This is a genomic window from Bacillus sp. JJ864, from assembly GCF_036963045.1.
In the GTDB taxonomy this organism is placed as follows: domain Bacteria; phylum Bacillota; class Bacilli; order Bacillales; family Bacillaceae_G; genus Bacillus_A; species Bacillus_A pseudomycoides_C.
Genome location: NZ_JBALLY010000073.1, coordinates 1 through 40,452, shown reverse-complemented (window position 1 = coordinate 40,452; position 40,452 = coordinate 1). Strand labels below are relative to the sequence as shown.

At 35.0% G+C, this 40,452-nt stretch carries 33 protein-coding genes, 2 pseudogenes and 1 riboswitch; of the genes and pseudogenes, 14 read left to right on the top strand and 21 right to left on the bottom strand.

Annotated elements, in window-relative coordinates; translation table 11 throughout:
• Positions 1-124 precede the first annotated feature (124 nt).
• Positions 125-745: a YczE/YyaS/YitT family protein gene (locus tag V7024_RS12620; protein WP_335520363.1), complete on the top strand. Its 621-nt coding sequence runs from the start codon at positions 125-127 to the stop codon at positions 743-745.
• 3 nt (positions 746-748) lie between these two features.
• Here the strand turns inward: V7024_RS12620 and thrB are convergent, their stop codons facing one another.
• The 5 genes from thrB to V7024_RS12595 all read right to left on the bottom strand — a co-directional run bounded on the left by thrB (position 749) and on the right by V7024_RS12595 (position 6,347).
• Positions 749-1,672 carry a homoserine kinase gene (gene thrB / locus V7024_RS12615; protein WP_335520360.1) on the bottom strand — a complete coding sequence of 308 codons (924 nt, stop codon included), beginning with the start codon at positions 1,670-1,672 and terminating at the stop codon, positions 749-751.
• A complete protein-coding gene (gene thrC, locus V7024_RS12610; RefSeq protein ID WP_335520359.1) occupies positions 1,669-2,727 on the bottom strand; it encodes a threonine synthase in 1,059 nt (352 codons plus the stop codon). The genes thrB and thrC overlap by 4 nt, the downstream gene beginning before the upstream one ends.
• Entirely contained in the window at positions 2,727-4,022 is a 1,296-nt protein-coding gene (locus V7024_RS12605; RefSeq protein WP_335520357.1) for a homoserine dehydrogenase, read from the bottom strand. Before V7024_RS12605 ends, thrC begins: the two co-directional genes overlap by 1 nt.
• Before the next feature lie 143 nt (positions 4,023-4,165).
• Complete coding sequence (gene metA, locus V7024_RS12600) at positions 4,166-5,071, bottom strand: homoserine O-acetyltransferase MetA (protein ID WP_335520354.1); 906 nt, start codon at positions 5,069-5,071, stop codon at positions 4,166-4,168.
• Positions 5,052-6,347, bottom strand: a complete 1,296-nt coding sequence (locus V7024_RS12595) for a bifunctional O-acetylhomoserine aminocarboxypropyltransferase/cysteine synthase (protein WP_335520351.1) — start codon at positions 6,345-6,347, stop codon at positions 5,052-5,054. Before V7024_RS12595 ends, metA begins: the two co-directional genes overlap by 20 nt.
• Positions 6,348-6,439: 92 nt before the next feature.
• A riboswitch (SAM riboswitch) is annotated at positions 6,440-6,543 on the bottom strand.
• Positions 6,544-6,728: 185 nt separating this feature from the next.
• On the opposite strand from V7024_RS12595, the gene V7024_RS12590 reads away from it, so the two are divergent.
• The 4 genes from V7024_RS12590 to V7024_RS12575 all read left to right on the top strand — a co-directional run bounded on the left by V7024_RS12590 (position 6,729) and on the right by V7024_RS12575 (position 11,728).
• Positions 6,729-7,100, top strand: coding sequence for an enoyl-CoA hydratase (locus V7024_RS12590; protein WP_335520348.1), 372 nt, complete (start codon positions 6,729-6,731; stop codon positions 7,098-7,100).
• An 827-nt stretch (positions 7,101-7,927) separates the two neighbouring features.
• Positions 7,928-9,169 (top strand): chloride channel protein, encoded by a 1,242-nt coding sequence (locus V7024_RS12585; RefSeq protein ID WP_335520346.1) that lies wholly within the window; start codon positions 7,928-7,930, stop codon positions 9,167-9,169.
• A gap of 273 nt (positions 9,170-9,442) precedes the next feature.
• Positions 9,443-9,655, top strand: a complete 213-nt coding sequence (locus V7024_RS12580) for a hypothetical protein (RefSeq protein ID WP_335520344.1) — start codon at positions 9,443-9,445, stop codon at positions 9,653-9,655.
• A 525-nt stretch (positions 9,656-10,180) separates the two neighbouring features.
• On the top strand, positions 10,181-11,728 hold the full coding sequence (locus V7024_RS12575) for a hypothetical protein (RefSeq protein ID WP_335520341.1): 1,548 nt from the start codon (positions 10,181-10,183) through the stop codon (positions 11,726-11,728).
• On the opposite strand, the gene V7024_RS12570 is transcribed toward V7024_RS12575, so the two are convergent.
• Together V7024_RS12570 and V7024_RS24440 are read right to left on the bottom strand one after the other, a co-directional pair.
• Entirely contained in the window at positions 11,720-12,031 is a 312-nt protein-coding gene (locus V7024_RS12570; protein ID WP_335520336.1) for a hypothetical protein, read from the bottom strand. The genes V7024_RS12575 and V7024_RS12570 overlap by 9 nt on opposite strands.
• 133 nt (positions 12,032-12,164) lie before the next feature.
• Positions 12,165-12,260: pseudogene (locus V7024_RS24440) on the bottom strand (GAF domain-containing protein); the annotation flags it as partial.
• A 157-nt stretch (positions 12,261-12,417) separates the two neighbouring features.
• Here V7024_RS24440 and pdxK point away from each other — a divergent pair.
• Positions 12,418-13,242, top strand: coding sequence for a pyridoxine/pyridoxal/pyridoxamine kinase (gene pdxK, locus V7024_RS12565; RefSeq protein ID WP_335520334.1), 825 nt, complete (start codon positions 12,418-12,420; stop codon positions 13,240-13,242).
• A gap of 34 nt (positions 13,243-13,276) precedes the next feature.
• Here the strand turns inward: pdxK and V7024_RS12560 are convergent, their stop codons facing one another.
• The 8 genes from V7024_RS12560 to V7024_RS12525 all read right to left on the bottom strand — a co-directional run bounded on the left by V7024_RS12560 (position 13,277) and on the right by V7024_RS12525 (position 22,741).
• Complete coding sequence (locus V7024_RS12560) at positions 13,277-14,317, bottom strand: GGDEF domain-containing protein (protein WP_335520366.1); 1,041 nt, start codon at positions 14,315-14,317, stop codon at positions 13,277-13,279.
• A 173-nt stretch (positions 14,318-14,490) separates the two neighbouring features.
• A complete protein-coding gene (locus V7024_RS12555; protein WP_335520331.1) occupies positions 14,491-14,694 on the bottom strand; it encodes a YbdD/YjiX family protein in 204 nt (67 codons plus the stop codon).
• Positions 14,687-16,762 (bottom strand): carbon starvation CstA family protein, encoded by a 2,076-nt coding sequence (locus tag V7024_RS12550; protein WP_335520328.1) that lies wholly within the window; start codon positions 16,760-16,762, stop codon positions 14,687-14,689. The genes V7024_RS12555 and V7024_RS12550 overlap by 8 nt, the downstream gene beginning before the upstream one ends.
• Positions 16,763-16,886: 124 nt before the next feature.
• Positions 16,887-17,603, bottom strand: coding sequence for a LytR/AlgR family response regulator transcription factor (locus tag V7024_RS12545; RefSeq protein ID WP_335520326.1), 717 nt, complete (start codon positions 17,601-17,603; stop codon positions 16,887-16,889).
• A 157-nt stretch (positions 17,604-17,760) separates the two neighbouring features.
• Positions 17,761-18,960, bottom strand: coding sequence for an MFS transporter (locus V7024_RS12540; RefSeq protein ID WP_335520324.1), 1,200 nt, complete (start codon positions 18,958-18,960; stop codon positions 17,761-17,763).
• A 215-nt stretch (positions 18,961-19,175) separates the two neighbouring features.
• A complete protein-coding gene (locus V7024_RS12535) occupies positions 19,176-19,916 on the bottom strand; it encodes a WecB/TagA/CpsF family glycosyltransferase (protein ID WP_335520321.1) in 741 nt (246 codons plus the stop codon).
• A gap of 48 nt (positions 19,917-19,964) precedes the next feature.
• On the bottom strand, positions 19,965-21,095 hold the full coding sequence (locus tag V7024_RS12530) for a glycosyltransferase family 4 protein (RefSeq protein ID WP_335520318.1): 1,131 nt from the start codon (positions 21,093-21,095) through the stop codon (positions 19,965-19,967).
• Between the two features lie 269 nt (positions 21,096-21,364).
• Positions 21,365-22,741, bottom strand: a complete 1,377-nt coding sequence (locus V7024_RS12525) for an O-antigen ligase family protein (protein ID WP_335520315.1) — start codon at positions 22,739-22,741, stop codon at positions 21,365-21,367.
• Positions 22,742-23,341: 600 nt separating this feature from the next.
• On the opposite strand from V7024_RS12525, the gene V7024_RS12520 reads away from it, so the two are divergent.
• The 3 genes and pseudogenes from V7024_RS12520 to V7024_RS24430 all read left to right on the top strand — a co-directional run bounded on the left by V7024_RS12520 (position 23,342) and on the right by V7024_RS24430 (position 25,743).
• The gene (locus V7024_RS12520) at positions 23,342-23,974 is read left to right on the top strand and encodes a trimeric intracellular cation channel family protein (RefSeq protein ID WP_335520312.1); all 633 of its coding nucleotides are present in this window, start codon (positions 23,342-23,344) and stop codon (positions 23,972-23,974) included.
• 464 nt (positions 23,975-24,438) lie between these two features.
• Positions 24,439-24,987 (top strand): annotated as a pseudogene (locus V7024_RS24435) (protoglobin domain-containing protein); the annotation flags it as partial.
• A 54-nt stretch (positions 24,988-25,041) separates the two neighbouring features.
• Positions 25,042-25,743, top strand: a complete 702-nt coding sequence (locus V7024_RS24430) for a methyl-accepting chemotaxis protein (protein WP_438824463.1) — start codon at positions 25,042-25,044, stop codon at positions 25,741-25,743.
• 50 nt (positions 25,744-25,793) lie between these two features.
• On the opposite strand, the gene V7024_RS12510 is transcribed toward V7024_RS24430, so the two are convergent.
• A complete protein-coding gene (locus V7024_RS12510) occupies positions 25,794-27,062 on the bottom strand; it encodes an ArnT family glycosyltransferase (RefSeq protein ID WP_335520306.1) in 1,269 nt (422 codons plus the stop codon).
• A 344-nt stretch (positions 27,063-27,406) separates the two neighbouring features.
• On the opposite strand from V7024_RS12510, the gene V7024_RS12505 reads away from it, so the two are divergent.
• The 5 genes from V7024_RS12505 to V7024_RS12485 all read left to right on the top strand — a co-directional run bounded on the left by V7024_RS12505 (position 27,407) and on the right by V7024_RS12485 (position 34,660).
• Complete coding sequence (locus tag V7024_RS12505) at positions 27,407-27,919, top strand: acyl-CoA thioesterase (RefSeq protein WP_020059704.1); 513 nt, start codon at positions 27,407-27,409, stop codon at positions 27,917-27,919.
• A 308-nt stretch (positions 27,920-28,227) separates the two neighbouring features.
• Positions 28,228-29,682, top strand: a complete 1,455-nt coding sequence (locus V7024_RS12500) for an oligosaccharide flippase family protein (RefSeq protein WP_335520303.1) — start codon at positions 28,228-28,230, stop codon at positions 29,680-29,682.
• A 66-nt stretch (positions 29,683-29,748) separates the two neighbouring features.
• Positions 29,749-30,570 carry a glycosyltransferase family 2 protein gene (locus V7024_RS12495; protein ID WP_335520301.1) on the top strand — a complete coding sequence of 274 codons (822 nt, stop codon included), beginning with the start codon at positions 29,749-29,751 and terminating at the stop codon, positions 30,568-30,570.
• 850 nt (positions 30,571-31,420) lie between these two features.
• On the top strand, positions 31,421-32,980 hold the full coding sequence (locus V7024_RS12490; protein ID WP_335520298.1) for an ABC-F family ATP-binding cassette domain-containing protein: 1,560 nt from the start codon (positions 31,421-31,423) through the stop codon (positions 32,978-32,980).
• A 246-nt stretch (positions 32,981-33,226) separates the two neighbouring features.
• Positions 33,227-34,660 carry a glycosyltransferase family 39 protein gene (locus V7024_RS12485; RefSeq protein ID WP_335520295.1) on the top strand — a complete coding sequence of 478 codons (1,434 nt, stop codon included), beginning with the start codon at positions 33,227-33,229 and terminating at the stop codon, positions 34,658-34,660.
• A gap of 160 nt (positions 34,661-34,820) precedes the next feature.
• Here V7024_RS12485 and msrB read toward each other — a convergent pair whose 3' ends face one another.
• From msrB to V7024_RS12460, 5 genes are all read right to left on the bottom strand, one after another.
• On the bottom strand, positions 34,821-35,780 hold the full coding sequence (gene msrB / locus V7024_RS12480) for a peptide-methionine (R)-S-oxide reductase MsrB (RefSeq protein ID WP_335520290.1): 960 nt from the start codon (positions 35,778-35,780) through the stop codon (positions 34,821-34,823).
• Positions 35,781-35,862: 82 nt separating this feature from the next.
• A complete protein-coding gene (locus tag V7024_RS12475; protein ID WP_335520287.1) occupies positions 35,863-36,897 on the bottom strand; it encodes an AI-2E family transporter in 1,035 nt (344 codons plus the stop codon).
• A 323-nt stretch (positions 36,898-37,220) separates the two neighbouring features.
• Entirely contained in the window at positions 37,221-38,609 is a 1,389-nt protein-coding gene (locus V7024_RS12470; protein ID WP_335520284.1) for a hypothetical protein, read from the bottom strand.
• Between the two features lie 571 nt (positions 38,610-39,180).
• Positions 39,181-40,176, bottom strand: coding sequence for a glycosyltransferase family 2 protein (locus V7024_RS12465; RefSeq protein WP_335520281.1), 996 nt, complete (start codon positions 40,174-40,176; stop codon positions 39,181-39,183).
• 91 nt (positions 40,177-40,267) lie between these two features.
• The coding region (locus tag V7024_RS12460) for a hypothetical protein (protein ID WP_335520278.1) at positions 40,268-40,452 on the bottom strand (185 nt) is incomplete at its 5' end.

Below are 40,452 nucleotides of genomic sequence, written 5' to 3'. Positions count from 1 at the left end.
GTAAAAGCCCGATTGGTTCAACTAATAATCAGTGGGGATAAAGAAAACCTCCCACTGATTAAAGTTTCACTTTATGTCGTTTTTTAACTTGTAGATATAAATATGAAAGGATTGATATTTTATTATGACCTTAAAATTAGAGCATATCTTTTTCATAGGTGGATTACTTTTACTTTCTCTCGGAATCAATATGATGACGACCATTACTTCATTTGGCCTTAGCCCATATGATTCCCTTTTCATTGCTTTATATCAAAACTTTGGTTTAAGCATCGGCTCTTGGATGTTTATTGTTAATTTGATTTTTACTCTTATCGTACTGTTTATGAATCGAAAGCGCATTACAATTGGTACAATTGTAACGATGGTGCTAATCTCTGTTTTTGTTGATCTGATTGGCTCAGTTACAATTATAATGGATGGCATTCGAGCTCTTCCAAATTATATAACACTCATATTCGGAAATGTATCTGTCGGCGCAGGTATTGGTATCTATGTTTCATCACAGCTTGGGACTGCGCCGCAAGAAGCATTTGTGTTAACAATCTCGGAAAAAACAAAGTGGTCCTTTCAAAGAACAGAAATTTCTCTAGCTTGTTTATTTCTAACTGCTAGTTTCATACTAGATGGTCCTATTTATTTCGGCACCATTATTCTCTCTTTTACAACAGGCTGGCTCATTCAAGCATTTATTCAAGTTGGCACAAAAGTATTACAAAGTTGTCGTACGCAAGAAGCCCATTGAAAGTTATATACTTTCAATGGGCTTTTGTTGTTCAGATATAATATGAACCCCTTCGTTTACAACTTGAAGCGTTTCTACCACGCAATGGCCGAAAAGCGATTGCAGCCATATCTTTACTTCTTCAGCACTTCCTTTTTTCACATAACAAAGCACTGTTGGGCCAGCACCGCTTAAAGAAACACCATATAAATGTTCATGGTCTAATTCTTGAAGCTTTTGTAATTCCGGTACGAGCTCTTTCCGGTACGGTTCATGAAACACATCCTGTTTCATCATTTCTCCAGCAAGCACCCAGTCCTCTTTACATAAAGCTGCGACAAGTACATTGGCAACACCGCTGCCGCGAATACCATCCATATACGGTAACGTACTCGGAAGCACATCTCTCGAATGAACTGTTTTTAGTTCATAGGAAGGAATAACCGCTACAAGTTCTATATCATACATAGGCTGTGACAAAAATGAAATATCTTTTCCATCATATGTTCCTATCATAAGTCCGCCATATAAGGCTGCTCCAACATTATCAATATGTCCTTCCATTTCCGTTGCGATCAACAGCTTCTCTCTTCTAGATAGATGTAATTCGCAAAGCTGATTAGCAAGTTCAATTCCCGCAATAATTGCCGAAGCACTGCTTCCAAGTCCGCGCGCTAATGGAATATCACTGTCTAGATGAAGATGACAATAGGGAAGCTCCTTATTATAACGGGCAGCTACCCTACGCGCCGTCTGAATGAGTAAATTATTCTCACCTTTTGGAATCCCTTGAAGAATTGTTGTTTTCGCTGTGCACTCCCAGCTAGAATGTGAAAATACATCTACCGTTAAATATTTGCTTACTGCAAGACCAATTGAATCAAAACCTGGCCCAAGATTTGCTGTACTAGCCGGCACACGAATTGTAAACATAGGAGCCGCCTTCATCGAAGGACAGCTCCTTGAATATGTTCAAACACAACCTTTTCATCATTTGGCAACACAAGCGGTTGAATTTTTTTCGTATCAATCGCAATATCGGGGTCCTTTAAACCGTTTCCTGTTAAAACAGCGACGATGCTGCTTCCTTTTGCTATTTCTCCTGTTTGTACTTGCTTGTAAATCCCGGCAAGCGATGCACAAGAAGCAGGCTCCGCAAAAATCCCTTCATACTTAGCAAGCCATTCATATGCCTGAAGAAGTTCTGCATCTGTTACCTCATCGATTTTTCCATTTGAATCATGAGCAGCAGCGACGGCTTTATCCCAGCTTGCGGGGTTCCCGATACGTATTGCAGTCGCAACTGTTTCCGGTTCCTCAATTTTATATCCGCGCACAATCGCCGCCGATCCTTCTGCTTCAAAGCCGCGCATCTCTGGTAAACCTGTGCCGCGCTTTTCGTTATACTCCTTAAAGCCTTTCCAATACGCTGTAATATTCCCCGCATTTCCAACCGGAATGGCTAAAATATCAGGCGCTTTTCCAAGTGCATCACAAACTTCAAATGCGGCCGTTTTTTGGCCTTCAATGCGATATGGATTCACTGAATTTACAAGCGTAATCGGTGATGAATCGCTAAGCTTTCGTACCATTTGCAGGGCATGGTCAAAGTTTCCATCAATACTAATAATTTCAGCTCCGTACATGACTGCCTGCGCTAACTTGCCATAGGCGATTTTTCTATTTGGAATCATAACAATACAAGATAAACCTGCGCGCGCTGCATAAGCAGCTGCCGACGCAGATGTATTTCCTGTTGAAGCGCAAATAACCGTTTTGCTGCCAGCTTCCTTTGCCTTTGCTACAGCCATAACCATCCCGCGGTCTTTAAAAGAACCCGTCGGATTTGCACCTTCTACTTTCGCATAAACAGAAACACCCCATTTTTCAGAAAGATTTTCTAATAAAATAAGCGGTGTATTTCCTTCTGATAGTGAAAGCGATGGTGTTTGCTCAGTAATCGGTAAGTATTCTTTATAAGCAGCAAGTAATCCGTTCCACATTAGCGAGCATCTCCTTCAATACGGTAGTTTGCTTTCACACAATCTACTTCTTCATACGTCTCTAGTGTTTCGAGAATGTATGTATAATCTGCAAGAGATGCGCGGTGTGTAACAATAACGATTTCTGCTGCTCCTTTCTTTTGTAATGGCATTTGAATAATCTTTTCAAAGCTTACGCCGCGTTCAGAGAATAGCGATGTAATTTTCGCAAACACACCTACTTCATCCTTCACGTGAAGGCGTAAAAACTTCTTCACATAAATTTCTTCTTCTGCTTTTAATACTTTCTCATATTGCGGCGTTACTGCGCTATTTCCTGTTACACCAAGGCGTACATTTTTCATAACCGCCACTAAATCAGATACAACAGCTGTTGCTGTTGGCAAACTTCCCGCACCTGGTCCGTAAAACATTGTTTCTCCTACCGCTTCGCCATATACATATACTGCATTATATTCGTTTTGAACAGCTGCAAGCGGGTGTGTATTTGGTAACAATGTTGGTTCTACTGTTACCTCTAATTTTTCACCATCACGCTTCGCTACGCCAATTAACTTAATTGTATAGCCTAGACTCTTACTATACGCAATGTCCTCCTCTGTAATAGATGTAATTCCTTTTACATTCACATCATGAAGTTCTACATTTGTAGAAAATCCAAGTGTTGCTAAGATTGTCATCTTTCGTGCCGCATCTAACCCTTCAACATCTGATGTTGGGTCTGCTTCTGCAAATCCAAGCTGCTGCGCTTCATTTAACACGTCGTCATACGCTCTCCCTTCGTCAGACATTTTTGTCAAAATAAAATTCGTTGTTCCGTTCACAATACCCATCATTTTCGTAATCCGATCAGAAGAAAGACCTTCTACAATGCTTCGTAGAATCGGAATACCACCTGCTACACTCGCTTCATAAAATAAATCCGCTTGATTTTCTTTTGCTACAGTAAGAAGCTCTGCACCGTGAAGTGCCATTAAATCTTTATTCGCTGTAACTACTTGCTTACCGTTTTGAAGTGATTGTAAAATATATGCTTTTGCGTCTTCTATACCGCCCATCACTTCAATTACAACATCAACATCTGGATTATCTATAATTTCATCTGGATTTTTCGTTAATAATGCAGGGGTTACTTGGACCTCACGTTCTTTTTCTAAGTTTTGTACTAATACTTTTGCTACTTTGACAGGACAACCGATTTGGTGTGCTAAACGATCTTGATGATCTTCAATAATGCGCACCACACCGCTTCCTACAGTTCCGAGACCTAATAGGCCAACTTGAATTTCGTTCATAGTACTGTCCACCCCTCTAAAAATTGTATTTAGGTGCCATTATATAAGGTACAACTACAAAAAACAATATTTTTAGAACATTCCGAATAATAAAGGCCGTTCTTTGCAAAGAAAACGCTACCACGTGTTATACGCAACTTCCTTTACAACATATAAGGAGTTTCCTGATACACATAGTAATTCAACCAATTCGAGAATAGTAAATTTCCGTGACTACGCCACTTTACTACTGAATTTTCCAAAGGATTGTCATGTTTAAAATAGTTTTTCGGAATAGCAATATCCAATCCTCTTTGCTGATCGCGCTCATATTCTTGCTTTAACGTCTCACAGCTGTATTCACTATGACCAAGAACGAAAATATGCTTTCCATCTTTACTCATAACGAGATGAACACCGGCTTCTTCAGATGTCGCTAGCACATCGAGCTCCTGTACGCTTTGAATATCAGATCCCCGTACTTCTGTATGACGAGAATGCGGTGCAAAAAAGCTTTCATCAAAACCGCGTAATAATTTCACATGCTCCTGCTGCACTTCATGCTCAAACACACCAAACATCTTTTGCTCTAGCGGATATTTCGGAACGCCGTAATGATAATACAATCCTGCTTGCGCCCCCCAGCAAATATGAAGCGTTGATGTAACATGTGTATTCGAATACTCCATAATTCGCTTCAGTTCTTCCCAATAATCTACCTCTTCGAAAGGAAGTGTTTCAACCGGAGCACCAGTAATGATGAGCCCGTCAAATTTTTCTCCTTCAATATCACGAAATGTTTTATAAAAGCTTGTTAAATGCTCCTGCGTTACATTTTTTGCTGTATGAGATTCCATATGAAGTAAATGGACATCGAGTTGAAGCGGTGTATTTCCAATTAAACGAAGCAACTGCGTTTCTGTTTCTTGTTTTGTTGGCATTAAATTTAAAATAGCAATCTTCAAAGCACGAATATCTTGTGTTTCTGCTCGTTCTTTCGTCATCACAAAAATATTTTCATTTTGCAATACTTTACGAGCTGGTAAATCTTTAGCAACGATGATCGGCATACTGTTTTCCTCCAGAAAGTGCTGCCCCTAAATCAGCAATAATATCCGCCTCATCTTCAATACCAACCGATAACCGAATTAAATCAGGCGTTACACCTGCCAAACGCTGTTGTTCTTCTGTAAGCTGACGATGTGTTGTGCTTGCAGGATGAATGACACAAGTTCTTGCATCTGCAACATGCGTCACCAATGCGGCAAGCTTCACATTTTCAATAAACTGTTTAGCAGATTCAAGACCTCCTTTTACGCCAAATGTTAAAACACCACTCGCACCTTTCGGTAAATATTTTTGTGCCAATGCATAATTTTCATTATTTTGAAGTCCAGGATAATTGACCCACTCAACGCGTTCATGCTCGGATAACCACTGTGCAACAGCTAATGCATTTTGGCTATGACGCTCCATACGAAGATGCAGCGTTTCTAAGCCAATATTGCTTACGTACGCATTGAATGGACTCATACAGTTTCCATAGTCCCTTAATAACTGTACACGTGCTTTCACAATGTATGCCGCTTGCCCGAACTTTTCCACATAACTTACACCATGATAGCTTGGATCTGGTTCAACAAATTCAGGAAATTTACTCCAATCGAAATTCCCTCCATCAATTACAATGCCGCCTAGTGAACTTGCATGACCATCGATATATTTCGTTGTAGAATGAACAACAATGTTTGCACCATGTTCAAATGCATGACATAAATACGGCGTCGCTAATGTATTATCCACAATAAACGGTACTCCAAGCTCTTTTGCCGCATCAGAAAACTCTTTAAAATTCAGTACATTCATCGCTGGATTCCCAAGCGATTCCGCATACACAAGCTTTGTTTTCTCATTTGCGAGGGCAACAATTTCATCAGCAGATAAGTTTGGATGAAAGAACGTGACCTCAATCCCAAGCTTCTTAAGACTAACTGCAAATAAATTAAATGTACCGCCGTATACGGTTGATGAGCAGAGCAAGTGATCACCACTGCCACAAATATTTAATATCGCTAGCATAATTGCAGCTTGCCCTGATGCCGTTGCAACCGCACCAACGCCGCCTTCTAACTCTGTGAGCTTTTGCTCAAAAGCCGCCAGCGTCGGGTTTCCAATACGCGTATAAATATATCCTTCTGCCTCCAAATTAAAGAGGGCTGCTAAATCATCAGAAGTATCGTATTTATACGTCGTGCTTTGATAAAGTGGCAAAACACGCGGCTCACCATTTTTCGGCGTATAGCCACCTTGCACACAAATCGTTCCTTTCCCCCATGAATCTCCCATTTCTCAATCTCCTTTCTTTTATAAAAAATAAAAAACTGCTTCTTTCCTAAATAAGAAAGAAGCAGTTTAGACAAACGCTCGCCATGTAGCCTTTCTTATCTTTCAGGAAATACCTGCAGGATTTAGCACAATTCCGATTTACGGCTGTTGCCAAGGTTTCATAGGGCCCGTTCCCTCCACCTATTCTTGATAAGACATATGCAATTACCGATGATTCTATAGAAATTATTTCCTCATGTCAATATATTTTCTGAATGTTCTTAAAATATTTTATTATTCCCCATCATTTCCACTACCGGTCTTTACTGAATAAAGAATATTCTGTAAAATTTAAAGTGTGAATGACAACTCATTCATAAACCAATAGGAGGCGATACATACATGAAGGTCGGGGAAATGTTAACTTTTGAAAAATCATTTACAAGGGAAGATGTAGAGCTATTTAGTAAAATTTCCGGTGATGCCGGTGAACATCATGTTGTTCCAGATGAACATGGACGCGTAATGGTACAAGGATTACTCGTTGCAACATTACCTACGAAAATTGGCGGCGATTTAAATTTTATCGCAAGAGATGTAGAACTTACTTTCTTACGCCCAGTCTTTACCGGAGATACAGTTCGATGTGAAGTCACACTGATTCATCATGAAAAACAAGATGATCGAATCGTCGCTGTTTCAAAGGCAGAATGCTTTAATCAAAATGGGAAAAAAGTGTTGGAAGGATCTTTTCTAGGGATTATTCGGCAATAATAAATGAAACCTCCATCAGTGGGGGGATGCCTCATCCCTCACTGATAGAAAACCTGCTCCGCTTATCTTTTTTACTTCTCTCTAAACCGTGAAATGAGGTTTTATCACCTACCACTTTCCAGATACACAAATAGCATATACACACGAATTTATTATATGAATAGAATGAAATAAGGATTTGAATTTGAAAAAATACAGGAAATGTTCTATTTTAAAATAAAAAATACATTTAAAAAACATTACTTACTATGTAAAATGAAAGAGTTATATATAAATCCAAGTTGACTTTTTAACATCTAAGTCACTGCTATGCAGAACAAAACATGGCCGCTACTTGCTGTCTATCTTTGTTTTAAACTTTGCACGTGGCAGGAAAAGGAACTGACCGCCTCTATGCATCGCCAGTTACTCTCGTTTCCTCCCCTAAAAAATTGGTTTTTATGTCATTTTTTCAATTTGTATTTATATATTTCATTCATTATGGTAACCATGAAAATGATATTTTTCACAACGCTACTTATACAAATGTTTCCACATCACTTATTATAAAGTGATATTTTTTCTTTATGGGGATTAAAAACTTAACTTAATAGCTATATTGCTGCGCTCCTACACATTTTTTATATGAATTTCAAATAAAATTCATATAAACCATTTAATATTAAACACTATAGGTAATTCTCCATCTTTTATATAAATTACTCTTCAGTAAGTTTTTTATAAAAAATGTAAAAAAGAGCAGTCATAACATATATAAGCATAATTATTCTCGTATCAGAATCTCTAAATTTGTCATGACACCATATAACATAAAGGAGGCATAAAAAATGACGATTAGAAGAGGCATGCATTCTTTACTTATCATGTATGGTATGTTTCTAGGTGCTATAGTTGGTGCTACAGTCTGGTTATTTTTAGTTACCACAAATGCTGGAATTCAGTTTATTTGGGGATATTTACCGAAAGAATTTTCATTACCACCGTATTACACAATTTTTGTAACAACAATTGGTGGTATTCTTGTTGGACTATCGCAAAAGTACTTTGGTACATGCCCGCGTTTAATGCCAGAGGTAATGGGTGAATATAAGAAAACAGGTAGAATTGAGTATAGTTTTGTACATAAATCTACATTAACGGCTATTATTGTTTTAATATTTGGTGCAAGTTTAGGGCCGGAAGCAGCACTTGTTGGAATTATCGGTGGACTTTGCACATGGGTTGGAGATCGTTTCCATTTTGCTTTAAAAGGCATGAAGGGATTAACTGAAATTGGAATTGGTGCTACTTTAAGTGTTATTTTTAATGCACCATTATTCGGTTATTTAGCTCCAAGTGAAAATGAGAATAAACCAATTGACGAGATTTCCAGGGCAAAAAAAACCATTGTATATCTTGCTACTACTTTTGCTGGTTTTTCTGTTTATTTATTGCTTAGTAAGTTTGATAATCGAGGATCTTTTATTGTTGATTTTGGGAAAGGGTCTTTCTCACTCCATGAATGTCTTGCCTTCTTACCTCTAATTTGTATAGGAGCTGGTGTAGGCTATTTTTATTTCAAGGTAGAACATATACTGGAAAAAATCGTTCATCCTTTTCAAGAATATAAAGTAACGTTAGGAGTTATAGGCGGCATTCTTTTAGGAATTGCAGGAACTTTACTGCCCTATACAATGTTTTCAGGAGAACATCAATTAAAAGACTTAGTCCATGAGTGGACAGAATTATCATTTTGGATGCTGATTCTTTCAGGAGTTTTAAAGTTATGTGTAACGGCAGTTTGTTTAAGTACAGGTTGGCGTGGCGGACATATTTTCCCAATTGTATTTGCTGGCGCAAGTATTGGATATGCTGTGGCTACTGTCATCCCATTAGATCCAGTTGCTTGTGTAGCCATTGTCACTACAGCCATTTCAAGCTATGCGGTACGAAAACCGCTCGCAATTACATTATTATTACTTATGTTCTTCCCAATTAATTTATTGTTACCAATGATTGGGGCTGCAATGATAGGTAATCTATTTCCACTTCCTAATCATGATGAGAATAAACAAGAGGGATTAGTATAAAGATAAAGATGATAAAATCAAGAAAACCTTCCATTAGTGGGAGGTTTTCTTGTTCAGCATTAACATAAACACACTTATCACAAATACAAAAACTGGCTTTTTGCCAACGAAACCTTAAATATAACTAACTCTATTCCTTTTTATTTTCAACTTCTACACTTTTCTCTAAATCAGCAAGCCAATAAAGATCACTATAATTTTCTTTTTGACCAATATCTTGTAACTTATTATTACTATATAAAAGTGACTCGTGACCCAGCATATACTAAAACTATGTATTTTTCTCCATCACGTGTAAGCGATCGTATAAAAACAGGTAGTAAAGAAGTTAAATTTAATAGTACAGCTGTTGTTGGTAATGGTCCTATAGACTTACAAGGCAGAGATTCATCAGTTATCACTGCAGATTTAACACAAGATACTTCAATACCTAAAGGTGCCATTGTTAAGCGTATTACAACAAAAGGTAATCAATCACCAAGTTAAGGTAATGTTACTCATAAAATAATGTCTAATCAAAATCAAGTATGGCATACAGTAGTAGGTAATTTTAAAATTTTATTACAAGATAATCTAGAAGTTGCACAAGTATGGAACCTTAAATATCATGTATTGTCGCCAGTAGGATCTACAATGAAAAATGTTACAGCTAATATCGATTATGAATATGACGAAACAAAAAGCTTTAAATAATTAACAAAAAAAACCTTTACTAAAAAATAAGTAAAGGTTTTTTTTGTTTAGACATACTTTTAAGTCTGTCCTCACTTTTTATTCCACGGTTCCATTGACTACGAGCCTCTATCCCTTCAAACTCAAGGGATTTTCGCGGCATAAACTTCAGAATTCATTAAATATATCAATGCTGCACACTTATTTTCTTCTACTTATGTTATGCAATTATGCATATTTCATAATAATATTTAAAAGTATATTCACTATATCAATCTATTAACATATAATTCTTTAGTCGAATTAATATTAACCAATAATGGAGAAATAAGGTGAATTATGAAAAAAATCTTAATGACAGTATTGCTATTTTCATTAATTTTAATTGGATTTAGCATACCCAAAAATGCATCTGCTGCTACAGAAGAAAATGATGCAGGTGTAGGAAAGATAGCTGAAAAAACATCACAGGAAGCATCGGTTAAAACAGGTACGTATGTAGCGGATAATTATGACTTTAAAGTAGATAAATTAAACGCTACAGACTTTAACGTTATGATGAAGAACAAAAAAACTGGAGAAGATATTCTGCTTGAATCGTATAAAAATATGACAGGTTATTACGCTGCAACGGGGTTACAAAACATGAAGTTTTATCCCTTAGAGTGGTTAAGTAATGAAGATTATGCATATGTGTTCACTTATGCATATGCCCATTATTCTCATGCTCCAACTATATATATTGTTAACTTAAAAACAAATCAAGTTACTCCTTTTTACTTAACTGGATCAAAATGGGATGGAACTGACTTTGAAAACCCTATGAGATTAATACAGTCCAATGAGGAGCTACGGGGAGATGAATTTACCTCTAATTACCTAGAGGATTTTGTGGCAGGAAGAAATATACAAAGGTTTGATGATGAAATTCTCTTCCGAGTAAATGATAAGCTACGCTATTCAACCTCAGCAAGTTATGCAAAACTGGACTTTAAACGTTTAACAGCTACTCAATATAATAGTCATCTCGTTGATAAACATGGCTTTGTAGATCGATTGTCAAGTAATTTAAGTCATTATAAGGATGCTGATGGAAACTACATATTGGTAGAACAGAGTAAATTCGATAATAAGATGGAATTATCAGCCAAAAAGGTTCGGACAACTGGCAAATGGGTTAAACTTACAACTGCAGAAATAGAAGCAATAAAAAATACTCCAGAGTGGCAGAATTGTATAAACTCTTTCAATTCCTATGCACCACCTACAGGGGATTGGAATTTCGACCCTAGCAGCTTAGAAGAACCTAAAAAACCAGAAGAACCCAAAAAACCAGAAGAACCCAAAAAACCAGAAGAACCCAAAGAACCAGAAGAACCTAAAAAACCAGAAGAACCCAAAAAACCAGAAGAACCAGAAGAACCAAAAGAACCAAAAGAACCAAAAGAACCAAAAGAAAATGACGCACGTGTAGGAAAAGTTGAAATCACAGGTATTTTAGCGAACAACAAAGCTGAATATATTAACTATGGTGAAGGTTATAAATATCGAGTATATAGTGCTGGAAGAGTTGGCCTTACTACTTTTAAAGGAATAGCTTACGATTCGGAAGGAAACAAAGCTCCTGCTGGAACAACATTCTATATCTTTTTTGATGCAATTAAACCATTTGCAATGGAAATTAAATGTGTTGTAGGAGAAAACGGTCAATTTGAGGGAACTGCTTCCTTACCACCAGCTCCTGGTTGGAAACATGCTAAAGTTGGGAAACCATTCATCCATTCTTATGATATTGTGGAGCTCTATTATTACAACGAACCAGGAAGAAAAAATTATATTCCTGCCAATCCTCTAGTAACTGTTTATCATTTCGCATATTCACTTTAATAAAATACTGATTAGTAAAAAAGGCAAAGCATCATAAATATTCTTTGCCTTTTTTATATTACTAGCTGCAATCATATGTTTCATTTCTTGAAATTCACGCATAACAGTTATAACTACTTTATTTTGATCACTAACCTGTTGTTTTTCTAATTCTCTAGAATAAGTTACTAAATTTTGTTGAGTTTCTAATAAATTAGTTAGTTTTACTATTTGCTCACTTTGATTCTGTATTTGTTTTTGTTGTAAATCAACTGTACTTTTTAACTCTTTCAATATGGTTTCTAACTCATTAGAATCAGTCATAATTGTATACAACATAATTTAAAACATGGTTGAAGTGGCTGAAAAACTCTTAGCGTGGGGGCCAAGATACTGGCGATACCTCTAATTATGTTATTGACGCCACTCTCCACCAAATCGCTTTCCTTTTCTATCCTGCTTGCAAAACATGATAAGTATTATTAGATGTATTCAACGTTTCTGCAATTTCTTTCAATATAACTAATTCACTTGTACGATTTCCTTGAAACATAAGGTGTCCCCCACATACAATATTTTCATTTCTGATTGTACCAAATTCAGCCACTTCTAAAACATACGAGTAACTTTTTCGCTTTGTACTTCCTCATAACATTGATATAATAATTAAAAATGTATTTTTCATTCTATCACCCGAGGGGGCTTTTACAATGTCATTAAATAAAGCACTTACAATTGCTGGATCTGATACAAGCGGCGGCGCTGGTATGCAAGCAGACTTAAAAACATTCCAAGAGCTTGGTGTATACGGTATGACAGCTCTGACAACAATCGTAACGATGGACCCGCATAACGGTTGGGCACATAACGTGTTCCCAATTCCAGCGTCTACATTAAAACCACAATTAGAAACAGCCATTGAAGGCGTTGGTGTTGATGCATTAAAAACAGGTATGCTGGGCTCTGTTGAAATTATCGAGCTTGTTGCTGAAACAATTGAGAAGCATAATCTCAAAAACGTAGTAATAGACCCAGTTATGGTATGCAAAGGCGCAGATGAAGCGCTTCATCCAGAAACAAATGACTGCCTGCGTGACAAACTCGTTCCAAAAGCTCTAATTGTAACACCAAACTTATTTGAAGCGTATCAACTGAGCGGTGTTAAAATTAACTCGCTTGAAGATATGAAGCAAGCTGCTGAAAAAATCCATGCTTTAGGAGCAAAGTATGTACTGATTAAAGGCGGCAGCAAACTAGGAACTGAAAAAGCAATTGATTTATTATACGATGGGGAAACCTTTGATATTTTAGAATCTGAAAAAATTGAAACAACATATACACATGGCGCAGGTTGTACATACGCTGCTGCAATTACTGCAGAACTAGCAAAAGGAAAATCTGTAAAAGAAGCAGTTCAAGTAGCAAAAGAATTTATTACAGCTGCCATTCTTCATTCATTCAAATTAAATGAATATGTAGGACCAACACATCACGGTGCATATCGTAAATTTGGTGCTAGAAAAGAACTTGTATAAAAAATAAAGTCGTCATTAGTGACGACTTTATTTTTTATGAGACACGATTTCTACCATTTCGTTTAGAAGAATACAATGCATCATCTGCAAGTTGAATAAACTCTTGTGGTGAATCTTTATAAATGGAAGTACCTACTGAAATCGTGATATGTATACAACTATTATTTTGCAATCGAAACACATGCTTCTCTACATCTGTCCGAATTTTTTCCCCTATATCTACAGCGAACTGTAATGTTGAATTTGGTAACAATAAAGCAAATTCTTCCCCACCTTTTCGGAACACTAAATGTGGAAATGGAGAACTATTCTTCAAAATTGTTCCTACTTGCTGTAAAACTTCATCACCGGCAGGATGTCCATGCTTATCATTCACATGCTTGAAATGATCAATATCTACTAACAATAAACAGAGCGATCTGTCATCGCTTTTCTTATCTTCAATATGTCTATTCAATTCTGTATCAAACTTACGAACATTCCCGAGCCCTGTTAATGCATCTATCGTTGCTTGCTGTTTCATTACATGAAACAACTCGTTTGATTGCAAAACATAATATGCGCTTAAGAAAGTAATATATCCTATCGTGATGCCAATAAGTAAGTATAGGTTTAATACAAAAACATCTTGGAAAACAAAATAAATCGCAATCGATGAAATTGTTAAGCAATAAACATGTAACCATACCCATTTTTTCAACCTCGGAATGCGCAATGTTGAAATAAGAGCACATCCTATACCCGTTAGTACAAGAACATATACAGATGGAACCATTGAATAATCTGTAAACAACAAACGTGCAATTAAGAGAATGCTAGCGGATAGTAAACTTGCAATAGGCCCACCAATAATAGCAGCTAATATAACCGCAAGATATCGTAAATCTAACATTACATCCTCAATTTGAACACCAAACTTTATAAGCAGGGAACCTAAAGCACCCGTTGCAATACCAACAAAACATTTCACTTCAAATGATAATGGCTCTTTCAATGAAATATTTTTAAAAAGTTGACCTCCAACAAAAATAAAGGAAAGAATAATAGTTGTATTAATAAATAGATCGTCTAGCATAAACATATACCTGGCCTTTCTACAACCTAACCTTTACAAAAAAAATCGTCCCTTTCCTACTTATTATTGTATATTATATCCCTATAACTCCCAAACATTTTTTCTAGATGTTTCACGTGAAACTTTTAAACAAAAAAAGAGCGAAATCCCGCCCTTTTTTCACTATAACCTCGCTAACAACATCTCGAAACTTTACCGCCCTTTGCATTAAATCTTGCTTCTTGCGCTTCAGCAAAAAATTGCTTTCGAGATAATACTTGCTCATTTGGATGGTGTTGTTTCATATGCGCAACATACTTTTCATAACTTGGTACACCAACAAGCAAACTAATAAATTGTTTTCGATATTTCCATATGCTAATTACCGTTTTAAGCATAATGTTGTGCCTCACTTTCATCACGCGGAACATACGCTGCTTCTTTTAAAGGCGTTGCTTTATTATTCAATACTTGTATCCATATTCTAATAGACGATATCAATACCGCGATTACAACAAGCATAAAAATTCCACAAAGCGCTGCATCAATATAATCATTAAGAATAATTTGTTTCATCTGTGCTACGTTTTTCGCTGGTGCTAATAGCTTCCCTTTATCTAGTGCACTTTGGAACACTTTTGCATGAGAAAGGAATCCAATCTTCGGATTTTCATGAAATAACTTTTGATAGCCCGCTGTCATCGTAACAATCAGTAACCACGTTGTCGGAACGAGCGTCACCCAGACGTATGCCTTTTTTCCCATTTTAAACAACACAGTCGTTCCAAGTAATAATGCAATCCCAGCTAACATTTGATTTGCAATTCCAAAGAGCGGCCATAATGTATTAATACCGCCAAGCGGATCAATTACCCCTTGGTATAAGAAATATCCCCATCCTAGTACACAAAGTGTTGTTGCAATAATATTAGAAAGTATTGAATCTGTTTTTGCAAATGGTTTATAAACGTGCCCTAAAATATCTTGAATCATAAACCGACCAACACGCGTTCCTGCATCAATCGTTGTTAAGATAAAGAGAGCTTCAAATAAAATGGCGAAGTGATACCAAAATGCCATTAATGCTTTTCCGCCAATTACTTGAGAGAAAATCTGAGCCATCCCAATTGCGAACGATGGTGCCCCGCCTGTACGAGATAATATCGTTTGTTCTCCGACGTTTACAGCCAGTTCCTTCAACTCATTTGGCGTCACAGTAAAACCCCAAGAACTAATTACTTGTGCTGCCTGTGTTACATCCGTTCCAATAACTGCTGGCGGACTATTTATTGCAAAGTATGTACCTGGTGTTAGTACACAAGCTGCAATCATTGCCATTGCTGCGACGAATGATTCCATCAGCATAGCACCGTAACCAATCGGCTGTGCATGTCCTTCTCGCTCTATCATTTTTGGAGTTGTACCAGAAGAAACAAGCGCATGGAAACCAGATACAGCTCCGCAAGCAATTGTAATAAATAAAAATGGGAATAAATTCCCTGCAAATACCGGACCCGTTCCATCAATAAATTTTGAAACTGCCGGCATTTGTAAATTTGGCGCAACAATTATGATGCCGATCGCTAAACCAACAATTGTTCCAATCTTTAAAAACGTACTTAAATAATCACGCGGTGCAAGTAATAACCAAACAGGCAATGCAGAAGCGATAAATCCATAAATGACTAGCATAATAGCAATTGTTTCACCTTTAAATGTAAACAAAGTCGCAAGCACTGGATTTTCCGCTACATATTGACCTGCTACAATTGATAAAAGAAGTAAAATAATACCGATAACTGAACCTTCTCCAACATGACCTGGGCGAATGTAACGCATATATACACCCATTAAAATAGCAATTGGAATGGTTGCTGCAATTGTAAACATTCCCCATGGACTTCCTACAAGTGCTTTTACCACAACAAGAGCTAATACCGCTAATAAAATAATCATAATGCCCAAAATACCAATCATTGCAATAAAACCTGTTATAGGACCAATCTCTGCTTTAATCATTTCACCAAGTGATTTTCCGTTGCGACGCATAGATGCAAACAGAATCACGAAGTCTTGAACAGCTCCGGCTAACACAACGCCAACAATAATCCAAAGTGTTCCTGGTAAATATCCCATCTGTGCAGCTAAAATAGGACCAACTAACGGACCAGCTCCAGCAATTGCAGCAAAATGGTGTCCGAATAAAACCCATTTATTGGTCGGAACATAATCTTTTCCATCATTTAGAAGCTCTGCTGGTGTTTTTCGATTATCATCCAATTCAAACACTTTTCTAGCAATAAATTTACTATAAAACCGATACGCAACGGCATAGACAGAAACAGCAGCAACAAGTAACCAAACCGCGTTAATTGTTTCACCGCGAGATAACGCTAGCACAGCAAAACCCGCTGCTCCTAAAGCCGCAATCACACCCCAAAGTAAAATAGATTTCCATACTTTCAAACATAATCCCCTCCTAATGTTATATCTTAGAGGGAATTGTACTAAATTTTCAGAATAGCTAGAAACAACATTCCTTATGATGAGTGTTTCCTAATGTATCATGTCCAAATTCTTCCACGAACTGCTACAACTCAATTTTATTTCGGAGTCGTTTTACATAATTTCGGCTAACAGGAATTGACTGATTATCATACTTTTCTAAATATAAATTATACGTCCCATTATAATAAGGCTTTAATTCTCTCACATAAATAACATTAATAAGATAACTTTTATGCACACGCAAAAAATCATATGCCGCTAGTTTACCTTCTAATTCTTGTAATGTATATGTGGAAATATATTGATTATTATTTGTATAAATAGAAACGGTTTTATTTTCTTTATTCTTGCTTATGTATACAATATCATCTGGAAGAATATATGTAATTCCTTCATGACTCTCGATTGGAAGCTTTTGCAATCGATTCTTTATTTGTTTTATTTTTTCTTGCTCAATACTATGCAGTAAAAATTGCAAATCTTCCTGCTCAAATGGTTGCAACAAATAATAGAAAGCACTGAAACGAAATGATATAATAGCGTCTTTTATATCATTCCCTGTGAATATAAATTTTGTGCTTAATGTTAATTGGCGCAGCAATCCTGCGACTTCAAATCCTGTTCCGTCTGGTAAATATATATCTAGAAAAATAAAATCTGGCGTATGCTTTTTCGCTAGTTGCAGTGATTCCATTCCCGTTTTTGCTTCAAAGCATTCCAAATTATTTACATGTTCTGTGAAAAAATCTATTAATTGACCCCTGTTTTCTTCTCTTTCATTTACAATTAAAATTTTCATGTCTGCCCAACCACCTAATCCTTTTGTCCATACGCCTCGTTGTATACATTCGCTTTTTTAGAAATAATCCCTTTTTACAAGCCATTTTTCTATCAAATATATCATACTTTTGTCAGAAAACAATGAAAAAGGAAGCTATACACAGCTTCCTTTTTCATTATACTAATTCTCGTTGTTTTGTTTCCTGACCAAGCACAAGGACAGCAAGAACACCAATTATAATGGCCGTACAAAAGATTGTAAAAATATAAGAGAGCGAAGCATGCGTGGCTACAAGATAACCAACTAATAACGGTCCTAAAATACCCCCGATGCGTCCAAATGCTGCTGCCATCCCAGCTCCTGTACCACGAATAACGGTTGGATACTGCTCTGGTGTATACGCATATAATGCTCCCCAAGCTCCTAAATTAAAGAATGAAAGCAACATACCTGCAATCATTAGCGTGATCACTGAATCTGCCGCTCCAAAGAAATATGCACTACATGCCGTTCCAAATAAGTATGTGATTAACACAAACTTCCGGCCAAGACGTTCAATAAACCAAGCGGCTGTAAAATAACCGGGAAGCTGTGCAAATGTCATAATCAACACATATTGAAAACTTTTAATTAAACTAAATCCTTTTAGCACTAATACACTTGGAAGCCAAAGAAACATTCCATAATAGGAAAACACAACACAAAACCATAAAATCCAAAGCATAATCGTCGCTCGTCTGTACTCTCCTGACCAAACGGCCTTTATGTTTGTAAATACAGATTGCTTTTGTTCTACTTTTTGAAATTGCGGTGAATCAGGTAAACTCCATCGTAAATATAATGCATAAAAAGCTGGAATTGCACTTAAAACCATCGCTGTTTGCCAACCGTATGTTGGAATAATAAAATATGAGATGAGAGCAGCAATTAACCAACCACCAGCCCAAAAGCTTTCTAATAAAACGACGATTTTACCACGTTCATGCGCCGCAACACTTTCAGATACAAGTGTTGATGCAACAGGCAACTCTCCTCCAAGACCCATTCCAATACAAAAACGGAAGATAAGAAATACAGTTAATGTTGTTGATAAAGCACTTAACCCGCTTCCAACAGAAAATAATAATAATGTAATAATAAAAACAGATTTTCGGCCGATTTTATCTGCTAATATCCCAAATATGAGCGCTCCAACTGCCATTCCGATGGAGTTAATACTACCGATCCAGCCCATCTGTTGTGCACTAAGCTGCCATTCTTTTTGCAAAGCAGCAATAATAAATGAAAGAATCCCAACATCCATTGCATCAAATAGCCAACCAAGCCCAGCAATTCCGAGAAGCTTTCGATTTGAGATTTCTTTAATTTTTCCCACTACAGGCCCTCCTCAATACAGGTGTCTTTACATCATATTTTACATATGTATATCATATAAGTAAAACAATTTATATGTAAACATAATCATTGCTCATATGATTCTTATCATTTCCACAAAAAAACGCCTCATACATAGAATGAATAGCCGAATGCCCCTGTAAAAAGGCGCTCCTACAAATAGCTGTTTAAAAAAGAAAAAGCAGCGATATTTCGCTACTTTTTCGACCGAACAACCTCTTTTAAAAATTCAACTAATACAAGTTGACGACGCCAGCGCGTTGGATTACTGCACAAACGGTAAAACCACTCTAAATGAATAGCTTGAATCCATCTCGGAGCACGTTTTACTTCTCCAGCCCAAACATCAAAGCTACCACCAACACCAACAGCTACTTTTGTATGTAAACGATGTTTATTATTTTGAATAAAGTTTTCCTGTCTCGGAAATCCAAGTGCAACCAGTAAGATGTCCGGCTTCACTTCTTGAATACGTTTGATAATTTCTTCTTCTTTCTCTTGTTTAAAATATCCATCTTGTGTTCCAACAATAGATACAGCTGAATATCTTTCTGTTAAAGTTTGAGCAGCTCTTTCGATAACGTGCGGCTTTGCTCCAAGTAAAAAGACAGATACAGCTTTCTTTTCTTGTGATAATGTTTCAAACAAATTACACATTAAATCAAAACCTGCCACACGTTCTTTTAACGGTGTTCCTAGCATACCGCTTGCCTTTACAACACCAATCCCGTCTGGTGTAATAAGATCTACCTGAAGAAGCGTTTGATGAAACGCAGCATCCTTTTTGGCACACATCACAATTTCAGGATTGGCTGTTACAACTTGAAACGTATTCTCTTGTTTCTTTTCCAGCTGCTGCATTACATAACGAACTGTTTCTTCCATTGTCATCGTTGAGAAGGGCACGCCTAAAATATCAACTGTTTGCACTGCCATATTTACAATCCTCTCTATTTCAAATATCTTTTTCCACTACTAATTATTCTAACATCTTACTTTTACATACTCGTTACTGCCAGACAAAACCTTCTCATACGCTTCATACGTATTTTCATATAAATTCCGTAACGAAAAATGAGAAGACGCATGGGTATACAAACGCTCACCCATCTCTACTAATTCACCATTTTTCCACTTTTCATATGCCTCTTCTAACGCACGAGTAAGCGCCGTCGCATCACCAATTGGAATAATCCAGCCATATGCGCCATCAACAATAAGTTGTGACATATCACCAACATCTGTAGCAATGGAGGTTAAACGTTGATTCGCCCCTTCTAATAAAACAAGGGGGAAACTTTCACTATACGATGTTAATAAATTTATATGCGCTGCGGCATATAAATTCTTTGCATCTTCACGATGTCCTAAAAATAGAACTTTATCTTCTAATCCTTTTTGTTTCACTGTTTCTTTTAACTCATTCTCAATCGGTCCATCACCAAGTAACAGCACTTTAATTTTAGGAATTGTTGTGTTTTGCAACGCTTCAAATAATATTTCATGCCCTTTAACAGGATGTAAACGGGCTACTTGAATCGCTGTAAATACATCTTCTTGTATATCAAAATTCTCTTTTAAATTATAAGGCTTTGCTGGCGTACGATCATATTCAATTCCGTTATAAACTGTACAAATTTTCTCTTCTGGTACACCTAGTGTTACCGTATTCATCTTAAAACGTTCTGTAATAGCAAAAAATAAATCAACTTTCTGAAACGAACGTAAATTTAACTTTGTAAAAATCCAACCTTTTAAACCACGCTTCATAAAATCCAGCGTTGGATCACTGTGAACAGTTGTAACCCATTTGGCATTTATCTTTCTTCTTAATAAAGAAAGATAAAAGTTAGCTCTTGCCCCGTGTGTATGAACAATATCAAAACCTTCTTTATTAATAAAAGAACGTATTTTTGAAAGAATAGATATATCATAACGAGATGATTGTGAAAAAACGTGTACTTTTATCCCTAATGCTCTCGCCTCGCTTGCTATCGCTCCTTCTTCAAATACCGCTAATTCTACTACATCCTTTGGGAATTGCGACAAAAGTGAAATAATATGCGTTTTTCCGCCGCCTGTTTCTGCTCCAGCATTCATATGTAGCACTTTCATCTTTTTTCCTCCATTAAATATATTTTCTCATTTTTACTATATAAATCCATTTTTACTTTTTGACATATAGATTGCGGCTATGCAGACAAAAAGATTCTGCTACTGTCTTTCTCTCTTTGTTTGAACATCGCATGTGGCAGAAAAAGGCCCTGACCGCTTCTACGCATGGCCAGACGCTCTCGCCTACCTAAAAAGAAAAGGGGTTTTAAATTTGGATTTATATATGGCAAAAAATAAAAGCTAACATCATGCTAGCTTTTATTTTTCCATTATTCTATTTCTAAATCAACGATTAAATATGCTAATAATACGACAAAGTAAATACTTACTCCTGGTGCCGTTAACACATGACCTGCTGTAAAAGCAATTCCTAATGCTAACCCAAGACCAGCAGCTAACAATGCGTACTTGACCGTAAATACTTCACGGAACCTTGTTATTAACACCATTAGGATTCTCAAACCATAATACATAAACGGAATCATAAGAAAAATGAAACCGATAATTCCAAAAGTATAAAACCAATCATGGAAATCTCTCTCAATTATTTTTAGTTCTGAGGCATCTTTAAGGTTACCACCATACCCCATACCAAGTAATTTCTGAGACATAGGTGCTTGTTTATAAAAATCTTCATACGTTTGCATAAATAATTCACGGCCACTGAAAATGAGGGCTTGTGTCTCAGCCTTTTTCTCTTCTTCTTTCTCTTTTACAGTATCCTCTTGTTTAACATGATCTTGTTGGTGTTGCTTTTTTTCCTCTTGTACTTTTTCAAATACTTGATGATGAATCCCTGTATTTTTATATATTGGCGAGAACGGAAAATATCCTGCTACTCCTGCAAATATAACTGTTGCAATTAAACCATTTAACAAATATGGCTTTTTATTACGTTCTTTCCGTTGTAAAAATGCTTGTATAAAGCACATAAAAATAGCAATAGCAAATGTACAAACAATAGCTCCGGCTCCTACTTTCGTTCCAATCGCAAATAATGAAAATATGATTAAAAGAGACGGAATCCAAAAATAACTTTTTGCTAAGCTTGTTGTTTTCTCAATAGAATACAAAATAACAACTGGACATATAATCGCTAAAATGGATCCAAGTTCATTTCCTGCATAAAACCAGCCGCGAGAACCTTCTTTAAAATAGTCATAACTATTATAATCTGTTCCAGTTGCGATAGCGGCAACCATCGTTATATTTATAATTAAAGCTGCATATGCTATATAATTTCTCATCTTTGTATGCATTGTTTCTTTCATCTTTAATGACTTGAATACGAGAATATAGCAACTTATCATCACGAATGGATATAGCGCCTTTGCTATAAACTTAAGATCCTCCATTTGTAGCATCGGATGTTTAATCATTTTATTATTTAAAAATCCTAATCCAAGGACAATTCCTAATCCAAGTAAATATATAATGTATTTTCGATTTTCTTTCACACGAGCTTGCGTAAGAATATAAATGCCACCAAGAGCCATAACAAATAAACGTGTTATCACTCCAACCGTTGCATCGATTTTAAGCTCTAAAATACAAAACGATGTAAGTAAATCTATAATTGGTTGTAATATAATAAAAATCAATAGAAATTGTTCAAATTTATAACTTAAACTATTGTGATTTAACATCTTTACCCCCTATAAATATTGTTGCGTCGTTCCAAATACTTATTATAGCATAAGTTTTCAATTGACTAGATGGTATTTTAATTGAATCATAAAATCTTTTGGTACGTCATTTTCACTTTTTATTTATCTACTGTAACTACTCAGTTACTTTAGGAAAAACCGACAGAAAAGCATTTTTTTAAATGGGCGAGAGGGACTGGCGATGCATAGGAGCGATCAGGGCCTTTTCCTGCCACGTGCAAGGTTTGAAAACAAAAGTAGACAATACGTGCAGGCCCCTGTTGTGTTTGCATGACAGCATTTTATATGCCAAAAAATGAATTTATAAGTAATAGAGAGACACATCTTCACTAGAATCATACCTTTTTCTAAATTTCTAAAAGGTATAGCTGAGTAATTACTATCTACTTATAAATAAAAAAATTGCTGCTATATGAAGCAGGGTCTGTACCATCCAAAAATATTTATATAGCATTTTCAAACGCTTTCTTTCCTTATTCTTTCACTTTTTTTACATGTAGCGAAACAGTAATTGTTATTTTGATAACTTTAGTGTATATTCTTTCCTTGGAACATCTTTAGAAGGAAGGGATTGGAGCGATGTTTTTAATTGATGTATTTACGTTTCTCGGCATTATCGCAGCTGCTATTTCTGGTACATTAGTAGGTTTAAAAAAAGAACTCGATTTATTTGGTGTCCTTTGTTTGTCTGTAGCAACAGCACTTGGCGGCGGAATAATTCGGGATGTTATGATTGGAAACTTGCCTCCAGTTGCATTTGTTCAACCAATTTACTTTTTCATTAGTATTTTAGCAGCATTATTTACTTGTATGTTTTTTGAACGAATTCATAAATTACAAGTTGTTATTATGCTCTCAGACGCTGTCGGTTTAGGCGTATTTACTGCCATCGGTGCAAATGCGGCCATTACTCATCATATGGATGGTTCTTTCTTAGTTGTTTCTATGGGAGTCATTACAGGCATTGGCGGTGGAATTTTACGTGATATGTGCGCGCAAGATATCCCATATGTCTTTCGTAAAGAAATTTATGCAATTGCCTCCATCCTAGGCGCAATTAGCTTCCTTATTACTTATGAGATGGGATCACACGTATTAGCTTTCTACATTTGTTTACTCGTAACATTTGTTATACGTGTCGTAACTTTTATCTATAATGTACATTTCCCAGTCTTTTTTAAAACACATGTAAAAATGAATAAAGGTCATTGATCTATTTTATAAAAGAGAATTCGTAACTACTCAGTTACTTTAGGAAAAACCGACAGAAAAGCATTTTTTTAAATGGGCGAGAGGGACTGGCGATGCATAGGAGCGGTCAGGGCCTTTTCCTGCCACGTGAAAGGTTTGAAAACAAAAGTAGACAATACGTGCAGGCCCCTGCCCTGTTTGCATGACAGCAGTTTATATGCCAAAAAATGAATTTATAAATAATAGAGAGACACATCTTCACTAGAATCATACCCTTTTCTAAATTTCTAAAAGGTATAGCTGAGTAGTTACGAGAATTCTTCTATGAATTCTCTTTTTTTATTGTATAAATCTTCTTAATTTCATATAACAATATAGAGAAAATGTAAAAAAATAGATATAATAAACAAGGTGGCAATATTGGAAACGCTTTAACGAGGGGTTTTTTACAAGGAGAGAAAGACATATATACAGGGGGATCGATTATGCTAAGGCTTTTTAAAAGGGAAAGTAATCAAACGAAAGAAAGAAGTATAAAAGAACAAAGTAAAGATAAGACCGTAACATTTCTTGTACCTAAAGATTCCGATTTAGCCGTACAAATGAACATGTTACACGTAACAAAAGAAGATTTACAGGTTGTAAAAGTGCTACAACCTTTTATTTATGAACAATTGGATTGGATTACAAAGAAATTTTACGAAAATATTACAAAACAACCACACCTCATACATATCATTGAAAAATATAGTTCCGTTCAAAAACTACAAATAACATTAAAAAAACATATTGAACAATTATTTAGCGGTGATATTGACGAGGAATTTATTCAACGTCGCGTTCAAATTGCACGAAGACATGTAAAAATTGGTTTACATAGAAAATGGTATACATCTGCATATCAAGAATTATTCCGTTCTATCATTAAAATTTTTAAAGAGAAATTCACAAAAATTGAAGATTTTGCTTGCGCTGTACATGTACTAAACAAGCTCTTTACGCTTGAGCAGGAGCTTGTGTTAACGGCATACGAACAAGAATATGAGGCAATTCGTAAAGAACATGAACAAGAAAAAGAAATTGCCCAAATGACAATCAACCAAATTGCCCAAGAGCTTGCTGTTGTATCAGAGAAAACAAACACCTCCATTCACCAGTTAACGGAGCAATCAGAAAACATGATCGACATTGCAAAAAAAGGTACATCACTAGCCATACAATCGGAGCAAAAAGCAAATCAAGGAAAACAACAGCTTCATATTCAAAATCAGCGCATGGAAAGCATAAAGGGCAGCATGCAAACCATTATTCAAGATACACAGGAACTACTCGTCATTTCAAAAAAAATTAATGAAATTATCGATATTGTAAAATCGATTGCTGATCAAACAAACTTACTTGCCTTAAATGCAGCAATTGAATCTGCACGTGCTGGTGAATTTGGGAAAGGATTTGCAGTTGTAGCAGGGGAAATTCGCAAGTTATCAGAGCAAACAAAAGAGTCTATTTCAAACGTAACGAAGCTTGTTGAAAAAACAAATGAACAAATTACGCATGTTTCATCTTCTGTTGAACAAATTAATAATCTTGTCTCTGACGGAACAAATAGCATGAATGAAACTGATAGTTACTTTGAAGAAATTGTGAAAGATATGTCTAGTTCAAAAGAACAAACTCAAAAAATTGAAAGTGAACTTGAATTCATTACACATGTTATAAAATCAATCGAAGAGGCTTCTACAAACATGTCCCGAACAGCTGATAGTTTAATGTCAGAATTAAATCGATAAAACAAAACTCCTATGAGTGAGGAAGAAACACATCCACGCTCTTAGGAGTTTTACTTTTTAAAAAATAGTTTTTGGCAATACTGATTTATCACATATATCCCATAGCTTTGTAATATCAATAAACTTGGAACTAATACACCCTCATATACAATATGCATATTCATAAACCTTGTACATAAATAGCCCGCAATAATGAGTAGAAACAGCATATAATTTCTATTTTCCTGTTTTTGAACTAGAAGATGTAACATAGAAATTGCTGCAAATATCGTAATCATCATGTATATAAAATATCCACCTTTTATAAAGGTGTTTTTCATTTCTTGTTTCTCTAGCTTTCCTAAACTCATTTGAACAGAATAAAAACGATCCTTCTCTATTTCCTTCAACTTTTTGTTTATAAAATCCATATTATATTCTTTTTTCTCTTGTTCTGTTGTTTTTTTATTTTTTCCTACTAAGACAGATTGAATATATCGATCGTTTGTAAAGGTGTATCGCGAGTTACCTGATGTTCCCAATGCATAACTTACTGCATAATGAACACCATAAAATATAACACATACACCCACTAGTCTAATCAACATTCCTTTTCTATCTGGACTTTGTAAAACTTCTACCAATACAAGATACAGAACAAGAACGGTAATCAAAAATAAACCTAATGGGTGAATCATATTACTGAAAGCAAATAAAGCTGCGGCGATTCCCCACATATACGAATGACTTAAGCCTTTATGTATAAGTAAGTAACAGGCAAAATAAAATAAACATGTTGCCAAATGTTCATTCGTTAACGTAGAACAAAGCATGATATTAGGAATATACAAAGCGTATAATATCGCTGCAATTCGGCCACATTCTTCATGAAACAACTTTGAAGCAAGCTGATAAATAAAATAAGCGGTAGCCCCGCAATATAAAGTATTACATACCTTTAAGACAAACGTTGCATCTCCAAAAAAACGAATAAAAAAGGACTCGTACATAATAAAAGGAGATTGAACTACAGCTTCTAGACTGCTAAAAATAGTATTTCCTTGTGCAACTTGCTTAGCAGCTTCATACATCACATTCATGTCACTTTCGATTGGAACTTTTATTAACACAATGGATAGAAACCGGAGTAACACAGTACCCGAAATAAGAAAAATAATAAATTGTTTATTCGTAAATCGATATTGTAAAATAGAGGTAGTCAGCAAAAGTAAAATGATACAAACACCTAATACAATCGCTAAACTAGAAGAGTTTACGCCAAAAACAGTTTTTACCTCTCCAAAAGAATACCAAAAGGAATATGCAAAAAAGAGGAACATAAGTCCAACTACTACCTTGTTAAAAAAAGCTGAAAAACCTATCTGTACCTTGCCCATAACTTTATTCTATCGCACCTCTTTTTTCTCTTGTTAATAGGTATCTATACGCTTAACTTCATATTTGTAACAAAACGATTTTATCACGAATAAAGAGAATACCGGTACCCTATTTCTATGACAAAGTTAGTAACATCATATATTCTCCTTGCAATGTAAGCGAAATCTCTTTTACACTACAATCTATATACAGAGAAACTTTCATCCACTATTTATAATGAATGATGGACGAAATAAATTAAGTTCTGATGAATATCATTAGAACAAACAAAACAGGAGTAGATAATATGGAAAAGAAATTTATGAGAGAGTCAAGAGCGATAAAAACAACACGTGTTTTTCCCAATGACTTAAACAACCATCAAACATTATTTGGCGGAAAATTATTAGCAGAAATTGATAGCATCGCATCTATCGCTGCTGCGCGCCATAGCCGTGAGCATTGTGTAACTGCTTCTATCGATTCTGTTGATTTCTTAACACCAATTCATCAAACCGATTCTGTTTGCTATGAAGCATTCGTTTGTTATACAGGAAGATCTTCTATGGAAGTATTCGTAAAAATTGTTGCAGAGGATTTATTAGGCGGGCAACGCCGCATTGCTGCTACTTGCTTCATCACTTTCGTCGCATTAAAAGATGGAAAACCAGCCTCTGTACCAGGTGTGATCGCTGAAACAGAGGAAGAGCTCTGGTTATATAACACAGGCGGAGAACGTGCAGAAAAACGAAAAATGAACCGATTAAAAAGTAAGGAAATGGCAGAAGTACTAACTATTCAAAAACCGTGGAATGTATAATTCTACACCCTCTACTTGGCGAATGTATTCGCCAAGTTTTTTATATTTATGAAGAAATACTAAGGCTATTTTCATACATTGTATGCTACTTTGACTGCAAGTAAGAAAAGAATCTACTGTTGCTTTACAAAGTTTATCTGCGGTAAACTTATATCCGTAATTACTTATAATTAAATTACTTACAACAAAGGCAGAAAACGAGTGCAGATTATGACAGTCAAAATTTTAGGATTAAAAATGCGAATTAGACTTTCAATAAAACTCACAAAGGCATTTTATTTCAAGAACTATCAGTGAAAGGTGAAATTATGCAAAAATCAATTGTTTCAAATATTTTCTATAAATTATTGCTCAACACCTTTAATATTATCCTTCCGCTTCTCGTAGGCCCGTATGCATATCGAATGCTTGGTTCGCATTCAATGGGAACAGTTAACTTTAGCGAAACAATTTTTAATTACTTCTTTGTTTTTGCTACATTTGGTGTGTATCAATATGGCTTACGTGAAATTAGCTTAGTGAAAAACGATAAGAAAAAAACTTCACAATTGTTTACAAGTTTATACGTTATTAACTTTACAACTAGTATTCTTGCTTTAATTGCATTTTTACTTTTTAGTTACATTGGCTATGGAAATAAAGATGTGTTTCCTGTCCTCCTTATTTTTGGATTCAACTTTATTTCGAGTTTATTTTATGTAGAATGGTACAATGAAGCACATGAAAATTATGATTTCATTGCAAAAAAAACAGTTATTGTTCGTCTCATTTATGTTGTCCTTTTATTCATTTTCGTTCATGGTGCAAATGATTACAAACAATTTGCAGGTTTATTAGTTTTATCAACATTTTTAAACCATTTTATCAGTTTTATATATGTAAAACGTCAAGTTAAGTTTGATTTTTCCAACATAACCATTGTTCCACATTTAAAACCGTTAGTTTTAGTTGTTATCTTTTCAAATGCAAGTATCCTGTATACACAATTAGACCGACTATTATTAGGCGAGTATGCTGGTAAATCCGAACTTGCTTACTACGTCATGGCTTTTCAAATTATGACGATTATTAATACACTTATGTTAAGTGTAATTCAAGTTACAGTTCCACGACTCTCTTATTTATCAGGAAATGCAGACGAAAAAGAGTATGAAGCACTATTAAATAAAATCTCAAAAGTGTACTTTATTGCACTATTTCCAGCTGCTATTGGCTTAATGCTTATCGCTCATGTGGCTGTTATTATTTATGGAGGAAATGAATTTGCTAACGCTGGTGATACATTAGTTGCTTTTGCATTATACATGATTTCAATAGGGATCGAATCCATCTTATCGAATCAAATTATTTACGTAAAAAAGAAAGAAAGCATTTTGGTACGTTTTTTATTCATTGGTGGTTTTGTAAACCTTATCTTAAATATCTCTCTTATCGTTTTTCATGTATTCACACCGACAACAGCAATTTTCACAACTACTATTGCGACCTGCTTGCTAATTGTATTGGAATATATATACATAAAAAAGAAACTGAAAGTAAATTACACATTATTCGATATGTCGAAACTAAAATATCTCTTCTATTCACTTACATTTGTACCGTTATCATATCTCATCCATATAACAATATCAGGAAAAATTCTTTCTGTTTTGGTTATCATCATCACATGCGGATGTGTATATGCCTTAATTTTATTAATAACAAAAGATGAGATATTGTTTACGTTTTTAGATAAAATTAAAGGAAAACTGAAGAAAAAATGATGTAAGTAACAAAACACCATCTTGCATGTTTAAGCGAATAAAACTTCTTTAAAGGAGCTGTTCCGATTGAAATTCTCTTTAATCATGGCGACTTGCGGCAGACGTGATGATATTATAGATTTACTAAAATCGTTAGAAAAACAAACATATAAAGGCTTTGAACTCATTGTAGTCGACCAAAACGATACACCAATCGCTAATTTATTTAATGACTATAAAGAAAAATTCCCAATCAATTATATATACACACCAATCAAAGGACTCTCCCGTGCGCGAAACACAGGTTTAAAAGTAGCTGATGGTGATGTTATCGCTTTTCCAGATGACGACTGTATTTATGAAACAAATGTGTTAGAAAACATTCAAGAAACGTTTAAACAAAATAAAAATATTCATTTTATTTCTACCAATACAACAAATGTAGAAGGGACAGGCTCTTTAATACACGCTCCTAATACAGATATTATTTTAAATAATAAATATGGATTCATGGGCCCTTCCTTTGCCCTCTTCTTCACGAAACAATTTGTACAAGATGTAGGCACTTTTGATGAAGACTTAGGAGTTGGAGCGGGAACAATTTACGGAGCTGGTGAAGAAACTGACTTTGTACTTCGTGGTATGAAGAATGGATATACAGGTTTATTTAAGAAAGATCTTTTCGTATATCATCCAGTAAAAGAAGAGATTATTAATGAGCAATCATTAAAAAGAGCTATTTCCTATGCCGGCGGTTTCGGAAGAGTCATTCGCTTACATTATGGATTCCCTTACTTTTTACGTGCCATTGCCGCTGCTTTATTCCGTGCAATGCAAAACATCTCTAATGATAAACGAAAATTCCATACAAATCGCTTAAAAGGGATTGTTAGAGGATACTTTAAATAAAGTGAAACTTTAATCAGTGGGGGTTTTACGGGCAGTTTATCTCCCCCCTAACTTCTTTAGAAAAATGGAAGCGGCTCGCTCAGAATCGTAGAGCGTTGGAGCCGGACAATGCTTTCGCCGAATTTTGAGGTGGGAGTATTACTGCCCACGAATAGCGGGATAAATAAGTTCATACCAGCAGTAAGCCCCCCGTCCACAATATTGAGGTAGGGGGCTTACTGCTGGTAAATAGCACGATCAATTACAACTTTCATCAACTGATCTCGAATAAGCAGGAGAAAAAAAAGAGAAACTGTCCCAGGGGAACAGTTTCTCTTTATACAAGGGGTCTTTTCGTAAAAACAAGGGGTTTTTTATAATCTCTAAACAAGATAAGACGAATACACTAATGACTATTTATCATATTGGTATACAGCACACATTCTCGTATTTTTTATCATTATGTTTATTCATCTTTACAGTGTTTGTACCACCTTACTGACTAAATTTTATAATATATAAAAGAACTCCACTATCGATTTAGCTTACAAGAACATTACATTGTTGTAATAAAAATCACATTGTTGTAATAAAAAATCCCATAAAATTACAGTTAGTTCCCATAAGAAATACGCAATCATTCAAAGATAAAAGATAGCATTATATTTAAGAATTTAGTATCATGATTCAAGATACTATTATAAATTGAAAAACCGACCTAAAATCTCTTTCTTTTTGCAAGAGCATCTGAACATAAGGATGAAAACAAAGGGAGAAAGCGAATGAGGTCATTTTTTATGCTGCGTAGCAGCGACTTTTATATTAAAAGATTAAAATGAATTTATATATTTCAAACAGGGCGGAGGACACTATGAGCTTATTAACAGTTGAAAATCTAGGTCATACTTTTGGTGACCGTACACTATTTAAAGATGTATCAATGCGTTTATTAGCAGGAGAACATGTCGGATTAGTCGGTGCAAATGGTGTTGGTAAATCAACATTTATGAATATTATTACAGGGCAACTGATTCATGATCAAGGTCGTGTAGAATGGACACCAGGCACACACTATGGATATTTAGATCAACACACAATTTTAACACCTGGACGAACGATTCGTGATGTATTAACGGATGCGTTCTTACCTTTATTTGAAAAAGAAAAAGAGTTAAATACAATTGCTGAACACATGGCAACAGCATCGCCAGAAGAATTAGAAGAACTACTTGAAAAAATGGCAGGAGTGCAAGATGCACTTGAAGCAGGCGGCTTCTATTTATTAGATATTAAAATTGAAGAAGCGGCACGCGGCCTTGGAATTGATGCAATTGGACTAGATCGTGATGTTTCGGCGTTAAGTGGTGGACAACGTACGAAAGTATTGCTTGCGAAGCTATTACTTGAGCAGCCTGAAGTACTATTACTCGATGAGCCAACGAACTATTTAGACGTTGAACATATTCAATGGTTAACAAACTATTTAAAGGAATATCCTCATGCGTTCCTTTTAATTTCCCATGATACAGAGTTTATGAACAAATGTGTAAATGTTATTTTTCATCTTGAATTTTCAAAAATGTCACGTTATACAGCAACATATGAAAAGTTCTTAGAACTAGCAGAAATTAACAAAAATCAACATTTACAAGCATATCAAAAACAACAAGAATTCATTAAACAGCAAGAAGATTTTATTGCGCGAAATAAAGCGCGTTACTCAACAACTGGACGTGCAAAAAGCCGTCAAAAACAACTCAATCGTATGGAACGTATTGATCGTCCAGAAACTGCTATGAAACCGGAGTTTTCTTTTAAAGAATGCCGTGCAAGCAGTCGTTTTGTCTTTGAAGGAGAAGATGTAGAAATCGGCTACACACACACCCTATTACCGAAGTTAACAATGACAATTGAACGCGGTGAAAAAATTGCCATTGTTGGATGTAACGGGGTCGGAAAATCAACATTACTTAAAACGATTCTTGGAAAAATTAAACCGCTAAGCGGGAAAATTAGTCTTGGTGATTTCTTAGAGCCCGCTTATTTTGAACAAGAAGTTAAGGCTGAAAGTATTACGCCAATTGATAATGTATGGAATGCGTTCCCGCACTTAGATCAGCATCAAGTACGTGCAATGCTTGCGAAATGCGGCTTAAAAAATGAACATATTTCTCGTCCACTGAGCCAATTAAGTGGTGGTGAACAAGCAAAAGTTCGTTTATGCAAATTAATGGCAACAGAAAGTAACTGGCTATTATTTGACGAGCCAACAAACCATCTCGACGTAACAGCAAAAGAAGAATTACAGCGTGCTATGAAAGCATATAAAGGTACAATCGTTCTTGTTTGTCACGAACCAGATTTTTATGAAGGTTGGATTACAAAAGTATGGAACGTAGAAGAATGGGCAGAGAAAGCAGCTCAACAATAAAGTGAAACTTCCCTTAGCAGTGATGGTGAACCAATCAAGGTCTTACTGTTCACAAATAACGGGATAAAAATATGCCTCTTGTCTAAACAAGGGGCATATTTTATTATTTTTTCTTTCTGAAAAACATTTTACCTTGTTGAAAAAAATTGTATTCTTATAAAGTAAAACTTCCAGTTCTTAAGCGCGATAAATAGTGCGCTTTATTCCTGTATAAATCATTATATGCAACAAGGGGTGTATCCAATCATGTTAACCATACAATGGAATCGTTTCAGTTCATTGTTAGCAAAGTGCCTCACAATTTTGTGCTTACTTATCTTTGCTTTTTCTATTTGGAATTCTTATTCAACTGTTAAAGAAACTCTATTCATTCGAACACTTATTAGTGCTCCCATTATAATTATCACCATGATTTTGCTTATACTACTAACTTATCTTTGTAATACATACTTTTCAAAAACTACATTTATTATTTTATTAACACTTTGTGCGTTTGCCACTCGATTTATTTGGATTCTAAAAATCCCAACACCAGTTGAATCTGACTTTGCATTAATGTATGAGAGTGCTGTACAAGCTGCTCACGGCAACTTTAGTTTTTCGAGTTCTCCATACTACACAACATGGGTGTATCAACTAGGATTTACGATGTATCAAGCTTTCGTCATCAAATTATTTGGTAACCATATATTCATTTTAAAGTTGTTAAATGTCCTTTATTGTACAGGAACTACACTATGTGTATATGGCATTACAAGCAAAATTTTCAATGAGTGGACTGGTCGCATAGCTGGATTACTATATGCTTTTTATATTTCAAGCATTATGATGAGTTCTGTCTTAACCAATGAACACCTTGCAACATTTTTATTTTATTTAGGATTCTATTTACTAGTAACAAAAGGGATCCACAGTAAATATACTTGGATTTTTGTCGGAATTACACTAGCGCTTGGTGATATAATACGCCCTCTAGGCAGTCTCATTTTATTAGCAGTTATCATTTACCTATTCCTTCATGGATTTCTTGGAAAAGATAAACAAACAATGTTCACTACAACAAAGAAACTCATTGGTATTCTTGTTGTCTTTTACGCTGTCCATTATATTGTAAGCTCTCTGTTCATTGCTACAGGAGTTACAAAATATCCTTTATCTAATCGTGACCCTCTTTGGAAATTTGTCATAGGGCTTAACCACGAAACAGCAGGATCATATTCAGGATCAGATGCTGAACAAATCTTGGGTCTAGAAATAGGTGAAGAACGAAAAGCAGTAGAAACAAAACTCATTAAAGAACGAATTGCAGATAAAGAAAAGCTATTCACGCTCTTTGGAGATAAATTTTCCTCTATGTGGGGGGATATTGACTCCGCTGGTTACTGGAGCTTAAATCAATTAAATAAAAAAGAATTAATTGATACATCCATGAAATATGAAAAATATGTGTATATGGCAACTATGTTATTTGGTGTGATTGGATTATTATCCCTTCTTTTCACAAAACCGAAAAACCTTCAATATACATTATTTCTCTTACTTATTATCGGATATATATCTGTTCATTTTTTAATAGAGATACAGACAAGGTATCGATATTTTATCATTCCTAGCTTCTTCATTATTCAAAGCTATGGAATCTATGTAATTCATCAATATATAAGAAAAAAAACTATATGATTACCATTCCTATATAAATACAAGTTGAAAAATGACATATAAAATGTTCACATTCGAAAAGATACTGGAGATTTTCGGAGCATTGATTGTACCGGATGTGTTCCAATATAACAACAGCCTGTTCCAAAAATGAAATAAATGGAACAGGCTGTTATCCTTTTTAGCGTCTAAACAAGATGAGAAAATCCCCATATCCTTCTTTCTCTAAATCCTCTTTAGGGATAAAGCGCAATGCTGCAGAGTTAATACAATAACGCAAACCATTCGGTCCTGGTCCATCTGGAAATACGTGTCCCAAATGAGAATCTGCTTCTTTACTGCGTACTTCCGTTCTCGTCATATTATGACTAACATCCATTTTTTCTTTTATACTTGCTGATAGCATCGGTTTCGTAAAACTAGGCCACCCACAACCACTATCAAATTTATCTAACGAACTAAATAAAGGCTCTCCTGATATGATATCAACATAAATACCTTCTTCTTTATGGCCCCAATATTCATTTTGAAAAGGTGGTTCTGTTCCATTTTCTTGTGTAACATAAAATTGCATATCAGTAAGCTTTTCCTTTAAATGAGTATTATCCTTTGGCCAATATTTTTTGATAAACGCATCGCGCCCTGATCCTTGGCGATATAGCGCGTAGCGAAACGAATTTTTCTCATGATAACCTTGATGATACTCTTCCGCAGAATAAAATGTTGCAGCTGGTAAAATTTTCGTGACAATCGGCTTCGAAAAACGTCCGCTTTCTTCTAGCTCACGTTTAGATACTTCTGCGGCTTTACGCTGCTCTTCACTATGATAGAAAATGGCTGTTTCATATGATTGTCCACGATCATGAAATTGGCCTCCAGCATCAGTTGGGTCAATTTGTTGCCAATATAAGTGAAGTAATTGCTCATACGGCATACGCTCTGGATCAAAAGTAATTTGTACCGCTTCATAATGCCCAGTTGTCTCTGAACAAACTTCTTTGTATGTTGGATTTTCCTTATGTCCACCTGTATATCCAGATACAATCTTTATAACGCCATCCATTTCCTCAAATGGCGACACCATGCACCAAAAACAGCCTCCAGCAAATGTTGCAAATTCATATTTTTCGTTTACAACCACTTCTTCACCCCATTATCTTTTCTTACAGTATGGCATACGAAAATATAAGTTATAAATAAAAAAGCATCAAAATAGATGCTTTTTATTTCTTATTTACTGTTTCTTCTTTTTCGTCACTTATTACTTCTAACACATCGAGTAAAAACATAAAAATTGGAATCCCTATAATCAATCCCCATACACCTAAAAAGTGTTCAGAGAAAATTAAAATCATAAATGTATAAAATATAGGTAAATTTGTTTTTTCTGACATAAACTTTGGATTTAAGAAGTAACTTTCAATCGCATGAATGACTGCCACGATAATTAAAACGTATAAAATATACACCATACCACCGGTATTATAAGCAATTATACAAAGCGGAAACAGCGAAATAATTACACCTGCGACTGGAATAAGACCAAGCAAGAAGATCATTAAAGCTAGTCCAAGCAACTGCGGGAAACCTAAAATCCAAAGTGTAATAGTTGATAACACACAATTTACAATCGCGATAAGAAATTGCGCCTCAATCACTTTTCCGAATGAGCGAGCAAATTTTCTTCCAAAATACTCAATTTCATTATAGAAAACAGCTAGCTTACTTTCTTTGAACTTCGCTGTAAACATAACAATTCTAGACTTTTCTAGTAAGAAAAATAAGCTTAAAATAAGGGAAAGTAAAATTTGCAAACTTACTTTCCAAACATTTGCTAGCGAATTATAAATAATATCAACGCCTTGATTCACATACTTCGATAATTCCACGTGGTCAATTGCAGAAACTAGATATCTAATTACCTCATTATCAGGTGGATTTCGTACAAATACATTGAACTGATATACAAGTTGCGTAACTTGCACCAGTAAAACTGGTACATATTTGTACAATGTAATAACGATTCCACTAATCAATGCTACATATAAAAATGCAATAATGATCTTCCTATTAATCGGTAAAAAATGTTCCAACTTGCGAGAAATAAATTTTTGAAATCTATCCATTAAATACGTAAGAATAAATGTAATCAAAATTAAATTAAACATGCTTTTCATCCCATATAAGATGAGCACAAGTAATCCTAATACGACTAATCTCTGAAATCCTTTGCTTTGAAACAGGTTTTTTATTTGCATAATCGAAGCGTGATCTCTCCTGTCCATTCATTTTTATCTTAATTTCATTTTACAATATAAATGATACTTTCAGAACGTATTATTATAAACTAAATAAAAAGTTTTATTATGAGGCGTTAAAAATCGACATATAAGCAGTTTGGTACAAGGTTTAAGAAAACCAGTACATGCCGCAGTGACCTATAGAAAAAAACCTCATCCGCTTTAACTATAGATGAGGTTTTTAGTCATATACTCTATTTTCTTCTGTTTCACTTTAATTTCTTTACTAAAGAGTAGAGCAAATCTTTTTGTTGTTCAGTTGTCACAGTAAACCACAAATTTTACAAACTTTTATCCCTATAGAGTAGGTATTTTCTTTCTGCTCCTTCTACAAATTGCGTATGCTCAGCAACTAAACGATAATTTTCACGAAGATAAGGAACTGTAACCTGATTTGGGCTCATTTTTGGATCAACTCTTAATACAACAAATTTAACTTTTCTCTCTTTTATATAACGATGTTGTTCATCCATATTTTCAGGATATTCATTATAATCAATGTTTTGTCTTTCAAAATAGCGGATATTCGGTACAATATCTGCCGCTAAATAAAATCCCCCATCTAACTCACCATAATTTAATAATGTTGGATTCGGTTCTTGATTCATAATTTCTGCAAATTTTTCTTGTGCAAGAGGTTCCTTCTGATAGAACTTTGAAGACTTCATGTTTGAATTATAACCGAAGCAAAAGAAAATTGTTGCCACTGCCATCATTGATAGGGCAAACCATTTACTTTTACCAAGAGTAATCTGCGACTTGATGTTAGCATTTTGAATAAAATGAGCGATTGCTATCAATCCAAATAGCCCTAAAGGAGTTATAATAAGAAAGTAGTATGGATAGCCTCTTCCTCCAATATATACCCCTACTATTAAGAAAATGACAGTACTTAATAGCATCCATTTTTGACTTCTATCTTTAAAATACTTCCATGTAAACATAAAATCAATTAAACCAACAATAATTAACACTTTACTTTCGAAATTACCATTAAATGCATCTCCAAAAGTAAAGGCGAAATTGGCAAGTTTTTCAACTGTACCAACTTGTGATGAATAAGTACCAAGATTAAATTTTAAATACACATCTATCAAATCTTGAATTGCATGATTCATACCAAAATAGATAAACCATGGAATACTTGCAAGAACTAGCCCCGCAAACGTGAAAACAATTGCGTTCATTAAGTCCTTCCATCTTTTTTCACCTATACAAATAAATAAAATTGCAAGGTAGAATCCAATCCAAGCCCCGACAAGGGTAAATTTAATCCAAAACACGCAGGCAATCATAATCCCATTTAGAAGAAAAATTCCCCGTTTAAATAGAGAGTCAGAGCCATACTTATAATATTTAAATATCATATAAAGAAGTGTCATTATGAAAGGAATTGAAAACTCTTCAGCACTATCCCCAAAACGAAATGCATTTTGATTTAATACTAATACTGGGAAAAAAATAGATATAAGTGCAGAAGGCATCCAATTCAAATAAAGGCGGGAAATCTTGAATGCTAAAACAACGTTAGCAAACATCGCAAGACTTTCCAGTATGTATACTCCAACGAAAGTAGTATGAGAAAACGAATAAGCTAATGCATGCAAACCATATAACAAAGGACCCTTTTGTTCAAAAATATCTTGGTAAGGGACTACTCCATTAGCCATACCTTTTCCAACTGTAAAAAAGGCATTAGAATCTACCCACTCACTTAACGTAAAAAATGGAGATGTCTGTGTAAAAAACAACATAATAAAAAAGGAATAAAAAAATAAAAAGATATTTAGTTTTTCAAATGATAATGTATTTATCCTGAGATCATTAAACCTAACTGACTTTTTCATTTCTTTTAAGTCTTCCTCTCATTCATTTAATTAAGGCCGAGAACATTTGATAGTTAGCTTTAAATGCCATGCCAATGTAATACCTATCCTAAAAATTCATCCCCATCTTCAGACACGTACTAGGCAATAACCCAGCAGTAAGATGGGGATGATTTTGATTAGACACTGCCTAAAATAATTCTTAGTAAATATTTAAAAGGTTTGTCCATCCTAAGAGTTTATTTCGTTTCGTAAATATTGGTAGAAACCTGCAACTTCTTATGTAAGAATGATTTGCTACGGAATTCTCCTTAGTTATACAGTCAACGAAGAACTAATACTAGACTAATAGCATTTTTTACAAATACCCACCTCGAAATACTCTTAAGTGCGGATGGATTTCCTTACTTTCTATTTACTTTTTAATCAATTCTGATACGTATTCTTTTTGTTTTTCAAGAACACTATTCTTTTCAATTGTATATCTTGGACGCCCTTTTGTTTCTTTAAAGATTTTTCCTATATATTCACCAATAATTCCAATTGCCAGCAACTGTACTCCTCCAACAATCCAAATGGATAACATCAATGAAGTCCAACCACTAGTTGTATATGAAAAAACTTTTGCAAATAATGCATAAAGAGCAATTCCTATCCCGATAAGTACCATCAAAAATCCTAAATATGAAACAAATCTTATTGGTGCAACGCTAAATGAAGTAAGTCCGTCAAAAGCGAAGGCAATCATTTTCTTTAATGGGTACTTTGATTCACCAGCGAATCTTTCTTTGCGGTCATAATAAACATTAGTAGATTTAAAGCCTAATAGGGGAACAATTCCACGAATAAATAAGTTTTCTTCTTGATATTTTATAAATTCATCTAATGCCCTTTTGCTCATTAAACGATAATCTGCATGGTTGGGTACTAACTTAACACCCATTTTTCCCATTAAACTGTAAAACCATAAAGCAGTGTTTCTTTTAAATTTAGTGTCAGTATCTCTCTTATCTCGAACTCCGTATACAATCTCATAACCTTCTTGATATTTATCAATAAATTGATAGATAACATTGACATCATCTTGAAGATCAGCATCTATTGAAACTACACAATCTGAAAACTCTCTTGCCGATTCCAGACCAGCGATTAATGCTCCTTGATGGCCAAAATTTCTACTTAATTTTAATCCTTGAACATACGGATTTGTTGCTGTTTTTTCTTCAATTATGTCCCAAGTATTATCAGAGCTTCCATCATCTACATAAAAAATGATACTTTCATCACTTATTTTGTGATTTGCAACTAAATCGTCCATAACCCTTGTCAGTTCTTTTGTTGTTTCTTCTAATGTAGCTTCTTCATTATAGCAAGGAACAACAATCGTCAATAAAGGTACATTGCGCGCCATTTTTCCACTCCTTAATTTTCAAAAAACTCTATTTCATATATCTTAAAAATTTCTAGCTTCAGTAATGCCCCAATTATTTTAACATATCTAGTTATAAAATGTAATAAAACCCATTGACTTTCAAATTAAAATTATTATTAGATATTGCTTTAACTTCTCTCTCAAACAATAAAGTGAAACTTCCGTAAGTGGGGGTTTTCTTCATCCCCAACTGATGGAAAGCCCGCCCAATCGGACTTTTATGGGCAGTTATCCCACACCTATCTTCTTTAGAAA

Bases quoted from the DNA above. Each gene is read 5' to 3' on its own strand.
- V7024_RS12620 (WP_335520363.1), top strand. From the start codon at position 125: ATGACCTTAAAATTAGAGCATATCTTTTTCATAGGTGGATTACTTTTA.
- V7024_RS12465 (WP_335520281.1), bottom strand. From the start codon at position 40,176: ATGGCGCGCAATGTACCTTTATTGACGATTGTTGTTCCTTGCTATAAT.
- V7024_RS12490 (WP_335520298.1), top strand. From the start codon at position 31,421: ATGAGCTTATTAACAGTTGAAAATCTAGGTCATACTTTTGGTGACCGT.
- V7024_RS12575 (WP_335520341.1), top strand. From the start codon at position 10,181: ATGAAAAAAATCTTAATGACAGTATTGCTATTTTCATTAATTTTAATT.
- V7024_RS12485 (WP_335520295.1), top strand. From the start codon at position 33,227: ATGTTAACCATACAATGGAATCGTTTCAGTTCATTGTTAGCAAAGTGC.
- pdxK (WP_335520334.1), top strand. From the start codon at position 12,418: ATGTCATTAAATAAAGCACTTACAATTGCTGGATCTGATACAAGCGGC.
- V7024_RS12520 (WP_335520312.1), top strand. From the start codon at position 23,342: ATGTTTTTAATTGATGTATTTACGTTTCTCGGCATTATCGCAGCTGCT.
- V7024_RS12605 (WP_335520357.1), bottom strand. From the start codon at position 4,022: ATGAACGAAATTCAAGTTGGCCTATTAGGTCTCGGAACTGTAGGAAGC.
- V7024_RS12545 (WP_335520326.1), bottom strand. From the start codon at position 17,603: ATGAAAATTTTAATTGTAAATGAAAGAGAAGAAAACAGGGGTCAATTA.
- V7024_RS12580 (WP_335520344.1), top strand. From the start codon at position 9,443: ATGTATTTTTCTCCATCACGTGTAAGCGATCGTATAAAAACAGGTAGT.
- V7024_RS12560 (WP_335520366.1), bottom strand. From the start codon at position 14,317: ATGCTAGACGATCTATTTATTAATACAACTATTATTCTTTCCTTTATT.
- metA (WP_335520354.1), bottom strand. From the start codon at position 5,071: ATGCCGATCATCGTTGCTAAAGATTTACCAGCTCGTAAAGTATTGCAA.
- V7024_RS12510 (WP_335520306.1), bottom strand. From the start codon at position 27,062: ATGTTCCTCTTTTTTGCATATTCCTTTTGGTATTCTTTTGGAGAGGTA.
- V7024_RS12530 (WP_335520318.1), bottom strand. From the start codon at position 21,095: ATGAAAGTGCTACATATGAATGCTGGAGCAGAAACAGGCGGCGGAAAA.
- thrB (WP_335520360.1), bottom strand. From the start codon at position 1,672: ATGAAGGCGGCTCCTATGTTTACAATTCGTGTGCCGGCTAGTACAGCA.
- thrC (WP_335520359.1), bottom strand. From the start codon at position 2,727: ATGTGGAACGGATTACTTGCTGCTTATAAAGAATACTTACCGATTACT.
- V7024_RS12500 (WP_335520303.1), top strand. From the start codon at position 28,228: ATGCAAAAATCAATTGTTTCAAATATTTTCTATAAATTATTGCTCAAC.
- V7024_RS12535 (WP_335520321.1), bottom strand. From the start codon at position 19,916: ATGGCAGTGCAAACAGTTGATATTTTAGGCGTGCCCTTCTCAACGATG.
- V7024_RS24430 (WP_438824463.1), top strand. From the start codon at position 25,042: ATGACAATCAACCAAATTGCCCAAGAGCTTGCTGTTGTATCAGAGAAA.
- V7024_RS12505 (WP_020059704.1), top strand. From the start codon at position 27,407: ATGGAAAAGAAATTTATGAGAGAGTCAAGAGCGATAAAAACAACACGT.
- V7024_RS12585 (WP_335520346.1), top strand. From the start codon at position 7,928: ATGACGATTAGAAGAGGCATGCATTCTTTACTTATCATGTATGGTATG.
- V7024_RS12595 (WP_335520351.1), bottom strand. From the start codon at position 6,347: ATGGGAGATTCATGGGGGAAAGGAACGATTTGTGTGCAAGGTGGCTAT.
- V7024_RS12475 (WP_335520287.1), bottom strand. From the start codon at position 36,897: ATGCAAATAAAAAACCTGTTTCAAAGCAAAGGATTTCAGAGATTAGTC.
- V7024_RS12470 (WP_335520284.1), bottom strand. From the start codon at position 38,609: ATGGCTAATGGAGTAGTCCCTTACCAAGATATTTTTGAACAAAAGGGT.
- V7024_RS12590 (WP_335520348.1), top strand. From the start codon at position 6,729: ATGAAGGTCGGGGAAATGTTAACTTTTGAAAAATCATTTACAAGGGAA.
- V7024_RS12570 (WP_335520336.1), bottom strand. From the start codon at position 12,031: ATGACTGATTCTAATGAGTTAGAAACCATATTGAAAGAGTTAAAAAGT.
- V7024_RS12555 (WP_335520331.1), bottom strand. From the start codon at position 14,694: ATGCTTAAAACGGTAATTAGCATATGGAAATATCGAAAACAATTTATT.
- V7024_RS12525 (WP_335520315.1), bottom strand. From the start codon at position 22,741: ATGTTAAATCACAATAGTTTAAGTTATAAATTTGAACAATTTCTATTG.